This is a genomic window from Nocardiopsis synnemataformans, from assembly GCF_965343085.1.
GTDB lineage: Bacteria > Actinomycetota > Actinomycetes > Streptosporangiales > Streptosporangiaceae > Nocardiopsis > Nocardiopsis alborubida.
In genome coordinates this window covers 115,343-167,020 of record NZ_CBDRFA010000008.1, presented here as the reverse complement: position 1 = coordinate 167,020, position 51,678 = coordinate 115,343, and the positions used below count along the sequence as shown (strand labels likewise).

Sequence of the window (51,678 nt, the reverse complement as noted above, 5' to 3'; positions counted from 1 at the left end):
AGGCCTTGCTTCCCGTGATGCGGAACCCGCCGTCGGTCCTGCGGTAGACGGTGGAGGTGCGCGACAGCCGTGAGCCGGCGCCGCGCTCGCTCATGGCGACGGCGTACAGGGTGCCCGAGGCGGCTTCCGCGAGGAGCCGGTCGCGCGCTGTGAAGAAGCTGTCGGGTGCGCCCAGTCGCCGGACCAGTTCGTCAGGGGTGTGCGCCAGCGCGCCGGTCACCGAGGAGTGCATGTTGAAGATCAGTGCGGTGGCCCCCGACCCGCGGGCGAGTTCGGTCGCGACGTCCGTGTAGTCGGCGAAGGAGGCCCCGCATCCGCCCAGCCGGGTGGGCACCATCAAACCGAGCAACCCGCATGCGCGCAGATCCTCGAAGTCAGCCGCGGGGAACTCCCCCGACGCGTCGTGGGTCGCGGCTCTCGCCGCCAGTCGGGATGCCAGATCACGGGCCGCGGCGCGCGCGGACTCCGGGTCGGAAACCGAATCGGTGACGGGGGAAGCAGAAGACAACGCCATTCACTCCTCTTTGCGGCCACAGCCCTGGAACAGCACCGTCGTGGTCGCCACCGGGAGCATCCGCACCGAGTTCCGACGTCCGAACGTCCAGTTCAACAGGTCGATCATCGAGGGACGGATACCCCGCAACGCCACGCGTACACCGGACCGGGCGCATTCGTCGACCAGCAGCGCGCGGTCGACCAGCAGCGCGGGGTCGTGCACGCCCTTGGGTGCGAGCCCCGGCACGCGCTCGGCGATGTCGATCGCCAGCCACCGGCACAGCGCGGTGTCCGCCAGGGTGTCCAGTACGAGCAGGCCGCCGGGGCGCAGCAGGCGGCATGCCTCCGCCACCGCCCTCGGCAGGTCGGTGACGTGCTCGAAGATCTCTCCGGCGACGACGACGTCCGCGCAGCCATCGGCCAGCGGGACGGCGAGCACGTCACCTCGCACACCGTGCACACCGTGTTGTCCGGCCTGCCGCAGCGCGCTCGACGAGAGGTCCGCCCCGACGTGCCGGTACCCCTTGCCGTTCAGGTGCGGCGCCAGCAGACCGGCACCGCAGCCGAGGTCCACCAGCACCGCGCCGGGCCGCGGCGCGGGAGGTACCAGGGCGCCGCGGGCGGTGGCCAGCCAGTGCAGCATGGCGAAGACTCCCCGCGGCTCCCACCACTGGTCGGCGAGGACCTCGTAGAGCTCCGGATCGTTGCGACGTACGGGCGGCTCAGTGGGTGCCATGGGCTCAGACTGGCACAATGACTTCCCATGCGACACCTTGCGGCGATGCCGTTGGCACTGGTCCGGGCCTCACACCCGCTGCCCTCGCTGACGGTCACCGCGGTCGCCACCGGGCTGGCGGTGACCTCCGGCAGGGAGGCCGGGGGCCTGGTGACCGTGGCCGCCGCGGTGTTGGCTGGGCAACTGTCCGTGGGCTGGCTCAACGACCTGGTGGACGCGCCGCGCGACGCCCGGGTGGGCCGCGCCGACAAACCGGTGGCCACCGGTGAGCTTCCCCGGCCCGTGGTGCTCGTCGGCGTGCTGATCTCGGCGCTGGCCGCGCTGGTCCTGTCGCTGCCGTCCGGGGTGCTCGCGACGGCGGCGCATCTGGCCGCCCTGGTCTCCGCGTGGGCCTACGATCTGGGGGTCAAGTCCAGCGCGCTGTCGGTGCTGCCCTATGCGGTGTCCTTCGGGCTGCTGCCGACGTTCGTGGTGCTCGGCCTGCCCGGAGCACCACTGCCGCCCGCGTGGCTGGTGCTCGCCGCGGCGTCGCTGGGATGCGCGGCGCACTTCGCCAACGTACTGCCCGATCTCGACGGCGACCGAGCCACCGGTGTGTGCGGGCTGCCGCACAGGCTGGGTGCCACCGGAAGCCACGTGGCGGCCGCGTCGCTGGTTCTAGCCGCCTCGGTGCTGTTGGTGCTCGGTCCGCCTGGCGAGGTCTCCGGGGCGGGCCTGGTGGCACTGCCCGCCGCCGCGCTGATCATCGCCGCCGGGTTCGTCATGGGCCGCCGACCGGGGTCCCCGGCCGCTTTTCGAGCGGTGATGCTGGTCGCGCTGATCGACGTGGCGCTGATACTGACCGCGGGCGTGCGACTGGACTGAGGCGGTCACCGGCTGGGACGACCACACCGCGGTCGACCGCTCCACCGGACAGGGCGGACGGTTCGTACGTTGCCGGAGGGTGAGCCCGCCCCCGCGAAGACGGGGACTTGCTTCGGGACACCGCGGAGACCAGTTCACCTCGGAAGCCGGGTCCGTCCAGCATCAGGCGGTGGAGTTTGGCCCACACGGGGCTGGGTCGACTCGGTGAAACGTCGGTGAGCGGTGGGACCGGAGGGGCTGAAGGTGGGTAGGAGTTGGCGCCAGGTGCACCCGGTGATGGCCACGAACAAGGGTGAGGCCCCGTAGAGCCGGGCGGCCCGTCTCCGCGCAGATGCCGGGAATCTCGGGCTCGGCTGCTTCGGGACGCGCGCTCAGATCACCGCGTGCCGCCACCACGTAGTCCAACCCGTGTGCGGTGAGACCCTCGTGAAAGGCGTGGATCCGCCCGTATCCGGCATCGGCCACCACCGCCTGATCGTCCAAGCCCCAGGAGTGGGCCCGGTCGATCGCGTCCAGGGCCAGGCGCCATTTCTCCCGGTGGCCTACCTGGCCGGGCACCCCGGTCTTGGCGGGGCGTTCGTCATCGGGATCGCCCCGGGCTGGGGGTAGGTACAACCGCCAGGACAACGGTACCGAGGCGGCGACGGGGACCGCGTGCAGGCTCATCCCCACCTGGCACACCACCTGCTCGCCCAGGGGCGCCGCACCACTGGTGGGCCGCGCCGTGGGCTGGAGCGACACCCAGCTGACCGAGCTGTTCACCCACGTCGCGCTCAACCTGTACACGAACTACTTCAACCACTACGCGCAGACCGAGCTGGACGTGCCCAAGGCTCCCGGCCTGGACTGATCCGGGCGGGGGCACACTTCCCGCGCCCCACCGGCCGGGGCGCGGGCCGCGGTGTCCCGCCGGAAGAAGCGCGCCGTAGGGTTCGGCCGGTGCGGTCCTCACGGGTCGGCGTTCCGCTTCGGTCGGTCTCGGCACCGCACCGGACGCGGCGCGGGCCGGTTGTCGACCGGAGGCCGGGGTAGGCGGATTCCATGGCCGCTATCGGTGACCACGCCCTGCTCGGAGACTGCCACAGCGCCGCCCTCGTGGCGAAGAACGGTTCGGTCGACTGGTGGTGTCCCGCCCGGTTCGACGCGCCCAGCGTGTTCGCGCGTCTGCTCGACCCGGACGCGGGTCACTGGTCCATCCGGCCCGAGGCGCGACACACGGTGGCACGCCGCTATGTCGAGGACACCATGGTCGTCGAGACCGAATTCGACACCGGTGAGGGCCTGCTGCGCCTGACCGACGCACTGGCGCTGGGCCCCGGCGAACGCGGTCACGGCATCGGGCACGCCTCTCCGCACGTGCTGGTGCGCCGGGTCGAGACGGTGCGCGGTGAGGTGGAGGTCCTCCTCGACCTCACCCTGCGTCCGGAGTACGGCCGTGTCGTCCCACACCTCTCCCAGGTCCCGCACGGCATCGAGGCCGTCGGCGGGGCCGACCGGCTGCTGTTGACCGGGGACCGCCCCCTGTGTGCCCGCGGCGAGCACGTCACCGGGCGGTTCACCCTTCGCGCGGGGGAGAGCGCGGTCTTCGCCCTGCACCACCGCCACGCCGCCGATCCGGTCGCCGCCCCGCTCGACGCGCGTGCGGCCCTGCGCGACACCATCGCCGGATGGCGGTCATGGACGGCTCTGCACCAGAGCTACCAGGGACCCTACCGGGACGAGGTGATGCGCAGCGCCCTCGTGCTGCAGGCGCTGACGTACCAGCCCACTGGCGCGGTCATCGCCGCCCCCACCACCTCGCTGCCCGAGGAGGTCGGCGGCGGGGCGAACTGGGACTACCGGTTCGGCTGGCTGCGCGACGGCGGATTCACGCTCAAGGCCCTGTGGGTCGCCGCCTGCCCCGACGAGGCCGACCGCTTCTTCGAGTGGATCGCCGCCTCGACCGGCGCTCTCGAAGACGGGCCCCTGCCGGTCATGTTCGGAGCCGGAGGCGAACGCGACCTGACCGAGCACACTCTGGAGCACCTGGCCGGATACCGGGGCAGCACACCCGTGCGCGTCGGGAACAACGCCTGGAACCAGAAGCAACTCGACGTCCTCGGCGAGGTAATGGAGTGCGCCTGGGTACTGCGCGACCGCCTCGGCGACCTGTCACCGACGACCGCCGCGCTCCTGTGCGGGCTCGCCGACCGCGCCGCCACCACCTGGACCGAACCCGACGCCGGTATCTGGGAGGGCCGCGAGGGAGGACGCCACTACCTGACCTCCAAACTGATGTGCTGGGTCGCACTCGACCGTGCCGTCGGGCTGGCGGACCGCTTGGGCATGTGCGCCGACACGCAACGCTGGAGGGCCGCGCGCGAGGAGATCCGAACACGGATCCTCACCCGCGGCTGGGACGCGTCAGTCGGAGCCTTCACCGGAGCGTTCGGCTCCGACCACCTCGACGCCGGAGTACTGCTCATGCCGATCGTCGGCTTCCTGCCCGGCGACGACGAGCGGGTCATGGCGACCCTGGAGGCGGTCGAGCGGGAACTGACCAGCGGCGCCCTGGTACAGCGCTGGACGGGCGCCGGAGACGAAGGAGCCTTCGTCATCTGCTCCTACTGGCTCGCCCAGGGATGGGCACTGGCCGGGCGGGTCGACCGAGCGACGGAGATCTTCGAGGCCACGACCGCCCACGTCAACGACGTCGGACTGCTGTCGGAGGAGATCGACCGTCGTGACGGCGCCCTCATCGGCAACTTTCCCCAAGCGCTGTCGCACATCGGTCTCATCAACGCCGCGTGGGCCATCGCCCAGGCCGACGGGCGGGCCTGAACGGGGGAGGCGGCCACCTGGGTCACCGGCCAGGCCACCACACGCTCTCAGTCGCTGGCGGAGGGAGACGACGTCGTCCTCGCCCTTCGCCGCCGCGCACGCCGGAGCGCCGCGGCCGCACCGCCGACGACGAGGACGGCCAGGGCCAGGGCGACCCACCCGGGTCCGACGTCCTCCAGCAGGCGCAGGAGTGCGGCCTGCAGCCGGGTGGCGGCGCCGATGACGGGGTCGTCGGTAGCGCCGCCGGAGAACACCCGCAGTTCGTACCAGCCGTAGTAGGCGACATAGCCTCCGGCCAGGACGAGCAGGGCTCCCCCGGCCCGGGTCACGTAGGGAAGGGCGCGGCGCAGCCGCGCGGCCACCGAGTCGCGGGCCAGCGCGGTGGCCACCGTGATCACACCGACGACCAGGCCCATCCCGGCCGCGTAGGCGCCGAACATCCCGAGCACCCCGAGCACGCTGGTGGAGCGCAACGCGCTCGTGGTCAACGCCAGGAACGGGCCGATGGTGCACGACAGGGACGCCACGGCGTAGGTGGTTCCGTAGACGGCGGCCCAGCGCAACGACCGCACCGGCCTGCCGGGAGTGGGCTTGGGCAGTATCAGGGCGACCTCGCGTCCGCTCAGCAGCCACACTCCCAGTAGGACCAGCGCCAGGCCGATGACGACCGTGACCCAGGGCGGGTACCGTTCCACCGACAGCGCCAGCGGCGTGACGACCAGCCCGAAGCCCGCGAAGACGGCGACGAAGCCCGCGGTCATGGCGGCGGTCGTGCCCAGCGCGCGCCCCAGGGAGCGCCACCGCTCGTGCGGGGCTCCCTCGGGCCGGTCGTCTTCCGAGGCGACCAGCAGCGCCAGGTACCCCCGAAGCAGCGCGAAGCCGCACGGGTTGAGCACGGCGAGCATGCCCGCCACGAGGGCGATCGCGTACGGGAGTTGGTTCACGAGTCGTGCCCGTCCGCGCTCAGGAGTTCCGCTTCGACGTAGTCGTCCAGGTCGTCCTCGGTGAGGGTGCCCGACACCGTGAGGTGAGTCCCGTCCGGACGCAGGAACGCGAACGCGGGCTGGCTGGTGACCTCGAATCCCGACCAGAGTGAACCGTCGTCATCGACCAAGTGCCGCATCCCGCCGGTTCCGGTCTCGTCGACGAACGCGCGCATGGCCTCGACCTCGCCGCGCCCTGCGACACCGAGGAACTCCACGTGGTCGGCATAGCGCTCGGCGGCCTCGGCCACACCGCCCGCCTCGGCGCGGCAGACCGTGCACCAGGGGGCCCAGAACCACAGCACCACCGGTTCGCCCTGGAGGGAGGACCCGGTGAACTCCTGCCCGTCCAGGGTCTGGGGCTGGAAGTCGAGTGCCGACGCTGTCCGCTGTCCGCCGGCCGCGCCCTCGGTGCCCTCCGAGGCCGGTCCGCTCTCGGCGCCCTCGCCGGAACCAGGGGTTCCACAGGCGGTCAGGGTGAGAAGGGCGCCAACGCGGTCGTCAGGATCGGATGGGGAATGAATCGCATGGTCACCTCATGATCTCTGTTTCCGGTGTGAACGCCACCCGGGCGAACCAGAAGGTGTCGACGTGGTCGACGGGTGGCAGCCGCTCGCCCGCGAGTTCACCTTCCACCGCGTGGCCGAGGATGTTCCGTCGGCTCCCGGTCTGGCGGTCGAACATGGTCAGGAAGGAGTCGTACAGCACGCCGGACACGCCGAAGTCCAGCACCCGGTCGTCCACCCTGCGGTCCAAGGCCAGCGCCGAGTCGCACAGCGGACAGTAGGTGACGATCACCGGTACGCCGTCGACGGCGTCGTTGACGATCTCGTGCCAGACGAGGATCCGTACCGGGTAGGTCGCCCAGGGAGACGGCCAGGACCGGTTCGGCCTCCTCCAGCCAGTCCACGTCCTCCAGCGGTCCCGTTTCCGAGGGAGCGGAGCGCGTGCCCTCCTCGCCCTCGGGAGGCGGTACCCGGCAGGCGGCCGCACCGAGCACCAGCGCGGACGCGACGACGGCCGCGCGTGCCATGGTCCCTGTGCGCGTCAGGGCTCGCCGCGTCTTCACCCCGCCTGCCTCCGGTCGTGTCCGTACGGCCTCGGCCAAGGCCGTACGCCCAGCCTGCGCCATGTTCGTGAAACGGAACGCGGTGTGTCAGCGGACGAACACTCTTCCCAGGGCCTCCCGTCCGATCAACGAGGATGAGGGACGAAGTATCCGGAGAACGCGGCGGAGGGGCGATATGACGGGCGACACGGCGAGCAGTGTGGTGTTCTACTGGCGGCCGGGTTGTCCGTTCTGTTCCGCGCTGCGCCGGCGGTTGAGCAAACACGGCCTTTCGGTGCACGAAGTCAACATCTGGGAAGACGACACCGCGGCGGCCCGGGTGCGTGCCGTCACCGGAGGAGACGAGACCGTACCCACGGTGGTCGTGGGACCCGTGTCCATGGTGAATCCGCACGTCGATGAGGTCCTTGCCGCCGTACGGGCCCACGCACCCCGGCTCCTTCACCAGCGGGAGAAACAGGTGTCGGACGAGGCGTCGGCGCGGCGGGGTCTACGCGGTTGGTTCGCACGGCTGTCGTCGCGCCGTGCTGGACCCTGACGCGGACCACCGTTTACGCGTCGGCCTTGGCCGACGAGCGTTCGCGCGGTGCCCGTCACTCGCTGTGTTTCACAAGGCCGTCAGGGTCGAGTACCTCGATGGCGCCGTACCGCACGCGAACCAGGCCCTGGTGCTCGAATTCCTTGAGGACCTTGTTCGATGAGGGGCGGCGAACCCCCAGCACACCCGCGAGGGAGGCCTGCGGGATATCGAGGACACCGCCAGTGGCCTCGTCGAGGAGCAGCCGGGCGGCCTGTTGGGGCAGGGAGCGCCCGAGCATTCCGATAACGCGGTCCTGGCTTCTCTCCAGCCGCTCGGCGACGCTGGCCATCCAGAGGCGGGTGAGGGCCGGATGCCGCCTCAGGAGCCGTTCGAAGTAGTCCGGAGCCAGATACAGGCAGATGCCGTCCTCCACCGCCCGAGCGGTGTGGGGCATGGGCGTGCGCAGCAGCAACTGGATGTCGCCGTCGACGTCGCCGGGGCGCAGTACGCGTAGGACCCTTGGGTGTGGGCCGCCGTTCCGGCATGGTCACCGCCGAGTCTCCACCTTCTCTGTACTTGTCAAGCGAGCGGCTGTGCATCCGTTGGAACTCGCTGGCTGAGCGTGATCGCCTTCGCGGCGGGCCCCGGAGCCTTCGCGAAAACCCGTTGGCGGACCACGGCGACCACTGCTACTTTTCCGGAGACCGTGCGAGAGAACAAGGAGGTGGTACCCGTGAACGCAGTATCGACACGGGTGCTCCCCTCCGGGGTCACGGTCGGACGATAGGTCGTCCGGGAGCGCCGTACACGAGCACTCCCGAAAGGCACGACCGTGCGATTCACTTCCGAACAGCGCCTCGACGGCGGCGTCCTCGAGCGCGAATTCACCCTCGGCGAGATCCCCGGCATCCTGTGGACGCCCGGATCCGTATCCGCACCGGCCCCGCTGATCCTGCTCGGCCACCCCGGCGGACTGCGCAAGATGTACCCCCGGCTGGCGGGGCGGGCCCGGCACTCCGTGGCGGAGGGCTTCGCCGCGGCCACCATCGAGCTCCCCGGGGGCGGTGACCGGCCCCGTTTGGCCGCCGCCGAGGAGGCCCGCGCCGACCTGCTCCGGGCGCTGGGGGCCGGCGAGCCGGTCGAGGACGAGATCGTCGACCGGCTCGTCCTCCCGCTGGTCGAGAAGGCGGTCCCGGAATGGCGGGCCGCCCTGGACGCCCTCCTTTCGCTGCCCGAGATCGGCGGCCCGGTCGGGTTCTCGGGGGGAGTGATCTCCATCGGCATCCGGCTGGCGGTGGTCGAGCCGCGCATCTCGGCCGCCCTTCTGTTCGCCGGGAGTTTCGTGCCCCGCACCCTGTTCGAGGAGGCCCGGCAGGTCACCGTTCCGCTGCAGGTCCTGCTGCAGTGGGACGACGAGGGAAACGACCGGCAGCTGGCCCTGGACCTGTTCGACGCCTTCGGCTCCGAGGAGAAGACGCTGCACGCCAATATGGGCGGGCACACCGGCGTCCCGCAGTTCGAGGGGGACGCCGGGAACCGGTTCTTCGCCCGGCACCTGAAGTGAGGCCGGGCCGTCAGGCCGACAGCAGACGATAGGAGCTGTCGGCCAGGACGCCGCTCATCGAGGAGTGGTCGGCGGCGACTGCGCGTTTGCCGCCTGTCTTCCTTCCGGGACACTGGTCTTCGCCGCCGCCGGAGGGGTGGACTTCACCACGGCGATGGCCGCCACCATCAGGTGCCATCGTTCCCGGTCGCGGACAGTGTCAGGTGGCTGACACGGTTCCGCGGCCCTCCGCTCCGGTGTGCTGAGGTTCGAAGGAAGAGGCCGCCCCGTAACCCGAGTCGCGCCCGGCCGTTCCCTCCCGGGACACCGATACGCAGACACGGAGCCGTCGGCGGCCGAGGGTAACGCTCGAGCCGCTCGCGGGGCGGCCCGAAGTCGGAGGTGAACGCCATGTCCACGATCGCGCACGCACGGTCCCACGCGCTCACACACGCCTGGCGGGGCGTCGTCGCGGGGGTTGTCGGAGGCGTCGTCTTCGGGATCCTCATGGCCATGACGGGCATGCTCCCGATGGTCGCGATGCTCGTCGGCGGCGAGAGCGCCCTGGTCGGTGCCGTGGTCCACCTGGCGATCTCCGCCGGAATCGGGCTGGGGTTCGGCCTCCTGGCCGGTGCCTTCGCTGACCGTGCCTGGCCAACCTTGGCGGCCGGTCTGGTCTACGGGGCCGCGTGGTGGGTCCTCGGCGGCCTGATCCTGATGCCCGTCATGCTCGGTATGCCACTGTTTCCCATGGACGCCACGGCGATGATGAGCCTGATGGGCCACCTCGTCTACGGCCTGGTCGCCGCCCTGGCACTCCACGGCCTGAGCCGACGCGAAGTCTGACCCCAGGAGCGGACACTCCGGGAAGACCGCACCACCCGCCACCAGCGAGGACGTGACCACCAAGGCCGAGCACTGGTGCCTGTCCGAGACCGCCCTGTTCCAGAACCTGGGGCAGGGCGAGATGGAGGAGGTCAACGCGCGGACCCCACCACGTCCCGTACGGGCGGGGCAGCTGGTGCGCGCCCCGCACCAGGAGCTGGAGGCGCTCTACGTCGTCAAGTACGGCCGGGTCCGGTTGTACAGGATCGGCGAGGACGGGCGGACGGTGACCACGGCGATCGTCGGATCGGGCGCTCTGTTCGGCGAGATCACCCTGCCGGGGCTGATCATGGCGGAGGGGCTGAGGCTGGCCGCCCAGACCTTCACCCGTGACGTGGCCAAGCTCATCCGCCGCGTCTCCTGAGAACGTCACCGGTAAAGGGATCACTCCCACTCCCGGGTTTGCCGGTCCCCGCCGGGGATAGGGGAGCTCCCACCACAAGACGCACGAGGCCGACGTACGGGGGAAGGCCACATGACCCACCACATGCTTCGCGGTGCGATGGCCGGGGCCGCGGGAACCACGGCACTCAACACGTTCACCTATCTGGACATGGCGTTGCGGGCCAGACCCGCCAGCACGACGCCGGAGACGACCGTCCAGAGGGTGGAGGAGCTGACCGGGGCGCGACTGTCCCGGGCCGGGCGCGACTCCGAGGAGGAGGCCAACCGGCGCTCGGGTATCGGTCCCCTGCTCGGGATCGCCACGGGGGTGGCGGCGGGAACGCTCTACGGAGCCGCACGCTCCCGCTGGCCGCGACTGCCGGTCCCCCTGCTCGCGGTCGGAGCGGGGGTGGCGGCCAACGTGGGCAGCACCGCCCCGATGACCGCACTCGGGGTCACCGACCCCCGCGAGTGGTCGGCCGCGTCGTGGATCTCCGACCTCGTGCCGCACCTGGCTTTCGGGCTGGTCACCGCGCTGGCCTACGAGTTGGCCGACGACGCGTCCTGAGGGCTGTCCACGATCGCGCTCATGACCATGTTGTGTTCAGGGCCGTGTCGCGGCGCTCGCTGAGGGCAACGACCGCCCCCCAGACTCCCGGTGGGGACGCGCGGGTGTCGCCATCACCACGGCCGGGGTGGAGCGGTCGGCGGAGGCGGCCTCTCCATGAGCACCCATCATCACCGGGCCCGCACGTCAACCAGCTCCTCACGAACGGAAACCGCTGGGGGACGCGCGTTCCTCCGCTTGCCAGGCCCACGTCCGCACCCGCCCACTGGTTGTGAGCCGTCCCCGACCTCCCTACGTCCGAAGGCCTGCCCGAGACGGTCTGGATCAACGACCCGGCCGAGCGCCGGGACGCGGCGCTACAGATCCCATGACCGAGCCACTGTCTCATTTGTTTTGACACCCACCGCCTCTTCTCCGGGTCCGCGCTCAGCCGGGACCGGTTCCCCGGTCACCAGCGACAGGTCGATGGCGGAGTGCCCGGAGACGATGTGCCCGTCCAGCGGGATGCGCTCACCGGGCCGCACCCGCGTCCGATCGCCCACCGCGATGTCTTCCACGGGCACTTCGGTCTCGGTGCCGTCATCGGCCACCCGTCGGGCCAGGTCGGGCTGTAGATCCAGCAGTTTCTTGACCGACTGGCTGGAGCGGGTCTTGACCAGCAGCGACAGCCACTCGGAGAAGACGTGGTAGTTGACCACCAGCACGCTGACGGCGAAGAACGCCGCCGTGGGATACCCGGGGAGCAGGTCCAGCAGTCCGATCGCGCCACCGGCGATCCCGGCGAACGCATCCACCTCCAACAGCACATGCTGGTTCAGGATCCCGCGCCGCGCCGACTGGTAAGCCATGCGCAGGATGTGGGGGCCACCCCCGACACCACCCCCAGGGCAAGGTCAAGCGTGAATGCCACCGAGGGGGAGAGCATCGTGGAGATGACCGTGGGAGCCGCGGCCAAGGCGGCCGGGGTCAGTGCCAAGGCCGTCCGGTTGTGGGAGTCCAAGCACCTGCTGCCCCCGGCTCAGCGCACCGAGGCTGGCTATCGCCTGTTCACCGACGCCGACGTGGCGGTGCTGTGCTTCATCCGCCAGGCCAAGACCCTGGGTCTGACCCTGGCCGAGATCACCGTGGGCGGCACGACGCGCGTAGGCGACGGCGCAGGCCTGGACGAGGGCACCGCCAGTACCCGGACAGCGACCTGGACCGGATGACCCTTGATGGTCAGCACCGCGATCGCCTCGAACCGTTTTTTGAAGCACCGCCTTGCCCAGCAGCTCACTGTCCTGGCGGTGGATCGCCAGCTCCGCCTCCAACTCGGCGATGCGCTTCTTCGCCGCGGCCAGCTCGCTCTTCTCGGCACTGGTCAGGCCCGGAGTCAAGCCGTGGTCGATGCGGTCCTGGCGCCGCCAGGCGTAGATGGTCTCGGCGCTGATGTCCAGATCGCGTGTCACACCGGCGGTGCTGCGTCCGGCCTGGACCAGGTCCAAGACCTTGCGGCGGAACTCGGCGGGGTATCCACGACGTCCCACGATGCCCTCCTTAAGGGTCACGTGGTCCCAGGATTCAGAAATCCGACTCCGAAACGCAGGACACACCAGAGTCTCTAAAGAACTTGGATCAAAGGGATGGTGCTCTGAGAGCGTGGATACCGGAATCGCAGTCCGGTGGAACGTGACCCACCATCTGAAACGGTTGTTCCCACGAGGCCCTGCGGGAAGAACCGCAGTTCAGAGCCGGACCGGTCTGGAGCCCACTTGGCTCCCACGCTGGAGCCGTACATGCGTCCGAGCCGTACACAAAGCGGCCCCGAACTGCGTTTCCGCTGTTCAGGGCCGCTCTGCCACTGTCTCAAGGTGGTGCACTCGGGAGGACTCGAACCCCCAACCTTCTGATCCGTAGTTGCGCGCCGGTAGGTCGCTGCGGGTCGCGGTAGTTTGCTGACCAGCATGTTTGGCCTATGGCGATCGGTCGCGAACCACCACGGTTTTTCGCCAGTAGCTACACCCGTTGCTACACCTGACCCTCAAAAATGAAGCGGCCCCGAGCGGTGTCCTACCACCGTTCAGGGCCTGGTCCACCACCTGCAACACCAGGAGAAGACCTATGTCCACCGTACCGCGCCCCGAGCGCCCCGCCGAGCTGACCGAGGCGGACGCCCTCCACGACCTCCTCGCCGCCGTCGCCGAAGCACTGACCGTCCCGCTGGACGCCTGCGCCACCGTCGCCGACCGGCACGTCCTGCTCGCCGAGCGCGCCACCGCCGCCCGCATCGCCGCCGCCGGGGAGACCGTGGCGTACACCGACCCGGGCGCGCGCGCCGCCTGGCTGCGGTCCTACGTCGCCGAGTACGCGCCGATCCCCACGGGCGGTGCCGAGTGAGCGCCACCAGCACCCCGCAGCCGCAGCCCACCGTCGCCCTGCTCGCCGACGTGTTCGCCGTCCTGGACGCGCACGGCTACGAGCGCGCCGCCGGGCGCACCCTCGGCGCCGCGCTCCCCCACCTCGGAGAGCTGCTCGCCGACCTCACCGCGACCTACGAGGGCCGCGTCCTGGCCGCCGGGGAGGTGCCCGGTGCCTGAGTCCACCGAGGCCGGAGAGATCATCGAGATCCGCCAGCGCCTGGAGCGGCAGGAGGCCATGGCCGCCGTCCGGTCCACCTACGGCCGTCGCCGCGCCGACCGCCGCGCCCGCGAGCGCCAGGCCGCCATCCGCCGCCGCGCCCTGCTCGCCGGGGAGGTGGCCGCCGCCCGCGCCGAGGTGTCCGGGTCCGGGGAAGCGCGCGCCGAGCAGGTCCGCACGACCCGCACGCTCGCCCTGTGCCTGCTGCTCCCCGTGATGGTGGCGTTCGGAGCGTGGAGCACGGCCGGGGTCCAGGCCGGGATGGTCGCCATGCTCGGCCTCGCCCCCGACTCCCCGGCCGCCGCGATGGCGTGGGCGGTGGAGCCCGCGCTCCTGGGCACCGTCGCCGGGATCATCGTCATCCGGGCCCGCCTCCAGTCCGCTGGCGGGGACCTGGACGAACGCGCCACCTACGTGGAGGTCGGCGCACTCACCATCTCGATCGGGCTGAACATGGCAGGGCACTGGCCCACGGAGCTGACCGGTTCGGCGGTCGCCGCGCTCGCCGGGCACGCCCTCGGCCCGATCGGAGCAGCCGGGGCCGCGTACATGATCGCGGTCGTCCAGGACGGCGTGGCCGCCGCGGACCCGTGGAAGCTCGCCGACGGCACCCGCGCCCCGTCCATCCGCGATGGTGCCCCCGCCGCCGAGGACCAGGAGCACGAGCACGAGCAGGCTGCTCCGGCCGCGCGGTGGGAGCACCGGCCGGACGGGCGTCGCGAGCGCATCGGCGGGGAGCGGATCACAGGGTGGGTGCTCGCCGAGGGCCGCCGCCTGCACCCGGTGGAGTGCGCGTCCCGTGCGCGTGCTCGCGCCGAGATGCTCGCCGAAGGGGCGCGCGCGGTCGCGGAGCTGGAGGACTGGCGGGCCCGCGAGCACGCCGCGTCCACGCGCACCCGGATGCGCTCCGAAGCGCTCGCCGCCGCCGCTGGCGGTGCCCCGCGAGCACTTCCCGCGGGCGAGCACACCGCGTCCGACCTGCGATCTGCTCGCCGCGAGCAGGTCACCGCGCGCGTGGACGCTCCCTCGGGGAAGCGCGCGTTGCCTGCCTCTGAGGCACGCAAGCGGCAGGGCGCGGGGACACGGGACCGGGTTCGCGAGCACACCGAGCAGCACCCCGCACACACTGCCGAGCAGATCGCCGAGCGCATCGGAGTGCACGTGACGACGGTGCGCCGCCACCTCAAGGTGATCCGCGAGGAACAGAGCGGCTGAACGCACTGGCCCCACCCTCGGGTGGGGCCTTCTGCGTTACCTCGCGGGCTTGGAGTCCCGAGCCTCGTGCATCCACGCCAGCGGGGGCCGCTCCAGCGCGAGCTTGGCCAGTCGCTGCGCACTGTCGGTCTTCAGCGCTGCCAGGGATGTGTCGATCCACGCCTGGGTGTCGGTGCCCTGTTCCCGGTACTCCACCGCCTGGAGGAGGCACTCCAGCTTGTCGGCGTCCTTCGCGCACACCGCCTCGGCCGTCTCCCGCTCCTCATACTCGGCTTCAGCACCGCCGATCAGCCGCGCCAGCCCCTCCGGCATGCCCGCGGTCTGGTCGGCGGTCACCTCGGCGTTGGACGCGGCCTTGAGGTAGCGCTTCCCGATGTAGGGGATATCCGTCAGCCTGGTCTCCTGCGTGTCGTGGAACAGAGCCAGGAACGCAGCCCGCTGCGGATCCGCGCCTTCCAGTTCCGCGATGACCGCAGCCACGACGGCGGTCCGGTGCGAGTGGTCCGCGATCGACTCCGGCGCGGGCACACCGGCCACCACCCACCCGGTGCGCTTGTACCGCTTCAGCAGCCCCACCTCGTACAGGTAGTCCAGTGCCCGCACGTCCTGCTCGTCACCCATCGGGGCCCTCTCTAGCGTCGGTGGATCATCCGTAGAGCGTAGAGGACCTCTTCGAGTTCGCGGCGTGACTGCGGAGAGATCACAGTCGAGTCGAGGATCTGCGACACGGACCCGACCAGTTCCCCGGCAGCCCGGGTGTCCAACAGGGATGGCTTGCGGATGATGAGCGCCCACAGGGTGTGGCACACGACGTCGACGTAGGGGTTGATCGGGGTGAGGCGCTTGGTGAGGTGCTTGAGCAGCCGGTCGCCGTGCCAAGAGTCCAGGTCCAGCTCGACCATGAACGTGTCCGCCAGCTGCGGATCGCTGATCTCGCCGAGCCAGTACGCCCAGTAGTTCAGGTTCGCGATCTCGCAGGCGTCCGTGCTGATGTGCACGTCGATGAACTCCGGCAGGGCGCCGGTGTCCCCGGTGCGAGCGAGCGAGTGCGCGCCTGAGCGCACGACCGCCCACGATGGCGTCCACTCCACCCGGTTGCCGAGACGGCGTTGTTCGGCGTGCTGCATGACCGCGAGCCACTCCACCGTTTCCGAGGACTCGTCGAACCCCGCCACGTAGTGTGCCTGCCTGCGCAACAGGGCACCCTCAACGGACTCGTGTGCGGCCTGCTCCGCGGCGGCCTGGAGGTGGTCCACCATGTGGCGGCGCTCGTCCGCAGCCAGATCGGGGCCCGCACCCGATGGGCCCCGGCGGCGTAGGGGGGACGCCTCGCGCAGCTCGTTCGGGGTTGTCCCGGTGAACGGCCACGCCACCAACTCCGTGAACGGCCTCGTGATCACCCAGGTGGCCAACGGGTGGTTGTCCAGGTCGATGGGACCGTCGCTGCTGAGCACGTATCCGATGAACCGGTCTGCCTCCAGGCCGGTGTCCAGCTGGGAGAGGAGACGAGGGGTAGCGCCGAGCCGGTGCAGCAGGTGGCGGAGCCGCAGGTACGACCCGGCGGGGACCGCCATGAGCGGGCGCCGCCCAGACTCCCACCCCTGGAGCGTGGACACGTCCACCCGAGTGCGCTCCGCGAGTTGCTCCTGAGTGAGGCCGACAGCCTGCCGAATCGTCTTGAGGACGTACCCCGAGACGCGTCCTTCACGGTCGCTGTCGACGCGCGGGGTCGAACTCTGACTGCCAGTCAGGGTTGCGGAGCGGCGCTGCTGTGCCATGGGGGTCTCCGGGGGGTGACTCGTACCGACGGTCAGTTCTGCGCTGGTGACGTGGTCCGTAGCGTCGTATCCACGATAGACGGAGGGGAGTCACCGTGGGGAAGACGCCACAACAACCTGGTCGGAGTCGGCTCCAGGTGGCCGAACGCATCCGCTGGCAGCGTCCGCGTCGCGCTCACCGGGTGAGGACCTACGCCCCCGGCGGGGGGCGCCACCACCGACCCGGACCTGACGTCCTGTACCGCGTGCTCGCCGGACTTCAGGAGCTGGAGGCGACCGCCGCATGATGCCCCCGCACTGCACCGAGAAGGCCCTGGACCGCAACGGCCATCGCCGCTACTGCGTGCTGGAGGCCGGGCACGAGGGCGACCACATGGACCGCTACGGCCGTACATGGGAACCGCCCGGCGTCACGCTTGCCCGCCTCCAGCGGCGGTGGGGGCACACCCACCGGGTCGCCTGGACCGGCGAGACCTGGCTGGCCACCGCCCACGACCCGAGCGCCCCGTGGCGATCCGAGACCGAGCGCACGCCCGAGCAGCTGGAGGAGAGCCTCCAGCGCCACAACCCCCAAGGAGTGAACGCATCATGGTCATGACTCGTACCCGGGCCATGGGGCCGACTGTCCCCGCACCGCGACCGGCCACCCCGCTGCCCACCGCCGCCATGTGCCCCATGTGCTCCGGGCAGGGCGGCAGCTACGAGACCAGCGACGGCCAGACCCCGGGCAAGAACATCCAGCGCTGGGTGCCCTGCACCGGCTGCAAGGGGACGGGGAAGGTCTGATGGGGCACACCACCGGCATGGACTACGCCCCTCTCGCTCAGGCCCTCGCCGCCCGACTCCGCGACGGCGGCACCCCCGACCACATCGCGGCCCTGTTCGCCAGGGTGCCTCGCCACCGGTTCCTGCCCGACGTGTACTGGACCCAGGACCGCACCTGGGTCGACCGCGCCGAGGACCCCGGCACGTGGCTGCGCACCGCCTACACCGACCAGGCCCTCACCACACAGAGGGACGACGGCCGCGACGGCGGCATGGGCGTCCCTTCCTCCTCGTCCTCCGCGCCGACCGTGATGGCCCGGATGCTCGCCGCCGCCCGCATCGAGCCGGACCAGCGGGTACTGGAGGTGGGCACGGGCACAGGGTGGAACGCCGCCCTGCTCGCGGAGCTGCTCGGCTCTCGCAACGTCGCCTCGATCGAGATCGACGAGGGCCTGGCCGACACCGCGCGCGGCTCCCTGTACGCCGCCGGGTACACGCCGGACGTCGTGGTCGGCGACGGTGAGCACGTCGAGACCCGATACCCGGCCTACCACCGGATCATCGCCACGTGCACCGTGTCCGCTGTGCCGTGGCGATGGCTGGAGCAGCTACGGGGGCGGGGCCGAATCGTCACCCCGTGGTCGCCGACCCCGGGTGCGCCAGGCGGGGTGCTCGCCGTCCTGGACACAGTGACCTCCACCCACGCGGAAGGGCGCTTCGAGGGGTCGCTGTCCTTCATGTGGGCGCGTGGCCAGCGGTGGCCCGGCCAGCCCGCACCCGACCCGGACGCGCGCGCCGAGCACACCGAGACCGTGACCGGCGACCCGCGTGAACCGTGGTTGGACGGCGAACGCGCCCTGCTGCTGTCCCTGCTCCGGCCCGAGTGGACCTTTGGCATGCGCATGGAACCCGGCGCCGAGCAGCCCTATGTGTGGCTCGCCAGCACCCGGTGCGAGTCGTGGGCGCGGCTGCACGCGGACGGCCGCGTCGAGCAGGGCGGACGGAGGCTTCTGGTAGAGGAGTCCCGTATGGCGTGGCGGTGGTGGGAGAACCACGGACGCCCCAGTGTGGACCGCTTCGGGCTGACTGTAGACCGCGATGCCGGACGCCAGACGGTATGGCTGGACGGCCCGCAGCACGCCCTGTGGAACACGTACCGGCAGACCACCTAGACCCCCGCGCGGCCGGATGTGCATGACCCCGACCGGCCGCGCGGGCTCCAGGCGGCCACCCGAGCGTAGGGGAAGCGCACGGTGGCCAGCGGGACCGCAGAGGGGGAGAACACGACTGCGGCCCCGCACACGAAAAGGACGCCCCGCCCCTCCCAGTTCGGGAGAGGCGGGGCGTTCGCGTGCGGGGAACTACGTGGTGCGGGGCTGACGGCCCTCCCACCGCCGGAGCAGGTAGGCCAGCAGCGGGGCACCCACGCCCTGGACCAGGGCACCGATGGTCACGGCCTCCCCGGTGGACAGGGTGTCGACCATGCCCGTCGCGACCACGAGCAGGACCACGGCCGCGGTGCCGCTGATCGTGGTCTGGCCCAAGGTGCGCAGGCCGCGCAGGAGCGCGTCGCGTCGGGTCTCAGCTCGGGTGCCCGGGGCCGGGGTAGGAGCGGCGTGCGTCATGGGTCAGGCCCCCTTCAGCTTCACGGTGCCGGTGATGGTGGCCGTCGAAGGCAGGGCCCCGCCGCCCGAGGACACGCCCTCCAGCATCCGCTTCACGATCGCCGCCTCCACCTGATCGCAGGCGTCCGGCGTCATGCCGTCGCCCCAGCCCGCCTTGGCCGCGCTGCCGACGTAGGCGCGGGCCAGACGCACCGCCTCGGCGGTCTTGGGCCCGTAGTCGCTGTCGATGGTGCCGACCACGCCGCCGAATCCGGCGCGCTTGACCTTGAGCTGGAGGAGCTTCACGCGCTCTCCTGAGTCGCCCTTCTTGAGTCCCAGCATGTCGTTGACCTCCGTAATTGCCCCGGGGGGCTGTTCGAATGTGCCGTCGCGGACGAGGCCATACGCCCGGTCGCCGGGGCACGAGGTGGGGACAAAGTCGCGGTGGCCGAGGACCGTTCCGGCGATCGACGTCTCCGGTTCCATCAGCCACTGGCGCAGCTCGCGCACCGCGTTGATCTGCTCCGGCGTGATGATGTCGGTGGGTCCGGTGGCCAGGGTGCACGAGTAGTGGGAGGTGTTGCCGCCTGGCTGCGCGGCCTGGGTCTTGTACAGCCCCCGGCCTTCGAGGACGTAGCCGTGGCTACACGCCATCCAGCTGTAGCCGATGCACACCCACCCGCGACTGGGCCCCATGTGGAAGCGGCGGGTGCGCTTCCAGTAGGCGATGCATTCGCTGTGCGGCTTGCTGGCCAGGTTCTGATTCGCCGAGTCGTAGTGGATGACGAGGCCGGACCTGGGATTCGCGCGGGTGGCCGGGCAGGTGGGCCAGCCGAGATCGGCCCGGCTGACGTACTTGGGTGGTCGGGGCAAGGTGGTGCCTCCAGACATGACGAAGGGCCCGCCGAACAGCGGGCCCGGGGTGTGGTTTAGGTCAGGGGATGAGGGAGGACAGCGACGTGTCGCCACCCGCGATAGCCAGCAACGCCAGACCGACCGCGGCCCCGATGCCCCATCGCCACTTTTCGAGCGCCCTGAGCCGGTTCTCGTAGTCGGTGTGCGCCTCGTCGTGGTCGTGCTCGCGCTCCTCCGCGCGCTTCTCCTGCGTCTCCATGCGTTCGACCAGGCGGCGCACATCGCCCTGCGTGGTCATGGCGACGGCGTAGATGTCTCGTGCTGTCACGACTCCGGTGAAAGGGTCCGGGGGCAGGGGCATGGGCGAGTTGTCCGGGCTCACTCGTCCACCTCGTACCGGCCGGACAGCATCAGCAGGTCGCCGTCCCCCCAGGGATGCCCGTCATGCCCCACAGGGGGAACGGAGCTCGCGTCGTTGCCCAGGCCGGACGTGGACCCGTTCGCGACCCTCACAAGCCCGGTGGAGTACAGAAGCACTCCGAACCCGTACCGGTGGTTGTCGATCTGGATCACGCACTGCCCCACCGCACCGAGGTTGGACCCGGCGCCCCAGCTCTTCGGCGGGATGGGCAGGCCGAAGTCGTAGGGGCCGTTGCCGAAGTTGGTGGTGGAACCGGCGACGATGCGGAGCATGAAGTCCACCGTGTTCCCCACCCTCATGTACCGGCCGATGAGCTGGCCATTACCTACAGACGGGTTGGCGGTGGAGGCGGTCCAGGACGGGGTGTAGTCCTGCCACACCCCCTGTCCGGCACGGAGCCTCTCGGCGGTGATCCTCTGCCCGGCGAGCCAGTCGGCCACGGGCGATCACCTCCTTCCTCTACAGGGCCACGGTCGCGGCTTGGGCCAGGCGCACGCCCGTGCCCGCGCTGTGGCTCTTGACGATGTTGTTGACGGAGCGCTCGCAGATCAATGACTGGGGGAAGCCGGTGGATCCGTCGCCGACGACCTGGGTAACCCGGGCGATTTCGCCGCCCACGACCACGTCGAACGGGCAGTCCGCCGGGTCCGTGGTCCACGGCGGGCCCGTGGTGGTGGACACCGGCAGGTGCGTCTCCTCCTGGCCAACGTCGAACGCGAGCACGCTCCCGCTGGTGTCGGCGCGGTCCGGGCCGTCCGGATCCACCACGGCCGGGGAGTCCTCCGCGATCTCGCCCACCGTCCACGCCGAGGCCGGTGTGCAGGTGAGCGTCAGCTCCCACACGAAGGCGCCGATCCGCTCCTCGTAGCCCTGCACGATCAGGTCCAGATCGCTCGCCTGGGTCCAGTGCGGCGGGTGGAGGATGCGGATCCGGTCCCCGGCGTCCAGTCCGAGAATGGCCGGGATGTGCTCCCTCATGCGGGGATTGGCCAAGTTGACCCTGATGGACGGCCAGCGCAGTTCGTCTACCGTGCCGAGGTGGAGCCGCCACCCCGCCTGATCGGCGAGCTGGGAGTCCGACGCCAGCGACAGGGTCACGGACTCGTCATACCTGCCGACCGTGGCCACGCCCAGGGGCCCGTCCTCGTCCACCACGTGGAAGCTGGACCCGTGGTCGCGCTTGGTCTCGATGTCGTTGCGGAGCTGCTGGTCGTCGTCCACCGGCTCGACCGGGTCCGAGATGTGCCCCGACCGGTAGTCCAGCGTGATGACCGGCTCGCGGTTGTACAGGTCCTTGCGGGCCCGGTACAGCAGACCCAGCGAGTCCCGGGGTTCGCCCGGCACGCCCAGGTCCGCGTCCATCGCAGCCCCGACCCCGTCCAGGAAAGTCCCTTCGGGCTCCGGCCCCAGCGCCGTGTCGGCGTCCCCGACGACCAGAACCGGCACCTGCTCGCCCACCGAGAGACGGGAGAGCCGGTCCGCGGCCGCCTCCCCGGCGTACCCGGGCGCGGCGAAGAAGTACGCCGTGGCCAGATCCGACCCCCACGCGGTGATGTGCCCGACCGCGAGGTCCCCCAGCTCGGTGCCGAAGGTCGTGTCGATGTGCGCCAGCGCTCCCGCCCGGCGGCCCGGGGACGCGGTAGTGCCCCACCCGCGGTCGTCCAGGTCGAAGAACCGCAAGTCGATGCGCTGGGTTGTTCCGTCCAGCCATGCCCGCAGACGCACCCGCGCCCACGCGCCGATCATCCTCGGCACGGGCGCGTCCATGTACTCGGACGTGCCGTGCAGGAGGACGTCGTCCTGGTCATAGATGTGCAGCACCATGACCGGTCGCCCGTCCGTGTACTGCCTGGTGCTCGCCCTCACCCGCATGGTGGAGGTGTAGACGGTCAGAAACTCCTGGTAATCGGTGGACTCGGTGGCCTCCTCCAGGCGCAGCATCATGTTGACCTCCCACGCCCCGCTGTCGCGGGAGGGGATGGAGGCGGAGCGGATGCGTGCACCGGCCAGCACCTTGGGCAGCGGGCCGGACGAGATCAGGGTGTCCACCTCCGCGTAGGACACCCCCGTGGTGGCCAGCGCCCCCATATTCCCGGTGATCTCAGCGGCCTGGGTGGACTGGGAACCGTCCTCCATGGGCCAGTACGCCAGCGGCCTATACCCAGGGATGCCCCGCCGAAGCGAGCTGGCGAGCGGCTTAGCGCCCTGCCCCAGCCGCCGACCGATCCCCGCCGCCTGGATCGGCACCCACACATCGGAGTCGGACAGGTCCCACCGGGGCGGCCAGCTGCTGATCTCGCCGACGAAACGCACCCCCGTGTCCTCGAGGGCCGGGGTGCGGACACGGACGTTGCGGTAGGACGCTGTGGTCGGCAGCTCCGTGCGGTCGGCGGACGGGGTGAGCCGCGCGTGCAGAGTCATCAGCCCGGCGGTGGCGTGGTCGGCCAGGTACCCCTGGACCAGCCACGTCGACGGCTCGGGGGTGCCTGCGGGCCAGACCTTCATCTTCAGCTCAGGGCCGACCGCGAGGCAGCGCACCGACAGCCACTCCCCGGCGGCGTAGGCCACACCGGGGGCGGCCGCGGCCACGGGGGTGAGCTGTGTGTAGGTGGAGCCCACCGAGTGGCCGATGTCCGCGCCCACGTAGCAGCGGCCGTCCGGCGCTCCCGAGAAAGCTCGGACGGAGACGCCCATGCGGATGGCGTGGGTCTGCCCACCGGAGACGAAGCGTCTCACGTCCGCGGAGATGTAGGCGGCGCTGCGGAGCGATCCTTCCGGCAGGTGGTCCAGGGAGATGTCCCAGGTCGCGTCGAAGTCTGCGGGCAGGATGCTGCTGGTGGTCATACCGACGACGCTGTCGAGCGTGTCCATGCGCAGCCGACCGGCCCCGGCGGACACCGATACCTGGGCGGCGGTGCCGGAGGTCTGCGTCCAGGCCTGGCCGGTGTCGGTGCTGCCCCACCCGCCGGTGACAGTGCGGTCGAAGGCGTCGGACATCAGGGTGACGCCGGGGTCGGGCAGGTCGGCGGCCCGCACCCTGATGGGCGTGTTGCGGCCGATGCGCCCGTAGTACGGCGACATGGGGTTGCGCGGGCTGTAGCGGCCGTGGCGGTTGTTCAGGACCAGCGACAGCGACGACGGGTCCGCGCGCGCCTCATCCGCCCGACCCCGGCGGATGAGCAGGTCGTCGGAGACGCGCACATCCCCGGTGACGGGCACCCACTCGCCGTCGATACCCAGCTCGACGGTGAGGCGCGGGGGAAAGGTGGGCGGCCGCGCCGAGGCGATCTCCACGGGCGGGGCCGCCAGCGGCAACGTCACCCCCACCGGGACGAGGGCGTTGCGCCCCACCCCGGCCGAGCCCGCCTCCACGCCCAGGGCCCCGGCAGCGGACACGGTGGTGTGCCGGGTGAGCGTCACCGATCCGGCCAGCGCCAGCGCCCCCTCGGCGGCGATCGTGTCAGGGCCCAGGTCCGCAGCCACGGCCGCCGACCCCGCCAGCGGCAGGAGCCCCTCGGCGGACAGCTGGTGGTAGGTCGGCCACGGGCCCAGCCACTCGCCCTCGCCGATCCGGATCTGATCGACGTAGGGGGTAGTGGCTCCGCTGTCCCCAGCGCCCTGCGTATAGATGCCAGTGACGGTCCCACCATCGCGGCCGTGACTGTAGACGTAGTCCGGCTCCCCGGTGGAGTGCGGATCAGTCCAGTAGAACCGGTACTCCGACCGGGAGGCGATGGTGGAGATCTCGATCCGCACCCACCGGTCGAACACCGCATCGCGGACCGCATCAGGTACGGGGTGGGCGTCACCGATGTAGGACTGCGACGCGGTGGCCAGGTAGAACTCGACCACTACGTTCACGTCGCGGACGCGGAACCATCCGCCTTCGGGAAGGTACAGGTAGAAGCTGAGCGAGTACTCGTTGGACGTCGGGTAGTGCAGCCACACGTCGCCGTGCGGCGACCCGGTGTCGGTGCCCAGGCGCAGGGACGACCGCCCCATGACGGCCTGGTCGCCGTACCTGACGGCGTTCGCGGGGGCGTTGTTGCGGATCCCCGCAATCGGGTCGCCGTAGGCCGCGCTGTTGGCGACCGTGACGCTCTGCCCCGGCGTGCCGTCGAAGCTGTTGGCCCAGACCACGGCCATCGCAGTGCCCCCTTCCTACTCGGAGCTGATGGACGCGGCCAGGACCCCGGCCGCCATGTCCAGGCTCAGCGGCTCCACGGTGGCCGTGCCAGGGCTGGGGAACGGCTGCGGGGTCGCGGCCGCGATGCCGCCCAGCCACGCCCCGGCCGAGGACCACAGGCCCACGTGGGTGACCTCGCCGGAACCGAGGCCGGGCACGTCGAACACCAAGGCGTCCGTCGCCCGGATGGCCCCGTCAGCAGGGGGCTGCCACGCCACCGGCTGCCGGGCATAGGTGCCGCCCGTCACCTCCGACGCCCCGGTGGTGCCCGGGTCGGCGATGTGCAGGGACACCTCCACAGCGGTGGTCGCGGCGGCCGACAGCATGGGGTGATACAGAGCAGTCGTGAAGGCCATCGGTGGGCCCTCCTTTCTGGTGGTCTATCGGGTTCCGAATGCGAGCTGGACGTCGCCGCGGCCCTCGGTGCGGACCATCTTGCGCATGAGCTTCTTCCACTCTTCGTTGGCGCCGGTGACGTCCAAGACGACACGGTCTTCCCGGCCGCCGGTGTGGCGCACCGAGGCGCTGACGTTGGACGGGATCTCGCGGGTGACGCCCTGGAGGGTGGAGCGCAGACCAGGCAGGCTCTTCTCGATGCCGCGGTTCAGGCCGGTCATGATCCCCTCACCGGCGGGTTCGAGGAGCTTGAGGTCCACCGACATCGGACCCTTCCAGTCCGGGATCATCCCGGTGATCTCGGAGAACTTGCTGCGCAGCGACCCGATCATGCCGGTGACGCCGTTGATCAGGCCCTGAATGATGCTGCGCCCAGCGCTGAGCAGGAGCGACCCGAGGTTGCCCAGGGCCGACTTGATCCGCCCCGGGATGCCCCGCACGAAGCTGATCAGCCCGGCGACGGTGGCCACGACCCGCCGGTGCATGCCCGTCACAGCGTTGACCACGAAGTTCTTCGCGGCGTTGAACCCGTTGGACAGGAACGTTTTGACCTTGTTGACGCCGGTCGACAGGAACGCCACCAGGCCGTTCCACAGCGCGGACACCTTGGCCTTGATCCACTGCCAGGCTGCGGCCGTGAACGCCTTGATCTGGTCCCAGTGGGAGATGATGATGCCCACCGGGTGGTAGGTCATGAACAGGCCAACGATCCAGTTCCACGCGGTACTGATCGCGTTCTTGATCCACTCCCACGCGGCGACCAGCCCGGCCAGGATCGAGTCCCACACCCCGGACAGCCACGCCATCACCGAGTTCCACGCGGACACGGTGACCTGCTTGACCCACTCCCACGCGATCGTGATCGCCGCGACGATCTCGTCCCAGTAGATGATCACGAGCGCGACCAGAGCGATGATCGCGGCGATGATCCACCCGATCGGGCCCATGCCGAGAATCCACCCGGCGAGCATCTTGCCGCCCATGATCAGGGCCTTGGTGCCGAGACCGCCCAGGACCTTGCCGAGCTTGCCCAACGGTCCGCTGGCGGCCTTGACCATGGACACCGTCGAGCCGACGATGCCGGACAGCCCGGCGAGCTTGCCCGCGACGGGGCCCAGCACCATGGACCACGCCAGGAACGACGTGACGGTGGACTGCACCGGCCCCGGCAGGCTGGTGAAAACAGACGCGATCGTGCCGATCACCCCGGCCACCCCGGGCAGAATCGCCAGCAGATCACTGGCGACCTGGTTCAGCATGGAGAAGATCTGACCCAGCTGCTCCTGGCCCTGGGCGCTGTTCGCCCACGCGGCCCACTGGCCGGTCAGCTGCTCGATGGTGTCCAGCAGACCCGCGCCGGAGGCGGACGCGCCGCCGAAGATCCCGCCGAGGAAGGACCCGACGTTCGCGGCGATGGACCCGAGCTGGGCCAGGGTGTCACCGGCGGTGGTGACGATCTGGGACAGGCGGGCCGCCCCCTGCTCGGAGGTCATGAACGCCGCCGCGCTCGACAGCGCCCCGGCCGCCCACTCGTTGAAGCGGGTGATCAGCGGCAGACCGGCCACGCCGAGCTGGGCCAGGACGGTCAGCAGCGGGCCGACCACCCCGGAGAAGGACTCGGTGGCCTTGGCGGTGCCGTCGAAGATGGCGGCGAGCTGGCCCTGGAACAAGGGGGTGGCCATGGTCCGCATCGCCTCGGACCCGAGGCTGTTGAGGGCGGATGCGACGGCGGTCATGCCCGTGCGCAGGGTCGGCATGGCGCCGGTCGCCAGCGCCGACAGCTCCTCGCCCAGGCCGCCGAACAGCTTCTGCTGGACGGCCTGCTGGATCGGCGCGAACTGCTGGCGCACCCCAGCGAAGGACCGAACGAAGTCCTGCGCCGCCGGGGCCAGCCCGGCCAGGGACTCCTCCAGCTCCGCAGCCGTACCGCCGGTAGCGGCCATCGCGTCGCCCACACCGGACAATCCGGCGGCGAGCGTGGCCACCCCGGCCCCGGCTAACAGCGCGGCGGCAGGGACCGCGAGCAAGGCCCCGGACGCGGGCCCCGCGGCGGCGGCCAGCGAGGTGAGCGCGGACACGGCGGTGGCGATCGCCGTCATCTTGCCGATGTCGCCCATGCGGTCGAACCGGCGGATGAGGTTGTCCAGGCCGCGCACGGCCTTCTTGACGCCCTTGTCGAACCGCTTCCCGTCCAACCCCAGCTTGACCAGGAGGGACGCAACGGTGGCCACGTGGGATCACCCCCCACCTGGCTTGCGCTACTCGGTCTGCTCGGTGCCGCCCAGGCCCGCATTGGCCGCGCGGATCGCCGCCCACATGTCGTCCTCGGACTGGTAGTTGTCCCAGACGGGCAGCAGCTTCTCGGGGTCGATGGCCTTCGACCCCTTCTTGCGGTTGGTGTTGTAGATCGCAGCGGAGATGATCGCCGCGTGGATGTCGCCGCGGCGGGCGCCGAGCGGTCCGGCCCGGCGCTCGTAGGCCATCCACTCGGTCAGCTCACGCGAGCTGGTGCGGGCCAGCATCTCCGCGACGGTCATGCCCAGGTGCGCGGCCAGGCGGAAGTAGAACTCCCTCTCTGGCCGCGCCCTCATTCCCCCAGCAGCTCGTCAACGTCCTCGTCGGTGAGACCGGACAGCTTCTGGCACGCCTCGAACACACGGTTCAGAGCGGCGGCGTTCTTCTTGCCCAGGGCGGCGATGTCCGCGCCGGAGTTGCTGAACACCTGGTTGCCCTTGGCGTCCACGATGGAGCGGGCCACGAACTTCGCGCGGACGTTGTCGAGCTTGAGCTTCTTGCCGTTGCCCGCCACGTCGGCCTCGAACCGGTCCCGCTCGGTGCCGGTCAAGCTGCGGATGCGCACCTTGCCGTTCCACTCGGGGACCGGGACGACGTCGTACAGGCGGTCGTCGGCGGTCAGGATGGCGTCGCGCCCGAGGAACTCTTCGGCCTCGGTCGCCTCGGTGGTGTTCTCGCTGGTGGTGCTCACGTCGGTGTGTCCTCGTCTCGTGTCAGGGGGCGGGGGTGATGGTGGGTTCGCCGGAGACCTGCCAGGTCAGGGTCGCGGTCATCTGCCCATCCACGGGCATCTCCCGCTCGAAACCGGTCAGGACCGCGCTGAAGGCCCAAACCTCTCCGGCCGGGGACTCCATCTCGTAGTTGATGGGGTCGGGGGTGCGGTAGTCCTGGCGCAGGGTGTCGTGGTCGGCGGGGTCGTAGTTGACCTCCACCGACACCTCGCCCTCATCGACCAGGCCTCCGATGAACTCGCGGCTGTTGCCGGGGGTGTCGTGGGTGGTGACGTCGTAGGCTTCCCGCTCGCTGTTGGGTCCACCGAAGGTGGTGACGTTCGCGATGGGGGTGAACACCTCGGGGTCGGCGCCGTCGCCGCGACGCAGCTCGGTGCCCTTCCCGTCGATACCAGCCATGTCCTCATGTCTCCTTGCTGAGCCAGACCCGGTACCGGACCGGGCAGTGTCGGATGTCGGGGTCCGGATCGCGGAGCATCCGGTGGTGCTCTCGGAAGATCGAGATCACGTGGAAGCCCGCGACCGCCAGGGGCTGCCGGTCGAGCAGCCGGTCCACATGGGCGAGGATGCGGGCCGCCTCGGCGTAGCCGCGGTACTTCGACCAGATGTGCAGGATGAAGCCGACGTCCAGGCCCTGGGCGTCGTGGGTGTCCATGGGCTCCTCGATGACCTCGCCCACCGTGATGTGCGGGTACGGGGCCGGTTCGGGGGCCTCGTCGTACACGCCGCACATGGCGGTCAGGTCCGGGTCTGCGACCAGGCGCTGATAGATGGCCTGCTGGAGCGGCCACGCTGCGACCGCCATCAGCCGGGCATCCGTTTCTCGATGCCCTCCTTCACCCAGCCCGGCACCTTGCGGTTGGCCGTGCGGGCGTTGGGATACATGAAGGGCTGGGCCTCCATCTTGGACGTGCCGAACTCCACGAACTGGCCGTAGTACTCGTCTGCGGACCACACGCCCACCTGGCCGTCCGCCGTCGACCCCTTGCCCTTGACGCGCTTCTCCAGGGCCGCGCCCAGGTCACCCTCGCGGATGGGCACGTCGGCGATCGCACCCTGGTACATGTCCTCGGCCCACTTCTCGGCGACCTCTTCCTGGACGTCGTGCATGTCCCTGGTCAGCTTCGTGAGCGCGCGGCGCGCGAGACGGGCGCCGACGACCTTGACGTTGAACCCCATCAGCCACCTCCTCCTTGGGCTTGGCGGGATGTGCAGTCGGCCCGCAGGTAGGTGCCGGACACGCTGGGCTCGAAGACCGCCACCACGTCCAGGACCAGACCGGGCTGGCGGAGCTGGTCGCCACGTTGCACGTCCGCCCCCGAGCGGAAGTAGGCGACGTGGGTCAGGCGGGCGCCGTCCTGGTCCCCGGCCTCACGCTGGGACGCGGACGGCTGGGACAGGCGAGCCCGCTGGGTGGCGACCTCGGTCCACGTCTCGACCTGGCCGCCCCCGCCGTCGTCGGCGAGCGCCACCCGCCACACGGCCACGGACGTGTTGAGCAGATGCCCAGTGCCCCGCCTCATCGGGCCCTCACCAGACCGGCCCCACCGCCGAAGCGGGCGGCCAGCTTGCGGGTGAGACGCTCCGACAGCTCCAGCTCGGTGATCTGCCCATCGCCGCCGTAGGTCACCGAGTAGTCCCCGATGCGCTCCTGGCGGATGTCGGCGGCGGCCAGCCCAGCGCCGTCCGCCTCGGACCGGTACGCGAGCAGCGTCGTCGCGGCGATGCGGCACACCAACATGACGATGTCGGCAGGCACCTCCGGCAGGCCGTGGGTGTAGGTCACCGTCACCTCGGACGGGGCGCCGGGGTGTGCCCACCCGCCCGACCGCCACAGCGCGCCGGAGGTCAGCCGGTAGTCGGTGACCTCCTCGCCGTCCAGCAGCACGGCGGCCACGGACGTGACGGGCGGGGCAGGAAGGTGGAGGCGCCGCCCCCGCTCGCCCTCCAGGGCGATGGTGGACGTGATCTGGGAGATGGGCGCCCCGGCCGCGTCCCGGATCGCCGCCGAGGCGGCGGCCAGGTACGCGGTCAGCAGGGGCGTCTCCTGCTCGGTCACGACCAGGCCCAGGTTGGCGGCGTCGGCGACGGTCGCCAGCGGAGGCAGCGGCACGGCTACTCCTCTTCGGCGGCCAGGGCGATCAGGTCCGCCTTGGTCAGGTCCGCGGCCTCGGCCTCGGACAGATCGGTGGTCCGGGCGATGTAGGCCACCCAGACCTCCTTGGCCGCGGACTGGGCCGGGCGCTCGGCTCCGGTCTCCGTCTCCGGTGCGGCCTTCGGCTCGGGGCGCTCGACCTGGACGAGCATGCGGTTGGCCAGCTGGGTGGCCACCCACGGCACGGCCGGGTCCACGGTGAACCGCGCTCCGGCCGTGCCCTCAACGGTGATCAGTTCAGCCACGGCGGTCAGCTCCCGAAGGTGACGGTCGCGACGGCGATGCCCTCGGGGCGGAACAGCTTCGCGCCGAACACGTGCAGGCCACGGACGATGTCGGCGAACCGCGACGGAGAGCGCAGCGCCTCGGTCTCGGTGATCTGCTCGGCGACGCTGATCGCGTCGGGGATCCCCGCCTGGACCACGCGCTGCCCGGCCGCAGGCGACGGGGCGTTGTTGGTCTTGAGGATGTCGAACCCGGCGGCCCGGCCCACGATGCCGTTGCGCAGCCCCTCGCTGGTGCCCGAGGCGTCCACCCGCACGAACCGGTCGTCCAGCAGCAGCTTGCCGTGGAACTCCGGGGGCGCGGTCACGTACCGGCCCATGGTGGGGCAGCCCGCCTTGTCCAGCGCCACGGCCAAGTTGATCAGGACCTGGTAGGCGTCGGCGCCGGTGGCGATGTCGATCGGGGTCACGCCGGTGCCCGGGTCGGGGGTCAGGTTGTTGGCCGCGGCCACTCCGGTGTAGAGCCCGGCCACGTACCGGTCCAGCCCGTCCGACATCTTGTACCCGGCCCGCTGGGTCGCCGGGGACTGGAAGTCGCCGGCGGCCTGGACGCGGTCCACGTCGTTGACGCGGAAGCTGAAGTACTGGCCCTGGTCGACCACCAGCGAGATCTGGTCATCGTCCAGGTCCTCGGTGGTCAGGTCCGTGGTCTTGTCGTAGGGGCGCACGGTGGGGTCGGCGATCGAGGTGACGTGCACGGTGTCGCCCTGCTCGCGGATCTGGCCCTCGTACTGGCGGTTGGACACGGTGCCCTGGGCGTAGACCAGGGTGTCCTCGAACGGGACCTGAACGGCCGCGCTCCAGAGTTCGGGGATGAAGTTGGTGATAGCCATCCGGCTGCTCTCCTCGGGTTAGTTCTGCAAGAGGTTCTTCAAGCGCCCGTCCTGGTGCGCCTTGAGCCGCGCGGCGGGCGACATCTTCGCCAGCTCCTCGCGGCTGCTGATCTGCTTGGGTCGGCTCCCCGTGCGGGCGCCACCGTCGCCGGTGCCCTGGAACCTCTTCGCCGGTGCGGCAGCCAGGTAGGGCTTGCGGTTGATCAGGTCGGTGATCGCGTCGGCGATCTCGTCGTTGTCGACGTCGCCGTTCTCGTCGACCTCGAACTGGTCCAGGTCGAGGAAGCGGAGCGCGTCCTTGGGGTCGGCCAGCTTCCCGGCCGCGACCGCGCGCACCTCCGCGCGCAGCAGCCGGGTGTTGGCCTTGGCCGTTGCGGCCTGCTCGGCCTGACGCCGGATCGTGTCGGGGTCGTCGGCCTTGCCGTCACCGTTGCGGAGCTTGTCCAGCTCGGCCTCCAGTTCGCGGCGGCGCTTGGCCTCGGCGCGACGGCGGGCCTTCTCCGCGGCCAGGGCCTTCTCGCCCTTGGGGCCGAGTGGCGTGTCCTCGTCGTCGGCGTCCTGGTCCTCGTCGGCACCGGCGCCCGGGGCGTCCTCGTCGGCGTCGGTGTCCTCGGCCGGGGCGTCCTCGTCGCCGGTGTCCTTCTCGTCCTGGTCCTCGTCGTCGGGGGCGCCGCCCAGCACGGGCCACACGGGGCGGCCACCGATGACTCCGAGCGCGGTCAGGCCGGTGGAGGGGTGGACGGGCAGGTCGGTGTCGAGCGGTTGGGCCATGGTGTTCTCTCCCGTTGCGGGTGCAGGGGCCCGCGTTGCACGAGCCGGGCATGAAAAAACCCGCCACGGGGGCGGGTCGTCTGTGGGGGTGGGGCATGTGTAAGCCCCGCACCGGAACCGGTACGGGGCTGGCAGGAAAAGCGGAGGCGCTACTCGCGGTTCAGCGAGGCGATGAAGTCGTCGATCTCCGCGTCAGACGGCTCAGGGCGGGAGGGCCGGGGCAGACGCGCGCGAGCGGCGGCCAGGGCCTCCTCGTAGCCCTCATCGCCAGGGCTGAGGCGCCGCGCGGCGTCCCACTTGATGCCGTTCTCCGTCGTCCCGCCGATGGGGATCAGCACGGTGACGCCGTCGCTGGCCAGTCGTGCCATCAGGGACCTCCCATCTGCGTCTCGAAGTAGTCCCACAGTAGGCGGGCCACCTCGGTATTGCCAAGGCAGTTCTTGACCATCGTGTCCCACCCCAGGCACCAGGCCGCGAAGGACTCGGCCCACCACTCGTCGGGGGTGTCGTAGTACGGGTTGTAATTCGGGTCCTGGCGGAGCACACCGGTGGTGAGCTGGTGCAGGGTCTGCCACTGGCGGTCAAAGCTGAGGTCACCGTGGGCCTGGTCGGTAGCGTGCCCGAACTCGTGCAAAGCCACGCTCACGGACCCGGAGTCGCGGGAGGTACTGATCAGCAGACGCCGGGTGTCGGGAATCCACACCCCGGCCACGTCGTCCCATGTCGATCCTGGAGCCCATCCGCGCGGGGGCGTCTGGAGTGGTCCGCTCCCGGGCAGCTGGGTGAGCGGGGCCTGGCCGATGGAGATACCGCCCCCGGGGATCTGGCGCATGTAGGCCAAGGTGGTGGTGCGGATGTTCGCCGGTACGTGGTCCAGTTCCCAGGCGACCCGCCGGGCATCCCTGGATCCGTCCTCCTCGAAAAACTTCGGAGGCGCAGGTGCGGGGGCAGGTGGTTGCGGAGCCTGCTGGCGCGCACCGGAAGCGGACAGGTACCCGTGTTGGATGAGGGCGGCGATCGCGTCCTCACGCGAGTCGGCCTCGGCCAGGATCTGTTCCGGCATCAGCCGGGCGGTGGCCGCGCGGGCGTACCGGTCCCCGGCGGCGCGGGCGGTGCCAGCGGCGGCGGCCAGGCGGGATCCGGCGTAGCCGCGGCGAGTGGTGCCCTCGGTGGTGACCAGGCGACCGGCGGCGGTGGTCATGCCTCGGCGGGCGTTGACGACCTGGGCGATGTCGGCACCGGCGGCGATCGCAGCGACCGCAGCCGCGCCGAACCGGCGCAGCTGCTCGGCTGGGGACATCGCGTTGAACAGCTCCCGGGGGCTGAGCCACGGGGCGCCCTCGCCGGAGCGGATCGGCATGATCGCGCAGTCGCATCGGGGGTGGCGTTCGAACCCCTCTGAGTAGGGGTACTCCCGTCCGGCCAGCACGATGCACCGATCGCAGGCGGGCAGCTCCACCACGCGGGTGTAGGCCACGCCCCGGCGGGCGGTGATGCCGATCAGGTCCGCGACGCGGGCAGCGTCGTGCACCTGCGTACCCACGATCAGTTCCAGCATCGCCAGCCCGGCCGCCATGGCGTCGCCGACCGCGCGGCCGGTCGCCAGGTAGGACAGCACCGTGACCACGGGCCGTTCCAGCAGGGTCTCCAGCGGGCGCCCGTCCGAGGCCACCCCGGCCAGCGCGGTCGGGTTCAGGACCGCGTCGGGCTCCAGTCCGAGGACCTGCCGTAGGTACGGTTCGGACAGCCCCGCGGCAGACCGTTGGGCGGCCACAACCAGGGCCAGCACGCGGGGGAGGCGGTTCTGCCAGGAGGGGCGGATCTGGTCGGTGTCGACCTGGGCCCATTCCTGGCGGACGGCGCGGGCCGTGGTGGTCGCGATCCGGATCGAGTCCGCCCGGTGGTCCAAGGCGACAGCGGGAGCGGCCACGTCCACCTCCCCTCACACGGTCAGGGCAACGGCTCGACGTCCTCGGCGGGGGGCAGCGCAGCGGGCGCGGGGCCCCGACCCAGCTCGTCGGCCATCGCGGAGATCGGGTCCAGGTCCGCCTCGCGCTGCTTCATCAGCAGCACATCGGCGATCTCGGTCGGCGTCAGCCCGTACCGGGCGGCGATCCACTCGAACGGGAACCCGATCGCCTTCAGCTTCTGGAGCGCGTCCGCGAGCTGGGACTGGGAGCGCGACTCGGCGTCGGCCCACAGCAGCGTCCCGGCCGCGAGCGCCTTGGCCTTGCCGTCCTCGCCGCGGGCGAGCGCGATCAGCCGGAACACCTCGCGCAGCCCCTGCCCGAACCACATCTGCTTTTCCTCGGTGCGCTTGACCAGGCCGGTTTCCGCCGCGATCAGCGCGTCACCGGACAGGTTGGCCATGCGGCCGATCAGGTAGTGCTGGGGTGTGCGGGTCTGGGCGGCGATGTGCCCGACAGCCACCTCGATGACGCCGGTGAACGCGGTCAGGTCGGCGGCGGTCCACTCGCCGATCTTGGCCTCGTCGCCTTCGATCCACGCCACGCGGTCCTTGGTGAACCGGGCCAGGTCCACCGGCCGCTCACCGACCACCTGTCCCTTGTCGTCCAGGATCGGTGTCTTGGGCATCTCCGCGCCGAGGATCACCCGCTGCGGGAGGCTGGCGTAGTCGCTCGCGGTGAACAGGTGCGCCCACAGCAGGTTGATCGCGTCCTGCATCGCGACCGTGCCGGACACGTCCGACAGCGGATCGTCGGCGAGCATCGGCCGGTTCGGCAGCTCCACCAGGGGGACGACGCCCATCGGGTTGGGCTGCGGGTTCGGCTCCTCCTCGATGTCGCGGGGCTGCCACTCCAGCACCTCGTCCACCCCGGCCATGTTCACGCTCTTGACGTGACGCAGCAGCGGGCGCTTGAACTTCCACACCTCGTCGGGCAGGTACAGGGTGGCGTACTCCGAATAGCCGTCCTGCCAGCGCTTGAGCCCGGCCCGGCGACGGCGACGGCTGCCGGGCACGTAGGCCACCACGCACTCGCGGGCGTCCTCGAACGTGACCTCGGGAACCTCCTCGTCGTCGGGGTCGCCCCACACCAGCACGAAGCAGCGGCGGGCGATCCCCGCCCCGAGGAACCCGAGCTGGGCATCGGCGTCCAGGCCGTTGATCTGCCACACCCGCCACAGGTCCGGGTCGGCCCGTTCGGCCCCGGCCGCCTTGATGCCGATCGGTGTCAGCCGCTCCACCGGGGAGTCGGCCACGACCTGGGTCCAGTTGTCGGAGAAGCCGCGGTAGCGCTGGCCGAAGTACTCGCGGAACTCCGGCGACGCGAACCGCAGCGGCTGCTCGCCTCGGTAGACGGCGTTGAGCCGGTCCGCTTCTCCGGACCGGTTCATCAGCTCTGCCTCCAGCAGGGTGACGAGCTGGCGGGCCCGGTAGATGGAGACCACAGTCGACCTCCTCTCACGCGGTGTAGACGTAGGACTTCTTCTTCGCCACGGCCAGACCCGCAGCGATCACGTCGCCCAGGGCCTCGTGCGCGAGCACGGACGGGACCGCGGCGTCGATCTTCTGGGCCGGGCTGGCCTTGCGCAGCACGTACCTCTTCATGGGGCGGGCGGCCATCCGCGTGTTGGCGATGTGCGCCGCGGTGATCTCGCACCCGTCGTGCGAGAACGAGCTGCCCGCCTTGGTCACGTCGACCTTCAGGCGCTCGCACGCCTCGTGCATCGGCTTGACCCGGTTGGTGTGCCAGCGCTGGACACGCTTCTCGCCGTACCGGTCCACCCAGGCGTCGACCTCGGTCGTCCAGTACGGCGGGTCGGCGTAGAACCGGACCACGTCGTAGCGGCGGAAGATCTCATCCACCGCCGCGTCGACCTCCAGGCGCGGCACCTGCCCGCCGTAGTCCTCGGGGTTCCAGATGGACGGCTCCTTGTCCGGGCCCACGAGCGGCGTGAACTGGTGGCCGTCCATGGTCTCGGCGCGGATCGCCGTCCAGTCGTCGATGTCGGACCCGTCGAAGCCGAGCACGATCCGGGCGCCGTCGGCCACCACGCGCGGGGCGGCCCTCTTCGCCCAGGCCGCGGGGTCCAGCCACGACGCGGTACCGGCCACGGCCCGGTTGCCGAAGAAGCGCTCTGCCTGGGCGGGGTCGCGCTCCATCAGCTCCATGGCCTCGGCGTCGATGACGTCGTGGTCCACCCACGAGGAGTCGCCGTAGACGACCTGGTAGATCTTGCGGCGCTCGCGCTTGTTGCCGAACGACAGGGTCGCGGGCGGCTGCACGTAGTCGCGGTAGATGTCCTTGGCCTTGGCCTCATACGACCGTTGGGCCACCGAGTCCTCGGACGGATCCCAGGCGTTGGTGGTCTCCACCGCCCGGCCGCCCATGCCGGACAGGCCGCGCCGTTGGGTCTCGGCGACCTTGACCATCTTGTTCGTCGCGGTCCAGATGCCGGTCTCGTCCTGGGCCACGAACGTGACGCGCTGGCCCAGGCGGGACTGGGCGGAGCTGGTGACGGTGACGATCTGCCCGCCACCCGGCAGGCGGGTGAACTCCTCGCCGACCTTCGGGATCAGGTCGGCCAGCGGCCCGAGCTGGATCATGGGCTTGAGTGCCGAGTAGATGTTGTCGGTCTGGTCGTCGGAGAACGCCGTCACCTGGATGAGCGGGGTCGGCCACGGGATGCCCATCGCCTCGCCCGGCCTGTACTCGTACACCCACCCGCAGTCGCACCCGTGCCGGGAGCACCGGTACTTCTCCCCGCCCCGGGCGAACCCAGCAAACACCGCCGGGCCCACGCCTTCCAGGCAGATCTGGGACGCGGTCAGCGGACCCTTGCCCCACTTCTGCGGGCGGATCAGCAGGGAGCGCCGGTAGACGAACGCCGAGGCGGGGGCGTTCAGCGATGTGGCCACGTCCGCGTTGGGGCGCACCCGGTAGTGGTTGGCGTAGAACCACGTCATCTCGCCCGTGAGTAGGTACGGCTCTCCGGCGTGGAACTTGTCCGGGATGACGCAGTGCCGCTCGATCCAGTCGATCGCGACGAACAGGGTCGGCCAGGCGACGACCTTCGGCTCAGTCTCCGGTGCCATGGACGACCGTCAGCCGATCCCGGGCCGACGGGCGGGCGGGCACCTGGGGTGCGGTCGCCTCGGCGTCGTCGTCCTGGTCCTGCTCGGGGGTGGCGATCTTCCACCGGTTGCGGAGCATCCCCTGCACGGACAGGCCCAGCGAGTCCAGGTACTGGCGGACCACCTTCTGGAGTTCGACGGACGCCTTGGGCAGCTCGGCCTCGGCGAGCTTGCGCACGAACATCGCGACCTCGTACCGCTGGTCGAGCTTCTCCCACATGGCGGCCTGCGGGCGCGACCACAGGTCACACCACAGGTCCCACTCGCGGGGCTGCACGTCGATCAACGGCCAGTCCGGCGGTGCGCCGGTGCGCCCCTCGGCGGGCAGGGTCTGCCACCCGGAAGTGTCACTGGGTCGGTTGCGCCGAAGCGCGTCGGGATCCGGCGCCGGGCCGGACACGGTGCGGGCTCCTCCGCTGGGCATGGGCGGTCACCTCCTGCTGTCGCGTTGCGCGACATCGGCAGACGTCACGTTGCGTGACGTGAGGACCTTTTGAACCTGACCGACTTTTTTCAGCCCTCCCCGGCGTTCCCCGACCCTACCCCCCTGGGGGGTATACCCCCAGGTCAGAGCGTTGCGGGATGGCTGGAAACGTGTTTGTGCAGCTCAGCGGGCTTGTGGTCACATTCGGTAGTTCCAGCCGCCCGGTTCCTCGGCTGCGGTCACCTTCGAGTGGCACGGCTTCGTGAGCGCCTGGAGGTTGTCGGGGTCATGACCGCGAGGACCCAGCGGTCCGAGCCCATCGAGGTGGTGGACGTGCTCGGCGAGTGGACGCTGAAGTGGTGGGAGCGCGCTGTGTTCGTCGCACTCACACCATGGGTGGTCGTCCAGGTAGTCCTGCCTGGTGCGCTCCCATCGCCTGTCGTAGCCCTTGGAGCGTGCGCTGGGGCGCGCCCTGGCCCTGGCCTTGCGGCAGTCGGGGCAGGCTCCTTGCTGGGTGAGCCGGGGGCACCCGGGGGTGGGGCACACCTGGAGTGCGCGACGGCGGGCCATGGGTGCTCCCTAGTCCAGTTCCGCGGTGGTGGTGTACGTGGCCATGAACGCGCTCTCCTCCACAGCGATGAAGACGCCTTCGGGGGTGCGCATCACAAAGTCGCCCACGCGCGCGGTGTGTAGTCCGGGGCCGATACGGCGAACCTCGGGTTGGGAGGGGTCCGCGTCCCAGTGGAAGATGCCACCGGCCCAGTGGGCGACGTCCGCGGCGTTATCCGCGGTGACCTGGACGGCTTCGAAGGCTGGCGTCCGCTTGCGGCACCACATCGTCGCCGGGGCTGTTCTGCGCATGGTCACCTCCGTCCTGGTGGGTGCGGTAGGCGGCCAGGGCGTCAGCGTCGGCGATCATGCCGGTGTCGGCGCCGCATGGGCATGTGGTGCGGGACTGGCCGGTGGGGACGATGGTGACCCAGGCCTGGCCGTCGTCGTCCAGGGCGTGGCCGGTCTGGCGGAACTGGCGGGCGATGGACGGGGCGTGCACGGGCACCTCCTGACGTTCGTGGTGGGGTGTTGGTGTACACGGTGGCCTGTGCTGGCCATGTGGCCTGACGGTGCGCGGGGGCGTGCCACGATGGCGCCACACCCCGAATCCCTGAAGCGAGGTCCCTCATGGCTGACGTCCAGTTGCGCCCCGACATCCAGGCCGCGCGCGACCGCATGTCCTATCGGCTCGGGTCCAACCGCGAGATCAAGAAGCTCGCCGGGTACCTGTGGGACGGCGAGACCGTGACCCATCTGGCGGGCGGCGTGTACGGGCCCGGCACAGGTCTGGTGGCCCTCACCGACCGCAGGTTGATGTTCATCAAGGACGGGTGGACCAGCCAGACCACCGAGGACTTCCCGTTCGAGCGGATCTCGTCTATCCAGTGGTCGGCGGGGATGATGCTCGGGAAGATCACGGTCTTCGCCAGCGGCAACAAGGCCGTGATCGACCAGATGCAGAAGCCGGACGGCAAGGCGATGGTGGATGCGATCAACAGCATCATCTCGAAGGGCCCGGCGCACGCTCAGGCCGCGCCGGTGCAGCACGCCCAGGCGCCGATGCCCGCGGCCCACCCGGCCGCGCCGAGTGCTCCGGCCGCGCCCATGTCGTCCTTCGAGATGGTCAAGGAGCTGCGCAACCGCGGCGTGCTGACGCCGGAGGAGTTTGGGCAGATCGTGAACCGGCTGTAAGGGCTTTGTCTCGCTTGTTGCGTTTCCCTACTCGGAGGTGTGCATGTCTATCTACGGTGCGCTGATCACGGTCGGTGGTGCGGCTGCTGGCGGTGGGCTCGCAGCGTTGCTTTTCGGTCCGGAGTACCCGGGTGCGGGGTGGCTGATCGGGGGACTGCTGCTGATGGCCTTCACTGCCGTGCAGATTCCACCGAAGAAGACGGCGGACAAGCCCGCCGGGAAGTAGTAAGGCCCCGCCCCGCTCGACGCTGGCACCCCTCAGAGCAGCGGAGCAGGGGCGGGACGTTGGATCGCACGGCAGAGCGAACTCTGCCGTGCGGGTCGGTGGGGTTACACGCGGGCGTGGCCGCACGCGGTCCAGGTGAGCAGCTTCTCCAGGTCGCGGTCAGCGGGCGGGGCGAGGCGCGCGGCCAGGTCGACGGCCGCGCTCGCGTCGGCCTTGCTGGACTGAGGGACTCCGTCGACGCGGATGCACCACGTGTCGCCCATGGGCTCGACGCGCACGGCCGCCCCGGTGGCGGTGGTCCACTCGATGCCGGTAGCGAGTCCCACGATCGCCATGAGGCGGCGGGCGGACCGCATGGAGTCCTGCGCCTGCTGTGCGAGCTGGGCATTGGTGGCCAAGCGCACCCTCCAGGGCATGACGAAGGGCCCCGCACCATCCGGTGTCGGGGCCCTCGACGTCGTGTGGACATAGCTTCGCTACTGCTGCGAATCCGTCAGCACGAAATGTACCACGTGTAAGGGGGCTGTGGAACTCACCCCTTACGGCGATGCTTCCAGTGGACCCGGCGCTGGGCCTCGGCGGTGTACACCTGCGACAGCCAGAACTGGCGGGGGCGGCCACTGCCGGGGATCGGCCGGAGGTAGCCGCGGCGCACCCAGGTGTCCACGGTGTCCCGGTCGACCCCGACCTTCGTGGCGGCCTCGGTGGCGGTGACCGCGATGTCGCCCGTCACGCGTTGGCCCCTTCGGGCAGCGCCGACCACTCGTGTCGGCGGGGCCGGTCCGCGTCCCCGCACCGGCAGTCGGGGTCGTCGCACCTGCACGCGGCGTTGCCGCACACCACCACGCCCCGGGCAGGCAGCTCGTGCAGCGACCGCGCCCCGCAGTGCGGGCACCGGTTCGCGAGCTGGCGCACCTCCTCGGACTCGCCGAGGGCGTACCGGACGCGGCCCAGCATCCGGCGGGTCTCGGCGAGCACGTGGTCCAGGAGCACGTCGTCCGTGCCGATGCGGTGGAGCAGGTTGATGATGCGGCCGATCCGGCGGGGCGCGGTGGCGGCCGGGGCGATGTCGGGGGCGTGGCGTTCGAGGACCGCGTCCTGGAGGTCGCCGAGTTCGTCGGTGACGTCCTTGAGGGTGGACGGGACGACCAGGTCGATCAAGGCCGGGCTGGCGCCGATGGGCTTGAGCCCGCGTGCGAGTTGGTTGAGGGTCTCGGCGCGCTCGATCAGGTGGGCCTTGCCCGCGGCGGCGATCCGGTCGGGGCTGGGCGCCCACCCGCGTCCGCGGCGCATGGGTTCGATGCCCTGGAGGTCCTGGAGGCGAGACAGGTCGTCGCGGAGCTGGGTGAGGAGTTCGTAGGCGGTGTCGGTGCGATCGGTCATCGGTCCCCCCGAGGTCGTGCTGGTGTTGGTCGGCCAGGGGCCGGGGGGTTCCATCCGGCTGGCGGATGGAACCCCCGGGCGGGCGGCGGTCAGGTGGCGCGGCCGTTGAGGGTCTGCCAGACCCAGTGCACGTCGGCCTCGGACACGTGCTCTCCGGCGGGGCGGCCCACGATGATGTCGAGCGGCTGGCCGTCGCTGTCACGGCCGTGGGACAGGTAGGCACCCCAGGGCTTGCTGTCGGGGCGCCGGTGCCCGTCGGGGCAGTGCGGGCAGGTGTCGTCGTAGGCGGCCGAGTCGGGGTCAACCCACTGGATGCGGGTCGCGCCGCCGTGTCCGTGGATCGCCTCGGCGTCCTCCACCCGGTCCCAGTTCACGGTGGAGGCGCGGGTGCCGCGCCAGCGGACGGTGGCGGTGCCGTCCGGCCAGACGACGCCGTCGGCGACATGACCGGTTCCGCTGACGCCGGTGTGGTCGACGTCGCGGACGAGTCGGAAGCGGCGGGGGGCGCTGCTCACGGTGTGCTCCTGTCGGTGGTGGGGTCGGTCTCGTCGGTGGGCAGCGGGTGACCGGCCTGCTGGAGACGCCACTCCAGGTCGCCTGCGTCGATCCCGCCGACATCCCAGTACTCGGTGCACCAGTCGGCGACGATGCGCAGGATGGCGGCCTGTTGCTCCTCCAGGGCGCGGATGCGCTCGTCCCGGGCGGTGATCTCGGCGGTCGCGCTGTCCGCCACGACGGCCACGGCGGGGGCGATGTCCTCGGCGGCCCGGCGGGCGTGCTCGGCGAAGCTGTCGGCGAGTTCGTTGAGGCGGGCGACGATCCGCTGCGTCTGGTCAGTCACGGGGGCTGTCCTTCCGCTGCTCGACGAACGCCAGAGTGGTCTCCGCTTCGACGACGGCGGCCAGGCCGCGATCGGTCGCGGGGGCCTGGACGGCGAGCGCGCGCCCGAGGTGGTCAACGGCGTCGAACAGCGTCCCGATGGGCGAGAGGCCGTAGGTGCATCCGATCTCGTCGGCGGCCTGCACGACCCACCACAGCGGCTCGCCTTCCACCTCGATCGTGGGCTGGTCGAGCATGCGGGGGATGGTCAGGAAGGGCCGCAGGTAGTTGACCGCGGCGACGACCTGGTAGCGGAAGGGTTCGCGTTCGTCGAGGACGGCGTGGTGGACGGCGGTCACTGCGCTGTGCAGGTGCCCGGTGTCGACGGTGACGTGTTCGGCCGGGCAGATGAGCGGCATGGGGTCGCGGTACGGCATGGGGTCCGGTCCTTCCTGGTGGTGTGCGATCCTGGGCGGCGGGACCGGGGCGGTAGTGACGCCCCGGTCCTTCGTCGTTCGGGTCACTGGCGGCAGCGGTAGCAGCGCGTCGAGCCCAGCTCGTTCCACTGCGGGGTTCCGCACCGGGTGCACGGGAGCTTCCACCCGGGGTGGTGGTCGTTGAGGTGACGCAGCGCGTAGGAGTCGATGAGGTGGGGCGGGTGCCCGAGTTCCTCGGTGACGTCGTCGGGGCCGTGGGGGTGGGAGCAGATCCAGCCGCTGGCGTGGGTCTCGAACCAGGCGGGGAACAGGCCGGAACCGCGGGGCGGGGTGGTGAGTGCCGGGGCGGCGGCGGTGGTCATCGGGACGTCCTCTCGTTGATCAGGGCGAGCACCTCGCCCGCGTGGCGGGCGCAGATCTGGATGGCCTTGAGGTCGGGGTCCAGGGCTTCGCCGGTGCACCGGTTGCCGCGGGCGGTGGTCATGCGGCAGGTGGCGCGGGAGGCGCGGGGCGGGACGGGGGCGTTACCGGCCGTCGGGGTGGTCTTGCGGGTCATCGGTTGATCTCCTTGCTGGGGGTCGCCGAGCGCTGCTCGGGGGCGGGTTGGTCAGGCGAAGGTCAGGGTGACGGTGGGCTCGTGGAACCAGACCGTCCAGATGAGGGAGGCGAGTCCGGCGCCGGACCACAGGCCGAAGCGGATCGCGGCCCAGGCTCCGGCGGTGTCGAACAGGTGGCGGATCATGCGGCACCGCCGAGCAGGGGCCAGCCGAACAGGGCGGCGCCGAGCAGGTACACCATCCCGGTCACGCCTACGAGGACCATGGCGTAGGAGGACCAGGCGATGAACCTGTCTCCGGCCTTGCTGTTGAGCCAGACGCCCAGGGCCGTGAGGGTCGCGTGCGCGAGGAACAGGTAGAGGGTTTCGAGGGTCATCGGGTGATCTCCTTCGAGGTGGCGACCTCGGTGGTCGCGAGCTGGCGGATGAGGGTCTCGGCGGCGGCGCGGACGGTGTCGTCGAGGCGAGCGGCGGCGAGGCGCGCGTGGACAGCGGCCACCAACGGGGCGGTCACGGCCGGACCACCCGCATGTGGCGCCTGAGGAGCCCTTCGCTGGCAATGAGGGTGGTGTCTCCGACCAACTCCCAGGCCTTCTGGTACGCGGCACCGCCGTGGTTCTCGCCGAGGCACTGGCACTCGCACTCGTCGCCCTTGGCTTCGGCGCACCTGGTGTCGCACGTGGAGGTCGCCCGGGAGTCGATGAACACGTTCACCGAGCCGTACTTCTTCGCCAGTCCTTCGACGACGGCGCGGAAGTGCGGACGAGCGATCTCCCAGCACTTCACGGCCTTGTTCCAGCCGGGGCGGGTTTCGGGGCCGAGCCCGTACATCAGCCATCGGCGGTTGTTCTTGCCGAAGGGCATCCGGACGAGCAGGCGGCCGTCGGCGGGACGCCAGACCGCAACTTTGGGGCCGATCACTGAGCACCTCCGAGGGTCTGTTGGGCGGGGGTGATGAGGGACACGGGAGGCCTTCCGTGGGGTTCACCGCGCACGTTCTCCCCCCTCTTAAAGGGGGGAGAGAACGTGTAGAGCGGGCGCGTGTAGAGCGTGTAGGAATGCGTGAAGCTTTGACCTGCGCAAATACGGTCGTGCGTGTAGGGCGTGAGGGATTCGTGTAGGGAAAACCCTTCACGGAGTGCGTGAAGCTGCGACCTGCACAAACGCGAAAACCGTGTAGGGAGCGTGTAGGCGTTCACGAGACGTCCCCCGGCCGTGCGGCAGCCCGGTACTCCACTGGCAACTTGGGGTTGTCCGGGTTCGGGATGCGCACCAACAGCCCGTCCTTCGCGAGCTTCTCCAGACGACGCCGCACCTTCTCCAACTGCGCAGCTGTGGTCTTCTCGCTGTTGTGCACCTCGGACGTCGCCTGCTTGGCCGTGAGCCCATTCATGGTCCTCACGAGGGTGAGCAGGTCCGTCGCGTCGTGCACCGAGCTGGTGCCCGCCTCGTGGTCGTGGAGGATCTGGAACGGTCCGACTTCCTCGGACGGCTGCTTGAGGTGGGTGAACTTCACGATCGGGTCGCCAGCCGAACCGGCCAGACCGATGACTGAACCTGCCCCTGCGGTGAGCCAGGCGGACCCGTACACGGCGTCGAGGGTCTGGGCGCCGGGCCCGTCGGCGCCGGACTTGCGCGGGTGGTGCAGCTCCAGCACCTGGACGCCCTCGGTGATGGCGCGCTGCCGTGCCCGGTTGTACCCGGCTCCGGTCTCGTCCTCGGAGAGCTTGAGAGCGGCGTCCTTGAGCGAGTCCACGACCACGGTGTCCGCGCCCACGTGCGCGCACATCTGCGCCATCATGGCCGTGTTCTGGGCGAAGTCCTTGGGTGGCGGTCCCTTCCACACCACCAGGCGCTCGTCGAGAACCTGCCGGGACTCGGGAGTGAACAGGCGACGGAGCGCGCGGGCGGCCTGCTGCGGTCGGTCCATCGCGAGGTAGAGCACCTTCCCCCCGCCGGGCATGACCGGGTAGCCGAGGACGTTGGGCATGAGCCCGAGACGCCCGGCGAGGACTTGCCCGGCAAGGGTGGTCTTGCCGACACCGTTGGGGCCGAAGATCATCAGGGCTTCACCTTCGGCCCACAGCACTTCGCCGTCCCGGCCCCAGATGGCCGGGGTCTTGTCGGGGACGTCGAGGATGAAGGAACCGCCCGAGACGAACTGGGCGAAGGGATCGTCCTGCTCCGGTTCGGGCTGCTCGGTGGGCTCCGGTGGAACAAACCCGGCCCTCGCGAACCCCTCGCGGAGGATCTCGTCTTCGGGGCTGGTAGTGGTCAACGCATCCCCTTGCGCATGCCGGACCCGATCGTGCCTCGCCCGGGGGCGGCCCCGTACTCGCTGGGTGGTAGCCCGAGGCGTTCGGCGGCCGTCGCGAGAACCTCATAGGCGGCCTGCTCGGTGAGCTCGCCCGAGGCGACCAGTTCCCCAGCTTGTGCGGCAGCCCAGTGCAAGCGGTCGTTGCGCCCTCCCTCCTGGGCTTCCAGAAGGGACCGCACGATGCCACGCAGACGGTTCTGAGTGATGGTGCTGAAGTCGCGCGGAGTGATCTCCGGGCGGGGCCGCTCGGGTGGCTGGATGTGCGCCCGCAACCGGGGATGGAGGTGATCGCGGGGCGCGGTGGGGAAGTCCCACAGCCACCGGTACGGCTGGCCGGTGCGCGGGTGGACCGACGGCGGGGCGACCACATAGCCACCGTCCGCCTTGACGTCGACCTTGGGCCCGGCCTTCCCAGCGCCGGACAGGACCTTGCCGCCGGGGTGCTGGTAGAAGAGGTGCCATCCGCCGGACCCGGTGCGCACGGCCGCGGTTTCCCGGATGACTCCGTGGGCCTTCATGTTCGCGAGCGTCTGAAGACCTTCAGGAGGGTCCACGTCGATGACGACCAAGTTCGAGATGGCCCCGGTGCGGATGGCCAGCAGTCCGTCAGGGTGCCGTTCCAGCATCTTGTCGATGCGCTCCATGTCGTCGGTCGCGGCGTACAGGGCGTGGCACGACAGGCACGGGCACGTTTCTTTCTCCTCGACGGTGTCGTGGTAGCCGACCTGGGCGCACTGACCGCAGTTCGCCAGGGGCGTCTTCCCGGGACCGAGGACGAACACCTTCCAGCCGTTCTCGACATAGATCTCGGCGGACTCGCGCCGGGTGACGGGTTCAGCGACGCTCACTGGGGACCTCCCCGGCGAGGACGTCGGCGGGCAGGTAACCGGCGGCCACCTGGCGCTCCAGCGAGGCGAGACGGGTGAGACGCGACTGCTCGTCATGGGCGCGGAACCCGCGCTCGGTGTCGATCGCGTACTTGACGGCTTGGACGAGAGCGGGCAGGCCGCGCCCGGCCACGGCCACGTCGACCTCGGTCGCGTCGGCGAGCAGGTGCCCGACGGGCAGCAGCGCGTCCGGCATGACGACGCTGACGCGGCCATGGACGTGGACGGCGACGACGCCCCCGACCGGGGTGTCCCCGAGTTCCCGGGCGGCGACGGCGACGGCGGCCTGGTCCAGGAACCCGTCACGGGCGGTGATGCTGATGGCGGTTCGCACGGTGATCCGCGGATAGGTCATGACGCTTCCCCCGAAGCTGTGGAATTCCAAACGGTCGAGTGCGGCGTCGCCCGAACGTGGCGACGCCGCGCTTCGGGTCAGCCGAGGTCCCAGGGAGCCGTGCGGATGCGCTCGTTCAACTTCGGCAGGGTGACGTCCGTGGACACCACCGGCAGGTGCACGTCCCTCCGGTTCCCGCGCGTGATGAACATGCTCATGTCGGCCGGGTCGCTCTGGAGGCCGTCGAGGAGGGCGGGGTAAAAGAGGGCGAACACGATCGTGGTCATGCCGGTGACGGTGTTCTCGAACGCGGCGATCTCGGTCTCATAGGCGGTGTGCTCGTCCGAGGTGGGGCGGGTTTTCCACTGGAGGTCGGGCAGGTCGGTCGGCCGGTAGCGAGCCAGGACCGACAGGGCCGCGGCGAGGTAGGGGCGGGGGTCCGCGTCGGCGTGCTCAACGTGGAAGACGATGGTTGCCTTGTCGCCGTCGGTGATGGTCAGGCCAGCGGTGAGCATGTCCTCGGCGCGACCCTTGGCCCGGCCCTTGGCGAACCAGTCGGGGTCCAGAGTCAGGACCACGGGGACGGTGGCGCGGGTGGTGGCGACATGCCCGATGGCGGCGGTGGAGTACGTGCGACCGTTACGGCGGGGGGCCGACGTCCAGGAGACGCCGGGGAGGGGCTGGGTGAAGCTCTGCACAGTGATCCCCTGATCAGGTATGCCTCACAGCCGGACGGCGCGGTGCGCGGTCGGCGAGGCGGAGAAGAAGGAAGGGGTCGGCGTGATCAGGGCCGACACGTGGAACAGCTCAACCCGCAGGTGCAGGGAGTTGTTACTGGGCGTCGGCCAGCTTGGAGGCGACGAACTCGTGGATCGCTTGCACGGGGATGCGCCTGGCCTTGGGGGTCAGCTTCAGCGACCTCAGCTCGCCCGACCTGATCAGAGCATGGAGCGTAGTTTTTCCACAGCCCAGGGCGTGCTGGGCTTCCTCTACAGTGAGCAAAACCTTACCCACCGGAGTGTGAATCGCCCCCCCACGCGGTTCGCTCGCGTTGGAAGGTCGGATAAGCTCTGTCATCGGAGCCCTCATTTCTACGGGCCGCCACGCCCGTATCAGCAGGTCAGCGTTGCCACGCTGCCCAGGGTTGATTCGTATGCCAACGATCGAGGTGCTCCCTACGAAGGGCCCGATGGTGCTGCCAACACCGTCGGGCCTTCGTGCTTGCCAGGCACAGAGCACCCCTGGCACTCGAAAGTCTGAACGACCCTCACCGTGCTGAACTAACGGTACCGGATCCGAACGTCCGGTTGGTACTGCGAACGAGCACGGCGTGTCAGATCTTCCCTTGCGCCTGTGCATCAGGCGTACAGGATAGGCCGGGAACGACCGGGAGAAGCCGGGAACGACCGGGAGAGGCCGGGAACGACCGGGAAGGAACTTCCTTGTGGCCAGGGGATCCAAGGCGTCCTAGTCATCGGATGGCATCGGATGGCATCGAAGGGCGTTGGATGGCATCCGATGGCATCACGTGGTGCGCTTGAGGCTGGCTAGGGCTCATGCGACTGATTGAGGCCGAATATTAGGGTGGCCTTCCTTGCATCTGCGCAAAGACCGATAGAATCTCTTTGCGAGCACGCATGCGTTCGTTGCAGAACGCCACAGTGCGCTATGGCACGCTATGGCCACATCGCTAGAACATACTGTGATTAAGAGGAAACTTGTCGTCACCAAACCCGAACTTCGCTGAGTGGGTGACAGCTACCGGTCATGCGCTCGGGTACAGCACCAGCGCCTCCCTTGCGCGGGCGCTAGGCATTCAGCAGTCCACTGTCAGTCGCTGGAAGAAGGGGACCAAGCCGAGCGTCGAGCACCTCGTGAAGATCAGCGAGCTGTTCGGGGTCGAGCTCAAGACGCTCCTGATCTTGTCTGGGCACATGGAGGGTGACGTCTCCCCTGCGGCTCTCGCGGCACCTCCCACCCCGGCGGATCGGATCATCGAAGGGATAGACGCGCCTGAGGAGTACAGGGCGCACCTTCGGATGTTCTGGCTTGCGCGAGAAAGGGAAGAGCTGGAGCGCCTAGAGCTTCTAGCCGAGGGGATCGAGAACGCCTACAACATGCTTGGCAGGAGGGACCGCCAATCTTTCCAGCCGTGGGTGGAGACCGCACTGGCGACAGAGCTGCCTCTGCATGTGCAAGTCCTCAGGGACGCTGTGGATCCTCCCCCGAACACCACCTGGATTCTCCAGGTGCACCCATCGGTGCAAGGAGACGCGCACGACCTCCTTATGAAGGACGTGCGCCAAAGAGTGATGGTGTCCCAGTCCGTCTACGAAGAGGATGGTTGGTACTACCCGAGCATCCATGCTCTTGAAGGATCGCGGTGGCTCCTTCGGGGGCCAAGCTTCCAATCCCTCCAAGAGGCGCTTGACGCCCTCCAGAAGATGCGCCGTTTCTATCCGACACTCAAGGCACAAGAAGTGGAGGTACTTCATGCCCCCAAGGAAGAAGACCCGAGCTAACGGCGAGGGGTCGCTGTACCAGCGATCCTCCGACGGCATGTGGGTCGGGTCGGTGACCCTGGAGAACGGCAAGCGCAAGCCGGTCTACGGCAAGACCCAGGCGCGGGCGCGCGCCAAGCTCAAAGAACTCCAGGCGAAGATCGACGCGGGCCTGCCGATCACGTCCGGCAAGGGCGTGACCCTGGAGAAGTGGCTCACCGCAGAGTGGGTCGGCACGATCCTGCCCGCCCGTGTGAAGGCCGGGAAGATCACCCAGAACACCGCGAACAGCTACGGCGACAACGTCCGGCTGCACATCGTCCCTCACCTCGGGCACCACGAGATCGGCAAGCTCGCGCCCGCGCACCTGCGCGCGTGGCTGGAAGAGCTGGCGGTCAAGCCGTCCGGCCGCCAGAAGAAGCCGACGAAGGCGGATCCCAACCCGCCCGTCGCGCTGCTCTCCCCGCGGGCGCAGGCCTACGCCCACACGGTTCTGCGCATTGCCCTGGGCGACGCCATGAAGGAGGAGATCGTCACCCGCAACGTGGCACTGCTCGTCGATCCGCCGTCGGGCAAGGCCAAGGCCGGGCGCGCGCTTACACAGGAGGAGGTGAACGCCGTCCTCGGCGAGGCCGCGGGGGACCGGCACGCCACCCTGTGGGTCACGGTCCTCGGACTCGCCCTTCGGCGCGGCGAGGCGCTCGCGTTGCGCTGGTCGTGGCTGGACCTGGAGAGCGCTATGGCCGCGGTCGGGCCGTCGCTCCAGCGGGTGCGCGACGCGGCCCCGGGCGAGGACGGGCGCCGGCGCGGGCGCCTGGAGGTGGTGGACGGGAAGACGGAGAAGTCGTCGGCGACGATCCCGATCCCGCCCGTCGTGGTCCAGGCGCTCAAGGAGCACCGGGCAGCGCAGGAGATCGAGCGGGGCGACGCCGAGGCGTGGGTCGATGAGGACCTGGTGTTCACCACGGGCATCGGCACACCGATCGAGCCGCGCAACCTCAACCGGGCCTGGACCGCGTTGTGCGCGCGGGCCGGGGTGGAGAACGCCCGCATCCACGATCTCCGGCACACGGCGGCGACGTGGCTCTACGAGGAGGGGATGGAGCTGAAGGACATCCAGCACGCCCTTCGGCACTCGCGCTTGCAGACCACCAGCGAGGTCTACACGCACTTCACGAAGAAGACCCAGGCGCGGACGGCGACCGTCATGGACGGGGCGCTCAAGCGGCTCCAGATGCCAGGCGCGGAGGAGGCGGAAGAGCCCGCGTCGTAGGCGGTTTGGACCGTGGCGAACGCCAGCGAACTACTACGGTTGCTACACCCGTCGCTACACCTAGGGTGCTACCATGACGAAGGACCCTTACCCCGAAGGTTAAAGGTCCTGGTCAGAGGTGGTGCACTCGGGAGGACTCGAACCCCCAACCTTCTGATCCGTAGTCAGATGCTCTATCCATTGAGCTACGAGTGCAGGTTGTTCAGTTGTGTGTCGCCCGGTCTCCCTGGCGACGTCTTTGACTCTATCACGCTGTCAGAGGGCCTCGAACCGTTTTGTGAGTGTGCGACCGGTCATGCCGGTCCCCGTCTCCCGGTCGGCCCAGGGCGGCGGGCGGCGGCCCCGGCACGACGCGGTCGCGTCGAGGCCGTCGTAGCCGAAGTCGTCGAAGAACAGACCGCACGCCGCGGAGGTCTGGTCGGCGATCGTCTCCACCTCGACAGGGGAGTTCGTCGCGCAGGCCGTCAGGGAGAGGGCGACGGTGCAGGCCAGGGCGATGTGGCCGGGCCGGGAGCCCCCGTTGGCGGAGGCTCCCGGCCCGTGAGGTGCTAGAACGCGGTCAGCGTCACGTCGAGGGACGTTGGCGCGTGGTCCTGGACGTAGGACGCGAAGTTCGAGACGTCGTCGAAGGCGAAGCCGTAGGCCTTGCCGTCCACGGTGTTCTCGTGGAAGACCGCCGCGTAGCGGTTGGTGGTCTCGTGGTTGTAGAAGGCCGCGGGGTCGATGACCGGGTGCTCGGCGGTGTCCAGCAGCGTCGAGCGGTTGAACGCCGCGCCCAGGATCGCGGCCACCGGGCCGGTGATGCCGTCGTTGGGGGCCGCCAGGGCTCCGTCGCAGAAGAAGACGTCGCGGGTGGAGGGCTTGGGAATCGGGGCCACGCCGCCGTCGAAGACCAGGTTGCCCGAGCCGTCCACGCGGCCGGTGAAGGTCCCGGCGTTGGTGGTGACGCGCAGGTCGGTGGTGCTGTAGCGCTCCCAGACCTGGTCGATGTAGGAGTCGTAGTAGTCGGCCGGGAACAGCCCGGCGTCCAGCCCGTGCCCGGGGGCGATGACGAGCTCTCCCTCGCTCAGCACGAGCGACGAGAAGACGGGGTCGGCGGAGAGCGTGGCGAAGACCGCGTCGCGGCCGCCCGCTTTGAACGTGCCGGTGGTCTGGTCCGCCTCGCCCTGGAGGCGGATGGCCAGCGGCACGCTGAACTGGTCCACCATGCTGGTGTTGCAGTACATGCCGGTCTCGTTGTGGGTGAACTCCACGGTGTCGTGGAGCACCCCGTGGCTGGGGTCGGACTCCACCCAGCCCGCCGGGTACTGGAGCGCGGGCCTGCCGTTGCCGTCGATGACGACCTTGAACCGGAGCTTGCCGCCGAGGGCGAAGTACACCCGGCCGGACATGAACGGCAGGGTCAGCTCGCTGACCGAGTCCAGCGGGATCGAGTAGTCGGTGAACCCGTCGTCGGTGTTGTCGGACTCCGCCACCGGGTGCGCGACGCCGTCGGCGTCGACCCAGGACTGCGTGTCCGTGGTCAGGTCGGTGCCCACGACGTAGGCGCGGATCCCGCTGTCGGGGAAGGCCCCGGTCTCGTTGGTGACCCTCACCGGAAGGGCGCCGGCCTGGCCGCCGCCCGAGGTGAGTTCGCCGTTGCTCTCCTCGCGGGAGCAACCGGTCGTGACGAGCAGGGTGCTGACGGTGGCGAGCGATGCGCCGCCGAGGAACAGTCTTCGGTCGATCATGGGGGTCGCCTCACTGGAGGGGCTGGTAAGACGCGCCCAATCTGTCGACCGTCACTGCGCCGCGTCAACCCGGGGTCACGATCCGTTTGGGGCGTCCCCGTGTTCTTACTGGTAACAAAGTTGCCATGTGATTTAGGTCACGCTACAGCCGAATCATTTTCGGCTCTGCGGGTGAGCG

Annotated in this window: 73 protein-coding genes, 1 tRNA gene and 4 pseudogenes (2 of these 78 only partly in view); 20 read left to right on the top strand and 58 right to left on the bottom strand. The window is 70.2% G+C overall.

The window, feature by feature from the left end:
* Both ACSIH6_RS06905 and ACSIH6_RS06900 read right to left on the bottom strand, forming a co-directional pair.
* Positions 1 to 508, bottom strand: partial view of an acyl-CoA dehydrogenase family protein gene (locus ACSIH6_RS06905; RefSeq protein ID WP_435107385.1) — the 5' portion only. It extends 698 nt beyond the left edge of the window; 508 of the gene's 1,206 nt are visible here — the first part of the coding sequence; it begins with the start codon at positions 506 to 508; its stop codon lies off the left edge, out of view.
* Between the two features lie 6 nt (positions 509 to 514).
* Positions 515 to 1,231 (bottom strand): methyltransferase domain-containing protein, encoded by a 717-nt coding sequence (locus ACSIH6_RS06900; RefSeq protein ID WP_435107384.1) that lies wholly within the window; start codon positions 1,229 to 1,231, stop codon positions 515 to 517.
* A 27-nt stretch (positions 1,232 to 1,258) separates the two neighbouring features.
* Here ACSIH6_RS06900 and ACSIH6_RS06895 point away from each other — a divergent pair, with 27 nt between their 5' ends.
* A complete protein-coding gene (locus ACSIH6_RS06895; RefSeq protein WP_435107383.1) occupies positions 1,259 to 2,095 on the top strand; it encodes a UbiA family prenyltransferase in 837 nt (278 codons plus the stop codon).
* Positions 2,096 to 2,225: 130 nt separating this feature from the next.
* Here ACSIH6_RS06895 and ACSIH6_RS06890 read toward each other — a convergent pair.
* Positions 2,226 to 2,388, bottom strand: a pseudogene (locus ACSIH6_RS06890) (IS5/IS1182 family transposase); the annotation flags it as partial.
* Between the two features lie 64 nt (positions 2,389 to 2,452).
* A pseudogene (locus ACSIH6_RS06885) lies at positions 2,453 to 2,761 on the bottom strand (transposase); the annotation flags it as partial.
* A gap of 58 nt (positions 2,762 to 2,819) precedes the next feature.
* On the opposite strand from ACSIH6_RS06885, the gene ACSIH6_RS06880 reads away from it, so the two are divergent.
* Both ACSIH6_RS06880 and ACSIH6_RS06875 read left to right on the top strand, forming a co-directional pair.
* Entirely contained in the window at positions 2,820 to 2,945 is a 126-nt protein-coding gene (locus ACSIH6_RS06880; RefSeq protein ID WP_435107382.1) for a carboxymuconolactone decarboxylase family protein, read from the top strand.
* Positions 2,946 to 3,136: 191 nt separating this feature from the next.
* Positions 3,137 to 4,915, top strand: a complete 1,779-nt coding sequence (locus tag ACSIH6_RS06875) for a glycoside hydrolase family 15 protein (protein WP_435107381.1) — start codon at positions 3,137 to 3,139, stop codon at positions 4,913 to 4,915.
* A gap of 47 nt (positions 4,916 to 4,962) precedes the next feature.
* On the opposite strand, the gene ACSIH6_RS06870 is transcribed toward ACSIH6_RS06875, so the two are convergent.
* Genes ACSIH6_RS06870 through ACSIH6_RS06860 form a run of 3 tightly spaced genes read right to left on the bottom strand, consistent with a single transcriptional unit; the run spans position 4,963 to position 6,891 of the window.
* Entirely contained in the window at positions 4,963 to 5,859 is an 897-nt protein-coding gene (locus tag ACSIH6_RS06870; RefSeq protein WP_435107380.1) for a cytochrome c biogenesis CcdA family protein, read from the bottom strand.
* Positions 5,856 to 6,422, bottom strand: a complete 567-nt coding sequence (locus ACSIH6_RS06865) for a redoxin domain-containing protein (protein WP_435107393.1) — start codon at positions 6,420 to 6,422, stop codon at positions 5,856 to 5,858. Before ACSIH6_RS06865 ends, ACSIH6_RS06870 begins: the two co-directional genes overlap by 4 nt.
* Positions 6,423 to 6,429: 7 nt before the next feature.
* Entirely contained in the window at positions 6,430 to 6,891 is a 462-nt protein-coding gene (locus ACSIH6_RS06860; RefSeq protein WP_435107379.1) for a DUF3179 domain-containing (seleno)protein, read from the bottom strand.
* A 251-nt stretch (positions 6,892 to 7,142) separates the two neighbouring features.
* Between ACSIH6_RS06860 and ACSIH6_RS06855 the strand changes: the two genes are divergently transcribed.
* Positions 7,143 to 7,505, top strand: a complete 363-nt coding sequence (locus tag ACSIH6_RS06855) for a glutaredoxin family protein (protein ID WP_435107378.1) — start codon at positions 7,143 to 7,145, stop codon at positions 7,503 to 7,505.
* Positions 7,506 to 7,560: 55 nt separating this feature from the next.
* Here ACSIH6_RS06855 and ACSIH6_RS06850 read toward each other — a convergent pair whose 3' ends face one another.
* Both ACSIH6_RS06850 and ACSIH6_RS06845 read right to left on the bottom strand, forming a co-directional pair.
* Complete coding sequence (locus ACSIH6_RS06850) at positions 7,561 to 7,869, bottom strand: Crp/Fnr family transcriptional regulator (RefSeq protein WP_435107392.1); 309 nt, start codon at positions 7,867 to 7,869, stop codon at positions 7,561 to 7,563.
* A pseudogene (locus ACSIH6_RS06845) lies at positions 7,870 to 7,995 on the bottom strand (cyclic nucleotide-binding domain-containing protein); the annotation flags it as partial.
* Positions 7,996 to 8,319: 324 nt separating this feature from the next.
* On the opposite strand from ACSIH6_RS06845, the gene ACSIH6_RS06840 reads away from it, so the two are divergent.
* From ACSIH6_RS06840 to ACSIH6_RS06825, 4 genes are all read left to right on the top strand, one after another.
* Positions 8,320 to 9,051 (top strand): alpha/beta hydrolase family protein, encoded by a 732-nt coding sequence (locus ACSIH6_RS06840; protein WP_435107377.1) that lies wholly within the window; start codon positions 8,320 to 8,322, stop codon positions 9,049 to 9,051.
* Between the two features lie 390 nt (positions 9,052 to 9,441).
* Positions 9,442 to 9,876 carry a hypothetical protein gene (locus tag ACSIH6_RS06835; protein WP_435107376.1) on the top strand — a complete coding sequence of 145 codons (435 nt, stop codon included), beginning with the start codon at positions 9,442 to 9,444 and terminating at the stop codon, positions 9,874 to 9,876.
* A 52-nt stretch (positions 9,877 to 9,928) separates the two neighbouring features.
* Positions 9,929 to 10,279, top strand: a complete 351-nt coding sequence (locus ACSIH6_RS06830) for a cyclic nucleotide-binding domain-containing protein (protein WP_435107375.1) — start codon at positions 9,929 to 9,931, stop codon at positions 10,277 to 10,279.
* A gap of 111 nt (positions 10,280 to 10,390) precedes the next feature.
* On the top strand, positions 10,391 to 10,867 hold the full coding sequence (locus ACSIH6_RS06825) for a hypothetical protein (RefSeq protein WP_435107374.1): 477 nt from the start codon (positions 10,391 to 10,393) through the stop codon (positions 10,865 to 10,867).
* 356 nt (positions 10,868 to 11,223) lie between these two features.
* Here ACSIH6_RS06825 and ACSIH6_RS06820 read toward each other — a convergent pair whose 3' ends face one another.
* The gene (locus ACSIH6_RS06820; RefSeq protein ID WP_435107373.1) at positions 11,224 to 11,715 is read right to left on the bottom strand and encodes a P-type ATPase actuator domain-containing protein; all 492 of its coding nucleotides are present in this window, start codon (positions 11,713 to 11,715) and stop codon (positions 11,224 to 11,226) included.
* A gap of 51 nt (positions 11,716 to 11,766) precedes the next feature.
* Between ACSIH6_RS06820 and ACSIH6_RS06815 the strand changes: the two genes are divergently transcribed.
* Positions 11,767 to 12,075 carry a MerR family transcriptional regulator gene (locus tag ACSIH6_RS06815; protein WP_435107372.1) on the top strand — a complete coding sequence of 103 codons (309 nt, stop codon included), beginning with the start codon at positions 11,767 to 11,769 and terminating at the stop codon, positions 12,073 to 12,075.
* 52 nt (positions 12,076 to 12,127) lie between these two features.
* A complete protein-coding gene (locus ACSIH6_RS06810) occupies positions 12,128 to 12,280 on the top strand; it encodes a hypothetical protein (protein ID WP_435107371.1) in 153 nt (50 codons plus the stop codon).
* Here the strand turns inward: ACSIH6_RS06810 and ACSIH6_RS06805 are convergent.
* Positions 12,220 to 12,393, bottom strand: a pseudogene (locus ACSIH6_RS06805) (transposase); the annotation flags it as partial. The gene ACSIH6_RS06810 and the pseudogene ACSIH6_RS06805 overlap by 61 nt on opposite strands.
* A 574-nt stretch (positions 12,394 to 12,967) precedes the next feature.
* Here ACSIH6_RS06805 and ACSIH6_RS06800 point away from each other — a divergent pair.
* From ACSIH6_RS06800 to ACSIH6_RS06790, 3 genes are read left to right on the top strand one after another with little or no spacing between them, the layout of a single operon-like run.
* Positions 12,968 to 13,243 (top strand): hypothetical protein, encoded by a 276-nt coding sequence (locus ACSIH6_RS06800; protein WP_435107370.1) that lies wholly within the window; start codon positions 12,968 to 12,970, stop codon positions 13,241 to 13,243.
* Positions 13,240 to 13,443, top strand: a complete 204-nt coding sequence (locus tag ACSIH6_RS06795) for a hypothetical protein (protein ID WP_435107369.1) — start codon at positions 13,240 to 13,242, stop codon at positions 13,441 to 13,443. Before ACSIH6_RS06800 ends, ACSIH6_RS06795 begins: the two co-directional genes overlap by 4 nt.
* Positions 13,436 to 14,698, top strand: coding sequence for a helix-turn-helix domain-containing protein (locus ACSIH6_RS06790; protein WP_435107368.1), 1,263 nt, complete (start codon positions 13,436 to 13,438; stop codon positions 14,696 to 14,698). Before ACSIH6_RS06795 ends, ACSIH6_RS06790 begins: the two co-directional genes overlap by 8 nt.
* Before the next feature lie 36 nt (positions 14,699 to 14,734).
* Here the strand turns inward: ACSIH6_RS06790 and ACSIH6_RS06785 are convergent, their stop codons facing one another.
* A complete protein-coding gene (locus ACSIH6_RS06785) occupies positions 14,735 to 15,319 on the bottom strand; it encodes an HD domain-containing protein (protein WP_435107367.1) in 585 nt (194 codons plus the stop codon).
* A gap of 11 nt (positions 15,320 to 15,330) precedes the next feature.
* Positions 15,331 to 16,476: a helix-turn-helix domain-containing protein gene (locus ACSIH6_RS06780; RefSeq protein ID WP_435107366.1), complete on the bottom strand. Its 1,146-nt coding sequence runs from the start codon at positions 16,474 to 16,476 to the stop codon at positions 15,331 to 15,333.
* A 283-nt stretch (positions 16,477 to 16,759) separates the two neighbouring features.
* On the opposite strand from ACSIH6_RS06780, the gene ACSIH6_RS06775 reads away from it, so the two are divergent.
* The 3 genes from ACSIH6_RS06775 to ACSIH6_RS06765 are packed head-to-tail and all read left to right on the top strand — an operon-like array spanning position 16,760 to position 18,413.
* On the top strand, positions 16,760 to 17,074 hold the full coding sequence (locus tag ACSIH6_RS06775) for a hypothetical protein (protein WP_435107365.1): 315 nt from the start codon (positions 16,760 to 16,762) through the stop codon (positions 17,072 to 17,074).
* Positions 17,065 to 17,262 (top strand): hypothetical protein, encoded by a 198-nt coding sequence (locus ACSIH6_RS06770; protein ID WP_435107364.1) that lies wholly within the window; start codon positions 17,065 to 17,067, stop codon positions 17,260 to 17,262. Before ACSIH6_RS06775 ends, ACSIH6_RS06770 begins: the two co-directional genes overlap by 10 nt.
* Positions 17,262 to 18,413, top strand: coding sequence for a protein-L-isoaspartate O-methyltransferase family protein (locus ACSIH6_RS06765; protein WP_435107363.1), 1,152 nt, complete (start codon positions 17,262 to 17,264; stop codon positions 18,411 to 18,413). The genes ACSIH6_RS06770 and ACSIH6_RS06765 overlap by 1 nt, the downstream gene beginning before the upstream one ends.
* Before the next feature lie 189 nt (positions 18,414 to 18,602).
* Here the strand turns inward: ACSIH6_RS06765 and ACSIH6_RS06760 are convergent, their stop codons facing one another.
* The 24 genes from ACSIH6_RS06760 to ACSIH6_RS06645 all read right to left on the bottom strand — a co-directional run bounded on the left by ACSIH6_RS06760 (position 18,603) and on the right by ACSIH6_RS06645 (position 38,345).
* Positions 18,603 to 18,866, bottom strand: coding sequence for a hypothetical protein (locus tag ACSIH6_RS06760; RefSeq protein WP_435107362.1), 264 nt, complete (start codon positions 18,864 to 18,866; stop codon positions 18,603 to 18,605).
* A 3-nt stretch (positions 18,867 to 18,869) separates the two neighbouring features.
* Complete coding sequence (locus tag ACSIH6_RS06755; protein ID WP_435107361.1) at positions 18,870 to 19,718, bottom strand: peptidoglycan recognition protein family protein; 849 nt, start codon at positions 19,716 to 19,718, stop codon at positions 18,870 to 18,872.
* 61 nt (positions 19,719 to 19,779) lie between these two features.
* A complete protein-coding gene (locus ACSIH6_RS06750; RefSeq protein WP_435107360.1) occupies positions 19,780 to 20,028 on the bottom strand; it encodes a hypothetical protein in 249 nt (82 codons plus the stop codon).
* Positions 20,029 to 20,078: 50 nt separating this feature from the next.
* Positions 20,079 to 20,561 carry a hypothetical protein gene (locus ACSIH6_RS06745; protein WP_435107359.1) on the bottom strand — a complete coding sequence of 161 codons (483 nt, stop codon included), beginning with the start codon at positions 20,559 to 20,561 and terminating at the stop codon, positions 20,079 to 20,081.
* A 19-nt stretch (positions 20,562 to 20,580) separates the two neighbouring features.
* Positions 20,581 to 24,267, bottom strand: coding sequence for a hypothetical protein (locus ACSIH6_RS06740; protein ID WP_435107358.1), 3,687 nt, complete (start codon positions 24,265 to 24,267; stop codon positions 20,581 to 20,583).
* 15 nt (positions 24,268 to 24,282) lie between these two features.
* Positions 24,283 to 24,663 (bottom strand): phage tail fiber protein, encoded by a 381-nt coding sequence (locus tag ACSIH6_RS06735; protein WP_435107357.1) that lies wholly within the window; start codon positions 24,661 to 24,663, stop codon positions 24,283 to 24,285.
* Between the two features lie 24 nt (positions 24,664 to 24,687).
* The gene (locus ACSIH6_RS06730; RefSeq protein WP_435107356.1) at positions 24,688 to 26,934 is read right to left on the bottom strand and encodes a phage tail protein; all 2,247 of its coding nucleotides are present in this window, start codon (positions 26,932 to 26,934) and stop codon (positions 24,688 to 24,690) included.
* A 27-nt stretch (positions 26,935 to 26,961) separates the two neighbouring features.
* Positions 26,962 to 27,294: a phage tail assembly protein T gene (locus tag ACSIH6_RS06725; RefSeq protein ID WP_435107355.1), complete on the bottom strand. Its 333-nt coding sequence runs from the start codon at positions 27,292 to 27,294 to the stop codon at positions 26,962 to 26,964.
* Complete coding sequence (locus tag ACSIH6_RS06720) at positions 27,291 to 27,689, bottom strand: hypothetical protein (RefSeq protein WP_435107354.1); 399 nt, start codon at positions 27,687 to 27,689, stop codon at positions 27,291 to 27,293. Before ACSIH6_RS06720 ends, ACSIH6_RS06725 begins: the two co-directional genes overlap by 4 nt.
* A gap of 22 nt (positions 27,690 to 27,711) precedes the next feature.
* Entirely contained in the window at positions 27,712 to 28,128 is a 417-nt protein-coding gene (locus tag ACSIH6_RS06715) for a phage tail tube protein (RefSeq protein ID WP_435107353.1), read from the bottom strand.
* A 4-nt stretch (positions 28,129 to 28,132) separates the two neighbouring features.
* The gene (locus ACSIH6_RS06710; RefSeq protein WP_435107352.1) at positions 28,133 to 28,534 is read right to left on the bottom strand and encodes a DUF3168 domain-containing protein; all 402 of its coding nucleotides are present in this window, start codon (positions 28,532 to 28,534) and stop codon (positions 28,133 to 28,135) included.
* Positions 28,534 to 28,908, bottom strand: coding sequence for an HK97-gp10 family putative phage morphogenesis protein (locus ACSIH6_RS06705; protein WP_435107351.1), 375 nt, complete (start codon positions 28,906 to 28,908; stop codon positions 28,534 to 28,536). The genes ACSIH6_RS06710 and ACSIH6_RS06705 overlap by 1 nt, the downstream gene beginning before the upstream one ends.
* Positions 28,908 to 29,252 carry a head-tail adaptor protein gene (locus tag ACSIH6_RS06700; RefSeq protein ID WP_435107350.1) on the bottom strand — a complete coding sequence of 115 codons (345 nt, stop codon included), beginning with the start codon at positions 29,250 to 29,252 and terminating at the stop codon, positions 28,908 to 28,910. The genes ACSIH6_RS06705 and ACSIH6_RS06700 overlap by 1 nt, the downstream gene beginning before the upstream one ends.
* Complete coding sequence (locus tag ACSIH6_RS06695; protein WP_435107349.1) at positions 29,249 to 29,842, bottom strand: hypothetical protein; 594 nt, start codon at positions 29,840 to 29,842, stop codon at positions 29,249 to 29,251. The genes ACSIH6_RS06700 and ACSIH6_RS06695 overlap by 4 nt, the downstream gene beginning before the upstream one ends.
* 2 nt (positions 29,843 to 29,844) lie before the next feature.
* A complete protein-coding gene (locus ACSIH6_RS06690; RefSeq protein WP_435107348.1) occupies positions 29,845 to 30,129 on the bottom strand; it encodes a hypothetical protein in 285 nt (94 codons plus the stop codon).
* Between the two features lie 5 nt (positions 30,130 to 30,134).
* Positions 30,135 to 31,001, bottom strand: a complete 867-nt coding sequence (locus ACSIH6_RS06685) for a phage major capsid protein (RefSeq protein ID WP_435107347.1) — start codon at positions 30,999 to 31,001, stop codon at positions 30,135 to 30,137.
* An 18-nt stretch (positions 31,002 to 31,019) separates the two neighbouring features.
* Positions 31,020 to 31,772, bottom strand: a complete 753-nt coding sequence (locus ACSIH6_RS06680; protein ID WP_435107346.1) for a hypothetical protein — start codon at positions 31,770 to 31,772, stop codon at positions 31,020 to 31,022.
* A gap of 149 nt (positions 31,773 to 31,921) precedes the next feature.
* Positions 31,922 to 32,140, bottom strand: coding sequence for a hypothetical protein (locus ACSIH6_RS06675; protein WP_435107345.1), 219 nt, complete (start codon positions 32,138 to 32,140; stop codon positions 31,922 to 31,924).
* A complete protein-coding gene (locus ACSIH6_RS06670) occupies positions 32,140 to 33,702 on the bottom strand; it encodes a VG15 protein (protein WP_435107344.1) in 1,563 nt (520 codons plus the stop codon). Before ACSIH6_RS06670 ends, ACSIH6_RS06675 begins: the two co-directional genes overlap by 1 nt.
* Before the next feature lie 20 nt (positions 33,703 to 33,722).
* A complete protein-coding gene (locus ACSIH6_RS06665) occupies positions 33,723 to 35,183 on the bottom strand; it encodes a phage portal protein (RefSeq protein WP_435107343.1) in 1,461 nt (486 codons plus the stop codon).
* Between the two features lie 13 nt (positions 35,184 to 35,196).
* Positions 35,197 to 36,831 (bottom strand): hypothetical protein, encoded by a 1,635-nt coding sequence (locus ACSIH6_RS06660; protein WP_435107342.1) that lies wholly within the window; start codon positions 36,829 to 36,831, stop codon positions 35,197 to 35,199.
* Positions 36,815 to 37,294: a phage terminase small subunit gene (locus ACSIH6_RS06655; protein ID WP_435107341.1), complete on the bottom strand. Its 480-nt coding sequence runs from the start codon at positions 37,292 to 37,294 to the stop codon at positions 36,815 to 36,817. The genes ACSIH6_RS06660 and ACSIH6_RS06655 overlap by 17 nt, the downstream gene beginning before the upstream one ends.
* A gap of 198 nt (positions 37,295 to 37,492) precedes the next feature.
* Positions 37,493 to 37,864 carry an HNH endonuclease signature motif containing protein gene (locus ACSIH6_RS06650; protein ID WP_435107340.1) on the bottom strand — a complete coding sequence of 124 codons (372 nt, stop codon included), beginning with the start codon at positions 37,862 to 37,864 and terminating at the stop codon, positions 37,493 to 37,495.
* A gap of 211 nt (positions 37,865 to 38,075) precedes the next feature.
* A complete protein-coding gene (locus ACSIH6_RS06645; protein WP_435107339.1) occupies positions 38,076 to 38,345 on the bottom strand; it encodes a hypothetical protein in 270 nt (89 codons plus the stop codon).
* Positions 38,346 to 38,473: 128 nt separating this feature from the next.
* On the opposite strand from ACSIH6_RS06645, the gene ACSIH6_RS06640 reads away from it, so the two are divergent.
* Both ACSIH6_RS06640 and ACSIH6_RS06635 read left to right on the top strand, forming a co-directional pair.
* Entirely contained in the window at positions 38,474 to 39,037 is a 564-nt protein-coding gene (locus ACSIH6_RS06640; RefSeq protein ID WP_435107338.1) for a PH domain-containing protein, read from the top strand.
* A gap of 43 nt (positions 39,038 to 39,080) precedes the next feature.
* A complete protein-coding gene (locus tag ACSIH6_RS06635) occupies positions 39,081 to 39,263 on the top strand; it encodes a hypothetical protein (protein WP_435107337.1) in 183 nt (60 codons plus the stop codon).
* A 104-nt stretch (positions 39,264 to 39,367) separates the two neighbouring features.
* Here ACSIH6_RS06635 and ACSIH6_RS06630 read toward each other — a convergent pair whose 3' ends face one another.
* The 17 genes from ACSIH6_RS06630 to ACSIH6_RS06550 form a co-directional block, all read right to left on the bottom strand.
* Positions 39,368 to 39,661, bottom strand: a complete 294-nt coding sequence (locus ACSIH6_RS06630; RefSeq protein ID WP_435107336.1) for a hypothetical protein — start codon at positions 39,659 to 39,661, stop codon at positions 39,368 to 39,370.
* Between the two features lie 134 nt (positions 39,662 to 39,795).
* Positions 39,796 to 39,996 carry a hypothetical protein gene (locus tag ACSIH6_RS06625; RefSeq protein WP_435107335.1) on the bottom strand — a complete coding sequence of 67 codons (201 nt, stop codon included), beginning with the start codon at positions 39,994 to 39,996 and terminating at the stop codon, positions 39,796 to 39,798.
* On the bottom strand, positions 39,993 to 40,646 hold the full coding sequence (locus tag ACSIH6_RS06620; protein ID WP_435107334.1) for a hypothetical protein: 654 nt from the start codon (positions 40,644 to 40,646) through the stop codon (positions 39,993 to 39,995). The genes ACSIH6_RS06625 and ACSIH6_RS06620 overlap by 4 nt, the downstream gene beginning before the upstream one ends.
* An 89-nt stretch (positions 40,647 to 40,735) precedes the next feature.
* Positions 40,736 to 41,161 carry a hypothetical protein gene (locus ACSIH6_RS06615; RefSeq protein ID WP_435107333.1) on the bottom strand — a complete coding sequence of 142 codons (426 nt, stop codon included), beginning with the start codon at positions 41,159 to 41,161 and terminating at the stop codon, positions 40,736 to 40,738.
* Positions 41,158 to 41,487: a hypothetical protein gene (locus ACSIH6_RS06610; RefSeq protein WP_435107332.1), complete on the bottom strand. Its 330-nt coding sequence runs from the start codon at positions 41,485 to 41,487 to the stop codon at positions 41,158 to 41,160. The genes ACSIH6_RS06615 and ACSIH6_RS06610 overlap by 4 nt, the downstream gene beginning before the upstream one ends.
* Entirely contained in the window at positions 41,480 to 41,902 is a 423-nt protein-coding gene (locus tag ACSIH6_RS06605; protein WP_435107331.1) for a hypothetical protein, read from the bottom strand. Before ACSIH6_RS06605 ends, ACSIH6_RS06610 begins: the two co-directional genes overlap by 8 nt.
* A gap of 83 nt (positions 41,903 to 41,985) precedes the next feature.
* Positions 41,986 to 42,264, bottom strand: a complete 279-nt coding sequence (locus tag ACSIH6_RS06600) for a hypothetical protein (RefSeq protein WP_435107330.1) — start codon at positions 42,262 to 42,264, stop codon at positions 41,986 to 41,988.
* Positions 42,261 to 42,458, bottom strand: a complete 198-nt coding sequence (locus tag ACSIH6_RS06595) for a hypothetical protein (protein ID WP_435107329.1) — start codon at positions 42,456 to 42,458, stop codon at positions 42,261 to 42,263. The genes ACSIH6_RS06600 and ACSIH6_RS06595 overlap by 4 nt, the downstream gene beginning before the upstream one ends.
* Before the next feature lie 51 nt (positions 42,459 to 42,509).
* Complete coding sequence (locus ACSIH6_RS06590) at positions 42,510 to 42,644, bottom strand: hypothetical protein (protein WP_435107328.1); 135 nt, start codon at positions 42,642 to 42,644, stop codon at positions 42,510 to 42,512.
* A complete protein-coding gene (locus ACSIH6_RS06585) occupies positions 42,641 to 42,835 on the bottom strand; it encodes a hypothetical protein (protein WP_435107327.1) in 195 nt (64 codons plus the stop codon). Before ACSIH6_RS06585 ends, ACSIH6_RS06590 begins: the two co-directional genes overlap by 4 nt.
* Positions 42,832 to 42,972 (bottom strand): hypothetical protein, encoded by a 141-nt coding sequence (locus tag ACSIH6_RS06580; RefSeq protein ID WP_435107326.1) that lies wholly within the window; start codon positions 42,970 to 42,972, stop codon positions 42,832 to 42,834. The genes ACSIH6_RS06585 and ACSIH6_RS06580 overlap by 4 nt, the downstream gene beginning before the upstream one ends.
* A complete protein-coding gene (locus ACSIH6_RS06575; protein WP_435107325.1) occupies positions 42,969 to 43,379 on the bottom strand; it encodes a hypothetical protein in 411 nt (136 codons plus the stop codon). The genes ACSIH6_RS06580 and ACSIH6_RS06575 overlap by 4 nt, the downstream gene beginning before the upstream one ends.
* 274 nt (positions 43,380 to 43,653) lie before the next feature.
* Entirely contained in the window at positions 43,654 to 44,736 is a 1,083-nt protein-coding gene (locus ACSIH6_RS06570; RefSeq protein ID WP_435107324.1) for an AAA family ATPase, read from the bottom strand.
* Positions 44,733 to 45,623: a bifunctional DNA primase/polymerase gene (locus tag ACSIH6_RS06565; protein WP_435107323.1), complete on the bottom strand. Its 891-nt coding sequence runs from the start codon at positions 45,621 to 45,623 to the stop codon at positions 44,733 to 44,735. The genes ACSIH6_RS06570 and ACSIH6_RS06565 overlap by 4 nt, the downstream gene beginning before the upstream one ends.
* Entirely contained in the window at positions 45,610 to 46,017 is a 408-nt protein-coding gene (locus ACSIH6_RS06560; RefSeq protein ID WP_435107322.1) for a hypothetical protein, read from the bottom strand. The genes ACSIH6_RS06565 and ACSIH6_RS06560 overlap by 14 nt, the downstream gene beginning before the upstream one ends.
* Before the next feature lie 77 nt (positions 46,018 to 46,094).
* Positions 46,095 to 46,694: a hypothetical protein gene (locus ACSIH6_RS06555; protein ID WP_435107321.1), complete on the bottom strand. Its 600-nt coding sequence runs from the start codon at positions 46,692 to 46,694 to the stop codon at positions 46,095 to 46,097.
* 133 nt (positions 46,695 to 46,827) lie between these two features.
* Positions 46,828 to 46,998, bottom strand: coding sequence for a helix-turn-helix domain-containing protein (locus ACSIH6_RS06550; protein ID WP_435107320.1), 171 nt, complete (start codon positions 46,996 to 46,998; stop codon positions 46,828 to 46,830).
* A gap of 716 nt (positions 46,999 to 47,714) precedes the next feature.
* On the opposite strand from ACSIH6_RS06550, the gene ACSIH6_RS06545 reads away from it, so the two are divergent.
* On the top strand, positions 47,715 to 48,518 hold the full coding sequence (locus ACSIH6_RS06545) for a helix-turn-helix domain-containing protein (protein ID WP_435107319.1): 804 nt from the start codon (positions 47,715 to 47,717) through the stop codon (positions 48,516 to 48,518).
* Entirely contained in the window at positions 48,490 to 49,770 is a 1,281-nt protein-coding gene (locus ACSIH6_RS06540) for a tyrosine-type recombinase/integrase (protein WP_435107318.1), read from the top strand. The genes ACSIH6_RS06545 and ACSIH6_RS06540 overlap by 29 nt, the downstream gene beginning before the upstream one ends.
* 119 nt (positions 49,771 to 49,889) lie before the next feature.
* On the opposite strand, the gene ACSIH6_RS06535 is transcribed toward ACSIH6_RS06540, so the two are convergent.
* From ACSIH6_RS06535 to ACSIH6_RS06520, 4 genes are all read right to left on the bottom strand, one after another.
* Positions 49,890 to 49,965, bottom strand: a tRNA-Arg gene (locus ACSIH6_RS06535).
* Between the two features lie 60 nt (positions 49,966 to 50,025).
* The gene (locus ACSIH6_RS06530; RefSeq protein WP_435107317.1) at positions 50,026 to 50,205 is read right to left on the bottom strand and encodes a hypothetical protein; all 180 of its coding nucleotides are present in this window, start codon (positions 50,203 to 50,205) and stop codon (positions 50,026 to 50,028) included.
* Between the two features lie 113 nt (positions 50,206 to 50,318).
* Positions 50,319 to 51,500 carry a glycoside hydrolase family 64 protein gene (locus ACSIH6_RS06525; RefSeq protein WP_435107316.1) on the bottom strand — a complete coding sequence of 394 codons (1,182 nt, stop codon included), beginning with the start codon at positions 51,498 to 51,500 and terminating at the stop codon, positions 50,319 to 50,321.
* A gap of 142 nt (positions 51,501 to 51,642) precedes the next feature.
* Positions 51,643 to 51,678: the 3' end of a hypothetical protein gene (locus ACSIH6_RS06520; protein ID WP_435107315.1), read on the bottom strand. 1,248 nt of this gene lie beyond the right edge of the window; only the last 36 of its 1,284 coding nucleotides appear in the window; the start codon falls outside the window, past its right edge; its stop codon occupies positions 51,643 to 51,645.

Excerpts from the sequence above, each read along its gene's own strand:
- ACSIH6_RS06900 (WP_435107384.1), bottom strand. The coding sequence starts at position 1,231 with ATGGCACCCACTGAGCCGCCCGTACGTCGCAACGATCCGGAGCTCTAC.
- ACSIH6_RS06895 (WP_435107383.1), top strand. The coding sequence starts at position 1,259 with ATGCGACACCTTGCGGCGATGCCGTTGGCACTGGTCCGGGCCTCACAC.
- ACSIH6_RS06875 (WP_435107381.1), top strand. The coding sequence starts at position 3,137 with ATGGCCGCTATCGGTGACCACGCCCTGCTCGGAGACTGCCACAGCGCC.
- ACSIH6_RS06855 (WP_435107378.1), top strand. The coding sequence starts at position 7,143 with ATGACGGGCGACACGGCGAGCAGTGTGGTGTTCTACTGGCGGCCGGGT.
- ACSIH6_RS06835 (WP_435107376.1), top strand. The coding sequence starts at position 9,442 with ATGTCCACGATCGCGCACGCACGGTCCCACGCGCTCACACACGCCTGG.
- ACSIH6_RS06825 (WP_435107374.1), top strand. The coding sequence starts at position 10,391 with ATGACCCACCACATGCTTCGCGGTGCGATGGCCGGGGCCGCGGGAACC.
- ACSIH6_RS06820 (WP_435107373.1), bottom strand. The coding sequence starts at position 11,715 with ATGGCTTACCAGTCGGCGCGGCGCGGGATCCTGAACCAGCATGTGCTG.
- ACSIH6_RS06800 (WP_435107370.1), top strand. The coding sequence starts at position 12,968 with ATGTCCACCGTACCGCGCCCCGAGCGCCCCGCCGAGCTGACCGAGGCG.
- ACSIH6_RS06785 (WP_435107367.1), bottom strand. The coding sequence starts at position 15,319 with ATGGGTGACGAGCAGGACGTGCGGGCACTGGACTACCTGTACGAGGTG.
- ACSIH6_RS06780 (WP_435107366.1), bottom strand. The coding sequence starts at position 16,476 with ATGGCACAGCAGCGCCGCTCCGCAACCCTGACTGGCAGTCAGAGTTCG.
- ACSIH6_RS06775 (WP_435107365.1), top strand. The coding sequence starts at position 16,760 with ATGATGCCCCCGCACTGCACCGAGAAGGCCCTGGACCGCAACGGCCAT.
- ACSIH6_RS06770 (WP_435107364.1), top strand. The coding sequence starts at position 17,065 with ATGGTCATGACTCGTACCCGGGCCATGGGGCCGACTGTCCCCGCACCG.
- ACSIH6_RS06765 (WP_435107363.1), top strand. The coding sequence starts at position 17,262 with ATGGGGCACACCACCGGCATGGACTACGCCCCTCTCGCTCAGGCCCTC.
- ACSIH6_RS06760 (WP_435107362.1), bottom strand. The coding sequence starts at position 18,866 with ATGACGCACGCCGCTCCTACCCCGGCCCCGGGCACCCGAGCTGAGACC.
- ACSIH6_RS06740 (WP_435107358.1), bottom strand. The coding sequence starts at position 24,267 with ATGGCCGTGGTCTGGGCCAACAGCTTCGACGGCACGCCGGGGCAGAGC.
- ACSIH6_RS06735 (WP_435107357.1), bottom strand. The coding sequence starts at position 24,663 with ATGGCCTTCACGACTGCTCTGTATCACCCCATGCTGTCGGCCGCCGCG.
- ACSIH6_RS06725 (WP_435107355.1), bottom strand. The coding sequence starts at position 27,294 with ATGAGGGCGCGGCCAGAGAGGGAGTTCTACTTCCGCCTGGCCGCGCAC.
- ACSIH6_RS06715 (WP_435107353.1), bottom strand. The coding sequence starts at position 28,128 with ATGGCTGGTATCGACGGGAAGGGCACCGAGCTGCGTCGCGGCGACGGC.
- ACSIH6_RS06710 (WP_435107352.1), bottom strand. The coding sequence starts at position 28,534 with ATGGCGGTCGCAGCGTGGCCGCTCCAGCAGGCCATCTATCAGCGCCTG.
- ACSIH6_RS06705 (WP_435107351.1), bottom strand. The coding sequence starts at position 28,908 with ATGGGGTTCAACGTCAAGGTCGTCGGCGCCCGTCTCGCGCGCCGCGCG.
- ACSIH6_RS06700 (WP_435107350.1), bottom strand. The coding sequence starts at position 29,252 with ATGAGGCGGGGCACTGGGCATCTGCTCAACACGTCCGTGGCCGTGTGG.
- ACSIH6_RS06685 (WP_435107347.1), bottom strand. The coding sequence starts at position 31,001 with ATGGCTATCACCAACTTCATCCCCGAACTCTGGAGCGCGGCCGTTCAG.
- ACSIH6_RS06680 (WP_435107346.1), bottom strand. The coding sequence starts at position 31,772 with ATGGCCCAACCGCTCGACACCGACCTGCCCGTCCACCCCTCCACCGGC.
- ACSIH6_RS06675 (WP_435107345.1), bottom strand. The coding sequence starts at position 32,140 with ATGGCACGACTGGCCAGCGACGGCGTCACCGTGCTGATCCCCATCGGC.
- ACSIH6_RS06660 (WP_435107342.1), bottom strand. The coding sequence starts at position 36,831 with ATGGCACCGGAGACTGAGCCGAAGGTCGTCGCCTGGCCGACCCTGTTC.
- ACSIH6_RS06655 (WP_435107341.1), bottom strand. The coding sequence starts at position 37,294 with ATGCCCAGCGGAGGAGCCCGCACCGTGTCCGGCCCGGCGCCGGATCCC.
- ACSIH6_RS06650 (WP_435107340.1), bottom strand. The coding sequence starts at position 37,864 with ATGGCCCGCCGTCGCGCACTCCAGGTGTGCCCCACCCCCGGGTGCCCC.
- ACSIH6_RS06640 (WP_435107338.1), top strand. The coding sequence starts at position 38,474 with ATGGCTGACGTCCAGTTGCGCCCCGACATCCAGGCCGCGCGCGACCGC.
- ACSIH6_RS06635 (WP_435107337.1), top strand. The coding sequence starts at position 39,081 with ATGTCTATCTACGGTGCGCTGATCACGGTCGGTGGTGCGGCTGCTGGC.
- ACSIH6_RS06620 (WP_435107334.1), bottom strand. The coding sequence starts at position 40,646 with ATGACCGATCGCACCGACACCGCCTACGAACTCCTCACCCAGCTCCGC.
- ACSIH6_RS06605 (WP_435107331.1), bottom strand. The coding sequence starts at position 41,902 with ATGCCGTACCGCGACCCCATGCCGCTCATCTGCCCGGCCGAACACGTC.
- ACSIH6_RS06600 (WP_435107330.1), bottom strand. The coding sequence starts at position 42,264 with ATGACCACCGCCGCCGCCCCGGCACTCACCACCCCGCCCCGCGGTTCC.
- ACSIH6_RS06595 (WP_435107329.1), bottom strand. The coding sequence starts at position 42,458 with ATGACCCGCAAGACCACCCCGACGGCCGGTAACGCCCCCGTCCCGCCC.
- ACSIH6_RS06590 (WP_435107328.1), bottom strand. The coding sequence starts at position 42,644 with ATGATCCGCCACCTGTTCGACACCGCCGGAGCCTGGGCCGCGATCCGC.
- ACSIH6_RS06585 (WP_435107327.1), bottom strand. The coding sequence starts at position 42,835 with ATGACCCTCGAAACCCTCTACCTGTTCCTCGCGCACGCGACCCTCACG.
- ACSIH6_RS06560 (WP_435107322.1), bottom strand. The coding sequence starts at position 46,017 with ATGACCTATCCGCGGATCACCGTGCGAACCGCCATCAGCATCACCGCC.
- ACSIH6_RS06540 (WP_435107318.1), top strand. The coding sequence starts at position 48,490 with ATGCCCCCAAGGAAGAAGACCCGAGCTAACGGCGAGGGGTCGCTGTAC.
- ACSIH6_RS06525 (WP_435107316.1), bottom strand. The coding sequence starts at position 51,500 with ATGATCGACCGAAGACTGTTCCTCGGCGGCGCATCGCTCGCCACCGTC.